General features: G+C 74.0%; 48 protein-coding genes and 1 pseudogene (1 of these 49 cut by a window edge). 12 read left to right on the top strand and 37 right to left on the bottom strand.

The window, feature by feature from the left end:
- On the top strand, window positions 1–479 hold the 3' portion of the coding sequence (locus tag ACFRAV_RS12100) for a GNAT family N-acetyltransferase (protein WP_382554144.1). 451 nt of this gene lie to the left of the window's left edge; the window shows 479 of its 930 coding nt (coding positions 452–930); the start codon falls outside the window, past its left edge; it ends in the stop codon at window positions 477–479.
- On the top strand, window positions 460–966 hold the full coding sequence (locus ACFRAV_RS12095) for a DUF402 domain-containing protein (RefSeq protein ID WP_382554141.1): 507 nt from the start codon (window positions 460–462) through the stop codon (window positions 964–966). Before ACFRAV_RS12100 ends, ACFRAV_RS12095 begins: the two co-directional genes overlap by 20 nt.
- 106 nt (window positions 967–1,072) lie before the next feature.
- Here ACFRAV_RS12095 and ACFRAV_RS12090 read toward each other — a convergent pair whose 3' ends face one another.
- A complete protein-coding gene (locus tag ACFRAV_RS12090; protein WP_382554138.1) occupies window positions 1,073–1,723 on the bottom strand; it encodes a Tat pathway signal sequence domain protein in 651 nt (216 codons plus the stop codon).
- A 389-nt stretch (window positions 1,724–2,112) separates the two neighbouring features.
- On the bottom strand, window positions 2,113–3,015 hold the full coding sequence (locus tag ACFRAV_RS12085; protein WP_382554137.1) for a hypothetical protein: 903 nt from the start codon (window positions 3,013–3,015) through the stop codon (window positions 2,113–2,115).
- A 527-nt stretch (window positions 3,016–3,542) separates the two neighbouring features.
- Here ACFRAV_RS12085 and ACFRAV_RS12080 point away from each other — a divergent pair.
- Entirely contained in the window at window positions 3,543–4,163 is a 621-nt protein-coding gene (locus ACFRAV_RS12080; RefSeq protein WP_382554136.1) for a DUF6230 family protein, read from the top strand.
- Between the two features lie 85 nt (window positions 4,164–4,248).
- Window positions 4,249–4,782, top strand: a complete 534-nt coding sequence (locus tag ACFRAV_RS12075) for a DUF6114 domain-containing protein (RefSeq protein ID WP_382554133.1) — start codon at window positions 4,249–4,251, stop codon at window positions 4,780–4,782.
- Between the two features lie 60 nt (window positions 4,783–4,842).
- Here ACFRAV_RS12075 and ACFRAV_RS12070 read toward each other — a convergent pair whose 3' ends face one another.
- The 7 genes from ACFRAV_RS12070 to ACFRAV_RS12040 form a co-directional block, all read right to left on the bottom strand.
- Window positions 4,843–8,325, bottom strand: coding sequence for a DNA polymerase III subunit alpha (locus ACFRAV_RS12070; RefSeq protein WP_382554130.1), 3,483 nt, complete (start codon window positions 8,323–8,325; stop codon window positions 4,843–4,845).
- A gap of 200 nt (window positions 8,326–8,525) precedes the next feature.
- Window positions 8,526–9,431 carry a S1 family peptidase gene (locus tag ACFRAV_RS12065; protein WP_382554128.1) on the bottom strand — a complete coding sequence of 302 codons (906 nt, stop codon included), beginning with the start codon at window positions 9,429–9,431 and terminating at the stop codon, window positions 8,526–8,528.
- Window positions 9,432–9,887: 456 nt separating this feature from the next.
- Window positions 9,888–10,484 carry an ATP/GTP-binding protein gene (locus ACFRAV_RS12060; RefSeq protein ID WP_351112684.1) on the bottom strand — a complete coding sequence of 199 codons (597 nt, stop codon included), beginning with the start codon at window positions 10,482–10,484 and terminating at the stop codon, window positions 9,888–9,890.
- The gene (locus ACFRAV_RS12055; RefSeq protein ID WP_351112686.1) at window positions 10,468–10,794 is read right to left on the bottom strand and encodes a DUF742 domain-containing protein; all 327 of its coding nucleotides are present in this window, start codon (window positions 10,792–10,794) and stop codon (window positions 10,468–10,470) included. Before ACFRAV_RS12055 ends, ACFRAV_RS12060 begins: the two co-directional genes overlap by 17 nt.
- A gap of 11 nt (window positions 10,795–10,805) precedes the next feature.
- Window positions 10,806–11,252, bottom strand: a complete 447-nt coding sequence (locus tag ACFRAV_RS12050; RefSeq protein ID WP_351112688.1) for a roadblock/LC7 domain-containing protein — start codon at window positions 11,250–11,252, stop codon at window positions 10,806–10,808.
- The gene (locus ACFRAV_RS12045; RefSeq protein WP_382554125.1) at window positions 11,249–13,828 is read right to left on the bottom strand and encodes a nitrate- and nitrite sensing domain-containing protein; all 2,580 of its coding nucleotides are present in this window, start codon (window positions 13,826–13,828) and stop codon (window positions 11,249–11,251) included. The genes ACFRAV_RS12050 and ACFRAV_RS12045 overlap by 4 nt, the downstream gene beginning before the upstream one ends.
- A gap of 221 nt (window positions 13,829–14,049) precedes the next feature.
- Entirely contained in the window at window positions 14,050–15,363 is a 1,314-nt protein-coding gene (locus ACFRAV_RS12040) for a DUF5685 family protein (protein WP_382554123.1), read from the bottom strand.
- A 334-nt stretch (window positions 15,364–15,697) separates the two neighbouring features.
- Here ACFRAV_RS12040 and ACFRAV_RS12035 point away from each other — a divergent pair, with 334 nt between their 5' ends.
- Window positions 15,698–16,138, top strand: a complete 441-nt coding sequence (locus ACFRAV_RS12035; protein ID WP_351112694.1) for a cell division protein SepF — start codon at window positions 15,698–15,700, stop codon at window positions 16,136–16,138.
- Between the two features lie 81 nt (window positions 16,139–16,219).
- Here ACFRAV_RS12035 and ACFRAV_RS12030 read toward each other — a convergent pair whose 3' ends face one another.
- On the bottom strand, window positions 16,220–17,947 hold the full coding sequence (locus tag ACFRAV_RS12030; protein WP_382554122.1) for an MFS transporter: 1,728 nt from the start codon (window positions 17,945–17,947) through the stop codon (window positions 16,220–16,222).
- A gap of 220 nt (window positions 17,948–18,167) precedes the next feature.
- On the opposite strand from ACFRAV_RS12030, the gene ACFRAV_RS12025 reads away from it, so the two are divergent.
- Window positions 18,168–19,424, top strand: a complete 1,257-nt coding sequence (locus ACFRAV_RS12025; RefSeq protein WP_382554119.1) for a hypothetical protein — start codon at window positions 18,168–18,170, stop codon at window positions 19,422–19,424.
- A 210-nt stretch (window positions 19,425–19,634) separates the two neighbouring features.
- Window positions 19,635–20,657: a phosphatase PAP2 family protein gene (locus tag ACFRAV_RS12020; RefSeq protein ID WP_382554116.1), complete on the top strand. Its 1,023-nt coding sequence runs from the start codon at window positions 19,635–19,637 to the stop codon at window positions 20,655–20,657.
- Between the two features lie 120 nt (window positions 20,658–20,777).
- On the opposite strand, the gene ACFRAV_RS12015 is transcribed toward ACFRAV_RS12020, so the two are convergent.
- Together ACFRAV_RS12015 and ACFRAV_RS12010 are read right to left on the bottom strand one after the other, a co-directional pair.
- Window positions 20,778–20,993, bottom strand: coding sequence for an I78 family peptidase inhibitor (locus tag ACFRAV_RS12015; protein WP_382554113.1), 216 nt, complete (start codon window positions 20,991–20,993; stop codon window positions 20,778–20,780).
- 289 nt (window positions 20,994–21,282) lie between these two features.
- On the bottom strand, window positions 21,283–21,903 hold the full coding sequence (locus ACFRAV_RS12010; RefSeq protein WP_382554112.1) for a transglycosylase family protein: 621 nt from the start codon (window positions 21,901–21,903) through the stop codon (window positions 21,283–21,285).
- 430 nt (window positions 21,904–22,333) lie between these two features.
- Here ACFRAV_RS12010 and ACFRAV_RS12005 point away from each other — a divergent pair, with 430 nt between their 5' ends.
- Complete coding sequence (locus tag ACFRAV_RS12005) at window positions 22,334–23,155, top strand: hypothetical protein (RefSeq protein WP_382554110.1); 822 nt, start codon at window positions 22,334–22,336, stop codon at window positions 23,153–23,155.
- 166 nt (window positions 23,156–23,321) lie between these two features.
- The gene (locus ACFRAV_RS12000) at window positions 23,322–23,810 is read left to right on the top strand and encodes a hypothetical protein (RefSeq protein ID WP_382554107.1); all 489 of its coding nucleotides are present in this window, start codon (window positions 23,322–23,324) and stop codon (window positions 23,808–23,810) included.
- Window positions 23,811–23,899: 89 nt separating this feature from the next.
- On the opposite strand, the gene der is transcribed toward ACFRAV_RS12000, so the two are convergent.
- The 14 genes from der to ACFRAV_RS11930 all read right to left on the bottom strand — a co-directional run bounded on the left by der (window position 23,900) and on the right by ACFRAV_RS11930 (window position 41,335).
- On the bottom strand, window positions 23,900–25,375 hold the full coding sequence (der, locus tag ACFRAV_RS11995) for a ribosome biogenesis GTPase Der (protein ID WP_351112708.1): 1,476 nt from the start codon (window positions 25,373–25,375) through the stop codon (window positions 23,900–23,902).
- A 60-nt stretch (window positions 25,376–25,435) separates the two neighbouring features.
- Window positions 25,436–26,173, bottom strand: a complete 738-nt coding sequence (locus tag ACFRAV_RS11990; RefSeq protein ID WP_382554105.1) for a lysophospholipid acyltransferase family protein — start codon at window positions 26,171–26,173, stop codon at window positions 25,436–25,438.
- Window positions 26,131–26,823, bottom strand: a complete 693-nt coding sequence (gene cmk / locus ACFRAV_RS11985; protein ID WP_382554102.1) for a (d)CMP kinase — start codon at window positions 26,821–26,823, stop codon at window positions 26,131–26,133. Before cmk ends, ACFRAV_RS11990 begins: the two co-directional genes overlap by 43 nt.
- A 155-nt stretch (window positions 26,824–26,978) precedes the next feature.
- Window positions 26,979–28,076 carry a prephenate dehydrogenase gene (locus tag ACFRAV_RS11980; protein ID WP_382554100.1) on the bottom strand — a complete coding sequence of 366 codons (1,098 nt, stop codon included), beginning with the start codon at window positions 28,074–28,076 and terminating at the stop codon, window positions 26,979–26,981.
- A gap of 715 nt (window positions 28,077–28,791) precedes the next feature.
- A complete protein-coding gene (locus ACFRAV_RS11975) occupies window positions 28,792–29,820 on the bottom strand; it encodes an ADP-ribosylglycohydrolase family protein (RefSeq protein WP_382554097.1) in 1,029 nt (342 codons plus the stop codon).
- 76 nt (window positions 29,821–29,896) lie between these two features.
- Window positions 29,897–30,952, bottom strand: a complete 1,056-nt coding sequence (locus ACFRAV_RS11970) for a pseudouridine synthase (RefSeq protein ID WP_382554094.1) — start codon at window positions 30,950–30,952, stop codon at window positions 29,897–29,899.
- A complete protein-coding gene (scpB, locus tag ACFRAV_RS11965) occupies window positions 30,952–31,611 on the bottom strand; it encodes an SMC-Scp complex subunit ScpB (RefSeq protein WP_382554091.1) in 660 nt (219 codons plus the stop codon). Before scpB ends, ACFRAV_RS11970 begins: the two co-directional genes overlap by 1 nt.
- Window positions 31,608–32,864, bottom strand: coding sequence for a segregation/condensation protein A (locus ACFRAV_RS11960; protein WP_382554089.1), 1,257 nt, complete (start codon window positions 32,862–32,864; stop codon window positions 31,608–31,610). Before ACFRAV_RS11960 ends, scpB begins: the two co-directional genes overlap by 4 nt.
- Before the next feature lie 18 nt (window positions 32,865–32,882).
- Complete coding sequence (locus ACFRAV_RS11955) at window positions 32,883–33,443, bottom strand: hypothetical protein (RefSeq protein ID WP_351112724.1); 561 nt, start codon at window positions 33,441–33,443, stop codon at window positions 32,883–32,885.
- Entirely contained in the window at window positions 33,428–34,597 is a 1,170-nt protein-coding gene (locus ACFRAV_RS11950) for an AAA family ATPase (RefSeq protein WP_351112726.1), read from the bottom strand. The genes ACFRAV_RS11955 and ACFRAV_RS11950 overlap by 16 nt, the downstream gene beginning before the upstream one ends.
- Before the next feature lie 387 nt (window positions 34,598–34,984).
- Window positions 34,985–36,097: an alanine dehydrogenase gene (gene ald / locus ACFRAV_RS11945; RefSeq protein WP_382554226.1), complete on the bottom strand. Its 1,113-nt coding sequence runs from the start codon at window positions 36,095–36,097 to the stop codon at window positions 34,985–34,987.
- A gap of 248 nt (window positions 36,098–36,345) precedes the next feature.
- Window positions 36,346–38,478 carry a tetratricopeptide repeat protein gene (locus ACFRAV_RS11940; RefSeq protein ID WP_382554223.1) on the bottom strand — a complete coding sequence of 711 codons (2,133 nt, stop codon included), beginning with the start codon at window positions 38,476–38,478 and terminating at the stop codon, window positions 36,346–36,348.
- 367 nt (window positions 38,479–38,845) lie between these two features.
- Complete coding sequence (locus tag ACFRAV_RS11935) at window positions 38,846–39,481, bottom strand: NUDIX domain-containing protein (protein ID WP_382554085.1); 636 nt, start codon at window positions 39,479–39,481, stop codon at window positions 38,846–38,848.
- Window positions 39,482–39,655: 174 nt separating this feature from the next.
- Window positions 39,656–41,335: a CTP synthase gene (locus ACFRAV_RS11930; RefSeq protein WP_382554082.1), complete on the bottom strand. Its 1,680-nt coding sequence runs from the start codon at window positions 41,333–41,335 to the stop codon at window positions 39,656–39,658.
- Between the two features lie 482 nt (window positions 41,336–41,817).
- Between ACFRAV_RS11930 and ACFRAV_RS11925 the strand changes: the two genes are divergently transcribed.
- Window positions 41,818–43,650 (top strand): glycoside hydrolase family 15 protein, encoded by a 1,833-nt coding sequence (locus ACFRAV_RS11925; RefSeq protein ID WP_382554079.1) that lies wholly within the window; start codon window positions 41,818–41,820, stop codon window positions 43,648–43,650.
- A gap of 102 nt (window positions 43,651–43,752) precedes the next feature.
- Here ACFRAV_RS11925 and ACFRAV_RS11920 read toward each other — a convergent pair whose 3' ends face one another.
- The 6 genes from ACFRAV_RS11920 to ACFRAV_RS11895 all read right to left on the bottom strand — a co-directional run bounded on the left by ACFRAV_RS11920 (window position 43,753) and on the right by ACFRAV_RS11895 (window position 49,512).
- The gene (locus tag ACFRAV_RS11920) at window positions 43,753–44,283 is read right to left on the bottom strand and encodes an SMI1/KNR4 family protein (protein WP_382554078.1); all 531 of its coding nucleotides are present in this window, start codon (window positions 44,281–44,283) and stop codon (window positions 43,753–43,755) included.
- Window positions 44,284–44,318: 35 nt separating this feature from the next.
- Window positions 44,319–45,491, bottom strand: a complete 1,173-nt coding sequence (locus ACFRAV_RS11915) for a glycosyltransferase family 4 protein (protein WP_382554075.1) — start codon at window positions 45,489–45,491, stop codon at window positions 44,319–44,321.
- A 182-nt stretch (window positions 45,492–45,673) separates the two neighbouring features.
- The gene (gene recN / locus ACFRAV_RS11910) at window positions 45,674–47,401 is read right to left on the bottom strand and encodes a DNA repair protein RecN (protein WP_382554221.1); all 1,728 of its coding nucleotides are present in this window, start codon (window positions 47,399–47,401) and stop codon (window positions 45,674–45,676) included.
- 89 nt (window positions 47,402–47,490) lie between these two features.
- Window positions 47,491–48,408, bottom strand: a complete 918-nt coding sequence (locus ACFRAV_RS11905; protein WP_382554072.1) for an NAD kinase — start codon at window positions 48,406–48,408, stop codon at window positions 47,491–47,493.
- Entirely contained in the window at window positions 48,405–49,220 is an 816-nt protein-coding gene (locus ACFRAV_RS11900) for a TlyA family RNA methyltransferase (RefSeq protein WP_382554069.1), read from the bottom strand. The genes ACFRAV_RS11905 and ACFRAV_RS11900 overlap by 4 nt, the downstream gene beginning before the upstream one ends.
- Window positions 49,221–49,227: 7 nt before the next feature.
- On the bottom strand, window positions 49,228–49,512 hold the full coding sequence (locus ACFRAV_RS11895) for a hypothetical protein (RefSeq protein ID WP_382554066.1): 285 nt from the start codon (window positions 49,510–49,512) through the stop codon (window positions 49,228–49,230).
- 42 nt (window positions 49,513–49,554) lie between these two features.
- On the opposite strand from ACFRAV_RS11895, the gene ACFRAV_RS11890 reads away from it, so the two are divergent.
- A complete protein-coding gene (locus tag ACFRAV_RS11890; protein ID WP_382554063.1) occupies window positions 49,555–49,902 on the top strand; it encodes an SCP2 sterol-binding domain-containing protein in 348 nt (115 codons plus the stop codon).
- A 477-nt stretch (window positions 49,903–50,379) separates the two neighbouring features.
- Here the strand turns inward: ACFRAV_RS11890 and ACFRAV_RS11885 are convergent, their stop codons facing one another.
- The 4 genes from ACFRAV_RS11885 to ACFRAV_RS11870 form a co-directional block, all read right to left on the bottom strand.
- A complete protein-coding gene (locus tag ACFRAV_RS11885) occupies window positions 50,380–51,216 on the bottom strand; it encodes an ABC transporter ATP-binding protein (RefSeq protein ID WP_382554219.1) in 837 nt (278 codons plus the stop codon).
- A gap of 32 nt (window positions 51,217–51,248) precedes the next feature.
- Window positions 51,249–52,271, bottom strand: coding sequence for a FecCD family ABC transporter permease (locus ACFRAV_RS11880; RefSeq protein WP_382554218.1), 1,023 nt, complete (start codon window positions 52,269–52,271; stop codon window positions 51,249–51,251).
- 56 nt (window positions 52,272–52,327) lie between these two features.
- Complete coding sequence (locus ACFRAV_RS11875) at window positions 52,328–53,383, bottom strand: FecCD family ABC transporter permease (protein WP_382554061.1); 1,056 nt, start codon at window positions 53,381–53,383, stop codon at window positions 52,328–52,330.
- Between the two features lie 140 nt (window positions 53,384–53,523).
- A complete protein-coding gene (locus ACFRAV_RS11870) occupies window positions 53,524–54,555 on the bottom strand; it encodes an HAD hydrolase-like protein (RefSeq protein WP_382554058.1) in 1,032 nt (343 codons plus the stop codon).
- Window positions 54,556–54,640: 85 nt separating this feature from the next.
- Here ACFRAV_RS11870 and ACFRAV_RS11865 point away from each other — a divergent pair, with 85 nt between their 5' ends.
- Window positions 54,641–55,936 carry a DUF1015 family protein gene (locus ACFRAV_RS11865; protein ID WP_382554055.1) on the top strand — a complete coding sequence of 432 codons (1,296 nt, stop codon included), beginning with the start codon at window positions 54,641–54,643 and terminating at the stop codon, window positions 55,934–55,936.
- Between the two features lie 396 nt (window positions 55,937–56,332).
- On the opposite strand, the pseudogene ACFRAV_RS11860 reads toward ACFRAV_RS11865, so the two are convergent.
- Window positions 56,333–57,016: pseudogene (locus tag ACFRAV_RS11860) on the bottom strand (tetratricopeptide repeat protein); the annotation flags it as partial.
- Window positions 57,017–57,671 lie beyond the last annotated feature (655 nt).

Below are 57,671 nucleotides of genomic sequence, written 5' to 3'. Positions count from 1 at the left end.
TGCCCCCGGTGCCCGCCCCGCCCCCGGGCGTCGAGCTGCGCACCGCCGACGACTTCGCCGACGACCCGCGGCCGCTCTTCGCTCTGGACGCCGAGTGCACCGCCGACGAGCCCGGCGACGTGGACCATCTGCTCGACGACTACGGGACCTGGCTCGACGAGACCTGGCGGCACCCGCTCCTGCGCCACGACCTGACCACCGTCGCCGTCGCCGACGGCCGCCCGGTGGCGTTCACCGCGGTCCGCACGGACGGCGGCACCCGGTACGGCACCGGCATGACCGGCACGGCCCGCGCCCACCGCGGCCGGGGGCTGGCGAAGCTGGTGAAGGCCGACTCGCTGCACCGCGCGCGGGCGGCCGGTTTCACCGAGGCGCACACCGGCAACGACGCCGGGAACGACGCCATGCTCGCGGTCAACCGGTGGCTGGGGTACGAGGTCTGCGCGCAGGAGGTGCACCATGTCCGCGAACTCGCCTGAAGGCGGCGGCCCGGAGCAGGTCGAGGTGGTGCTGCGCAAGGCGGGCCGCCTGAAGGTCAGTTACCCCGCGGAGCTGCTCTCCGACGACGGCACCCGGATCGCCGTCCGCGCCGAATGGGCCGGCGAGGGCGTCCGCGACTTCGGCTTCGTGCGGTTCGAGCCCCACGACGTGTTCACCGAGTGGTACTGGCGGGACCGGTGGTACTCGGTGAAGGAGGTCCGCGCCCCCTCCGGCGACCTCAAGGGCTGGTACTGCGACGTGACCCGCCCCGCGGAGCGGGCCGGCGCCGAGGTGGTCGTGGAGGACCTCGACCTGGACCTGTGGGTGTCCGGCGACGGGGCGAGGGTGCTGCGGCTGGACGAGGACGAGTTCGCCGCGAGCGGCCTGCGCGAGCGCGACCCGCACGCCGCCGCCGAGGCCGAGGCCGCCCTGGACCAGCTGGAACGGCTGGCCCGCGAGGGCGGCCTGGAGGCCCTGCTGGCCTGAGGCCCGGAGCCGCGGCGGAACGCCCGGACCGAGGCCGCCCCCGGCGAGCCGTGCTGCTCGCTCGCGGGGGCGGCCCGGGGACCTCACAGGTCCGTGGAGGCGCTGGTCAGTTGACCGACACCGCTCCGCCCGGTCCGGTGACCGGGGCGTACTTGGCGGTGAAGTAGCTGCTGGACGGGCAGGTGGTCGACCCGCTCGTCTTGGTGAGCAGCTGGTTGCTGAAGTTGATCGAGTCGTCGGCGTTGTTCGTGGTGCCGCTGATGGACGCGGCGGAGTACACACAGTTGACGTTTCCGAAGACGCTCTTCAGCACCGCGGTGGCGGTGATCGGTCCGTTCACCGTGAGCACCCCGGCGGAGGTGACCGAGGCGGTCAGCAGCGGCGAGATGGTGATGGAGCTGACGCCGGTGGTGCCGAGGATGTTCGACGTGCACGTGGCGGCGTTGAAGGTCTGCTTCACGTTGTTCTCGGTGGCCGTGCCCGGCGCTGTCGGGTTGGTCGCGACGGTGGCTTCGATGGCGGAGCCGCTGCAGGTGACGCCGGTGCTGCCGCTCGCCGTGGTGGTGAGCTTGGCCGTGGTGCCGGCGGCCAGGGACGCGGTCAGCTTGGCTCCGACCGGGACGTTGGCGCCGGTGGCGTCGTACGTCAGGACCGAGGTGGCTGTCGGCGCGGCGGTCGCGGTCGCGGAGACGCCCCAGAGCGAGGCGGTGCCGGCGAGGGCGGCGGTGGCGAGTAAGGCGGTACGACGATTGCGCATGACGGATTCCTTCCATGGGGGATGGATCTCGGGGGGTGCGCACGGCGGTGACGCGGGTGCCGCCCCGTCACCGCCGTCTGCTCACACGCGGTGTGGGACCGGGCCCGCGGTGAGAGTTCGGGTGGCGCCGTTCACTGCGGGCCTTCCACCACGCCCCGGACAGGGCGGAAGAAGTCGACCGCAGTCGTTCCCTAGGTTTTGTAACCGTGACGCTACGGACGGTCAAGAGGTCCGCCGGATATTTGTTACCCGGGGTAATCCCAGTTCATGCACGGAGTGCTGTCACGCCGCCGGGGCGGCCTCGGGACCCTCGGCCGGCCGGAGGGCAGGGCGGAGCGCCCGTCGGGGCGAGGCGTGCGGTCCCGCCCCGACGGGTCGTCGTGCGGTCGTCAGCCGCGGGCGTCGTTCAGTGCCGCGGTGAGCGAGGCCAGGCTGTCGTCGATGGCGATCGTGGTGTCGACGCCGGTGAAGGTGACCGCGTTCTCCCCCGCCCCGGCGGGCAGGTCGAAGAGCGAGTTCACGATCCAGTTGCTCTCCCCCAGCCCCAGCAGGCCGCAGCGGCTGGCGCCGGGGATGGCCGCCGAGGAGTCGGTGAGGGTGCCGTTGCTGACCTTGAGCACCGCGGTCGGGTGCCCGTTGGGGTCGCCCTCGAAGGAGAGCTCCGGGGCGCCGGGCGAGGAGGCCCGCAGCACGATGGGCTTGGCGTCCGACCCCACGTAGCACCGGGAGCCGAGCAGCGGGTGGATCACCTTCAGCTTGATCGGCATCTCGAACAGCGGGTGGTCGCTGCCGACGGCCAGCGGCACGAAGTTCTTGATCGGGCCGGCCGGCTCGACCTGGATGTCCGCGCTGGTGACGCCGGGCCAGAAGTTGGCCAGGCCCGGCAGCGGCGCCTCGGTGACCGGGGCGTCCAGGAGCGGCCCGCCCACCGGGGCTGCGGTGTCGTAGACGTTGGCGGCGCTGCCCGAGATGTCGACCGTCGGGGCGGCCGACGACCAGCGGATGCCCCAGTTGAGCTTCATCGGGGCGCCGATCGGCACGCTGTACTCGCCGATCCGGAAGGTGCCCCCGTCGACCTCGGAGTGCACGCAGCCGACCTGGAGGTTGCCCGGCTCCGCGAGCAGCGACGAGGTGAGCGGGCAGGTGTCCATGTTCTGGTAGGGGGCGGCCAGCTGGGTCCCGGCGGCCGGGGCGGGCGTCGTCTGCAGTCCCACCAGGGCGGCGCAGCCGGCGATCACGGTGGCGGCCCTGCCGAGCAGGCGGCGGGGTCTGCGGTCTCTCACGTTGTCCATGTGCGCGTCTCTCCTCGCATCGGGCCCGTTCGGGCGGAGTCGTGCGGCACGGCGGCGCGGCGGGTCCCCCTCGCCCGGCGCCACGGGCGAGGGGGACGTTCATCCGCAGGGAAACCCAACGGTGTTCTACCGAGCGCCGGTTGGGTGGTCAAGGCGCGGGGGACAATTTTGTTACCCAAGGTAAGTCCAGTTCGGACGGCGGGTGTTGGCGTCAGGCGATCTCCCGCGGCCCCTCCCGGCGACGGGCCCGCAGGTGGGAGCACCACCCGGAAGGAGAAGCCGCCGACGCCTCCCCGGCACCACGTGGCCACATCCGTACCAATCAGCTCACAAGGTCAACACTCTTTGTCCGCAAGCCAATTGACCACGTTCCTCACTCGCCGGTAACTTCCAGGCATCCCCCCGAAGCCTCCGCCGCGCCGCCACCGACAGAACCAGGGAAACCCGGCGCGGACCACGGGAGGTGACGTCCGCGCCAGGACCTGCCCCGGTTCCACCGACATCGCCGTCACAGAGGAGAGCCGTTCATGTCAGAGTCCGCAATGCCCCTCAAGGGCAGAGTCCGCCTGCGCCGCTGGGCCGCGCTCGGCGTCCCCGGGGTGCTCGCCACCGCCGCGCTGGTCGTCGCGACCGCCCAGGGCATCCTGGCCGCCCAGTTCACGATCTCGGGCATGCCCTTCACCATCAACGCCGACAAGATCCAGGCCACCGGCATGGCCCAGTACGGCGGTCTGGACAACATGCACCCGGACAGCCCGCTCCAGGGCGACACGGGCGGTCAGGTGGCGGTGTTCGTCACCACCATGAAGAACGCCGAGATCACCAACCTGTGTCAGGCGGTCGCGATCGGCGGCACCCACCTGACCATCACCGCCGGGAACAAGGGCACTCCGGCCAAGGCCACCAACCTGGCCACCGACTCGGACACCCTGACCGGCCGGACAGGCACCTTCACCGGCCTGGAGATGGGCCGCGACGCCGCCACCCTGGACAAGGGCTTCTCGCAGGGTCCGCTGGGCACCTTCGGCATGCAGGCCGACAAGATCGTGCTGGAGGACGTCTACCAGCACAACTGGGCGACCACCGCCGGTGCCATGACCCTGCCCAACCTGAAGATCGCGTTCAGCGAAGCCGGCTGCGGCAACTGACGCAGTCGCCAGACCCGGCCGGCGGACGCGTTCCGCCGGCCGGGCCCGTGTCCGATCGCAAACGCCCGCGAAGGAGCCGCCGGCCGTGGCCAGCGACAGCACATCCGACAGCCCGCACACCGCGCCGTACACCGCGCCGCACCCCGCCCCCGCGGCCGCCGAGCCGTCCGCGGCCGCGCCACCCGCCGCCGCCGCCGCCGCTCCGGCGCCCCGGCGGCGGTCCCGGTTCGCCGTCTGGCGCGGCAACCGCCCGTTCCTGGGCGGCCTGCTGCTCACCCTGGCCGGTGTGGAGATCATGCTGACCATGAAGGTCCTGGAGTCCTCGCTCCAGGTGATCCTCAAGGCGGGCGCCCTGGGCATCGCCGGTTACCTGCTGCCGGGCGTGATGGCGCTGTGCGGTCTGCTGATCCTCTTCAACCCCACGCAGCGGATCTTCTACTCGATCATCGGCCTGCTCGCCACGCTCGGGTCGTGGGTCACCTCGAACCTCGGCGGGTTCGTCATCGGGCTGATCCTCGGGCTGCTCGGCTCGACCCTGGCCTTCGGCTGGATGCCCGACCAGGAGCCGCGCCGCAAGCTGCTGCGCCGTCGCGGCCGCGAGGCCACCCCCGCGGGCTGACCCGCGCCCGCGGCGGCCGGCTCCCGCGCGTCCCCCGGAAGCCTCCGCCCCCGGGCCGCCTCACCCGGCGCTGCCCGGGCTGCTGTGCCACAGCTTCCGCCCCGTGGGCGGGCCGCCGTTCCCCGCCGGACGGAGGTCCGCCCACGGGTGCATCTCGTACCCGGTGGGCATCCGGATCGTCCGGCCGCCCTCCGCGTCGCCCTCCTCCCGGCCCGGGCCGCCCTTCTCGCGCAGCGCGCTCTGCTCGGCCAGCGTCTCCGACAGCCGGGCCGCCACCCGCTCGAGCCCGCCCTCGGCGCGCAGTTCGGACAGCTCGGCCAGGTTCCAGGCGGCCGTGCCCACCACGCTGAAGCTGCGCACCCCTCGGCGCTGCACGGTCCCGCGCACCAGCAGCAGCCAGGAGTGGAAGACGGTGTGCGCGCAGGCGTCGTGGGAGTCGTCGAAGAAGGCCAGGTCGACCAGGCCGGTGCCGTCGTCGAGGGTGGTGAAGATGACCCGTCGGCCCGATCTGATGGGCGGGGTCTGGGTGGCCACCTTGGACCCGGCCACCAGCACCGTCTCGCCGTGCCGGGCGGTGCGCAGCCGCTTCGCGGAGGTGACGCCCAGCTCGGCCAGGAACTCCGCGTGGTCGTCCATCAGGTTGCGCGAGGCGTCCATGGACAGCACGCCCAGCTCGGCGCTGAGCCGCTCCCCGTCGGTCAGGTCGGGCAGCCCGGCCGACGCGGTGCGCCCGCCGCCGCCCAACGGCAGTTGCTCGGCTCCGGCGGCGCGGGCGGCGCCCCGGTGCAGCTCGCTGATGTGCAGCCTCAGGTCGCGCCGGTTGGCGCCGAACGCGTCCAGCGCGCCCACCTGTGCCAGCCGGTCGGCCACCGGGCGACTGGGGCGGGCCCGCTGCCAGAAGTCCAGCAGGGAGGAGTACGGCTGCCCCTCGGCGATCCGCCCCGCCTCCGCCTCGCTGATGCCGTGCACGTCCCCGAGGGCCAGCCGCAGCCCCCAGACATCGGAATCCTCCCGCTTTCCGCCAGACACCAGTTCGATACGGTGGGTGACGCCGGACCGGTTGACGTCCAGCGGGAGCACCGGCACGCCCCGTCGGCGCGCGTCCGCCAGCAGCAGCCGCTTGGGGTACATCCCGGGGTCGTGGGTGAGCAGCCCGGCGTAGAAGGCGGCCGGGTGGTGCGCCTTCAGCCAGGCCGACTGGTAGGTCGGCACCGCGAAGGCCACCGCGTGCGCCTTGCAGAAGCCGTACGAGCCGAAGGCCTCGATGATCTCCCAGGCGCGCTCCACCGTCTCGGCGTCGTACCCCCGGGTCGTGGCGTGCTGGGCGAACCAGGTCCGGATCCGTCCCTGGGAGTCCGGGTCGGACAGCCCGCGCCGCACCCGGTCGGCCTCGCCCCGGCCGCAGCCGGTCATGACGGCCACGATGTCGATCAGCTGTTCGTGGAAGACCACCACGCCGTAGGTGCCGCGCAGCGCCGGCTCCAGGTCCGGATGCGGGTAGCGGGCGGGGCTGCGCCCGTGCCGGCGCTCGATGAACGGCCGCACCATGTCGGCGGCCACCGGTCCGGGCCGGAACAGCGAGATGTCCACCACCAGGTCGTGGAAGGTCTCCGGCTGGAGCCGGCCGACCAGGTCGCGCTGGCCGGGCGACTCGATCTGGAAGCACCCGAGCGTCTCGGTCGACTTGATCAGCCGGTACGTCTCCGGGTCGCCCTCGGGCACCGCGTCCAGGTCGATCCGCTCGCCGGACGCCCGCTCCACCTCGGCCACCGCGTGCGCCATCGCCGACTGCATCCGCACCCCGAGCACGTCCAGCTTGAGCAGGCCCAGGTCCTCGACGTCGTCCTTGTCGAACTGGGCCATCGGGAAGCCCTCGCCGCTGGTGGGCACCACCGGGGTGCGCCCGAGCAGCGTGGCGTCGGACAGCAGCACGCCGCACGGGTGCATGGCGACCCCGCGGGGCAGCGCGTCCAGCGCCTCCACGAGGTCCCACATCCTGTCGTAGCGCTGTTTCTCCCCCGCCAGCTGCTTCAGCTCGGGCAGCTCCTCCAGGGCGGCCCGGGCGTCGCGGGCGCGGATGTGCGGGAAGGACTTGGCGATCCGGTCGATCTCCGCCGGGTCCATGGCGAGCGCCGCCCCGACGTCGCGGACCGCGTGCCGCACCCGGTAGGTCTCGGGCATGGCGACGGTGGCCACCCGCTCACCGCCGAAGCGGTCGAAGATCTTCCGGTAGACCTCGAGCCGGCGGGCGGACTCCACGTCGACGTCGATGTCCGGCAGCACCGCCCGGCGCTTGGACAGGAAGCGTTCCATCAGCAGCCCGTGCTCGACCGGGTCTGCGGAGGCGATGCCCAGCAGGTGGTTGACCAGGGAGCCGGCGCCGGAGCCGCGCGCGGCGACCCGGATGCCCATCTCGCGGACGTCGTCGACGACCTGGGCGACGGTGAGGAAGTAGGTGGCGAAGCCGTGATGGGCGATGATGTCCAGCTCGTGGTGCATCCGCTCCCAGTACGCGCGCCGCCGGTCGTAGCCGCGCAGCACCATCCCGGCCGCCGCCCGGGAGGCCAGCACCCGCTGCGCGGTGCGCCGCTCGGCGCCGACCAGGTGGGGTTCGGGGAAGTGGACGCTGCCGATGCCCAGGTGCTCCTCGGGGTCGACCCGGCATTCCTCGGCGGTGGTCCGGGTGTGCTCCAGCAGCCGCCCGGCGGCCCGTGGGCCCAGCCCGGCGGCCTCGGCGACCCGCTCGGCGGCCTCCCGCATGGCGTCGGCGCCCTTGAGCCACGCCTCGCCCGAGTCCAGCCCCCGGGCCGGGTCGACGGGGACCAGACGGCGGGCGGAGTCCAGCACGTCGGCGACCGGACCCATGCCGGGGTCGGCGTAGCGGACGGCATTGGTCAGCACCGGGCGCACGCCCTGCTCGGCGGCGAGCGCGAGGGTACGGGCGGCCAGCCGCAGCGAGCCGTGCCCGGTGCCCTGGCGGCCGTGCCAGACGGTCTCCAGCCGCAGCGCGTCCCCGTACCGCTCACGCCAGGCGGCGAGCAGGGGGGCGGCCAGGTCGGGGCGTCCGGCGGACAGGGCGCGGCCCACGTCGGAGTCGGGACCCAGCAGCACGGTCACCCCCTCGGCGTACAGCGCCTCGGCGGGCAGCAGCGGGGCGCCGCCGCCCGCGTGGGCGGCGGTGATCAGGGCGCACACTCCGGCCCAGCCGCGGGCCCCGTCCCGGGCCAGGAAGGTCGCCCGGGGGGCCGACTCGTCGACGAAGGCGCCGCCGCGCACCGGCGTCCGGCGCCGCTCCGGCGACCGGCCGGACCGCCTCGCCCCGGCCGGGGGCGCCACCGCGAGGTCCACGCCGAACAGCGGACGGACGCCCTCCTTGGCGCAGGCCTTGGCGAACCGGACGGCCCCGGCCACGGTGTCCCGGTCGGTGAGGGCGAGCTCCCGCAGGCCCCGCTCGCCGGCCCGCTCGGCCAGCCGCTCGGGGTGCGAGGCGCCGTGGCGTACGGAGAAACCGGAGGCGGTGTGCAGGTGCGGGAAACCCGGCATGCGCACCTCCCGGCCTACCTGTCGAACCGCCTATCGAACAAACGTTCACCTTCGTCTCCACCATAGACCACTTTCGAAACTCCGGGCGACCCGGGAGACACCCGTCACCCGCGCCCCGTCCCCGCTCCGAACAGCGAGAACCCCCCGCACGCCGGGCGTGCGGGGGGTTCCCCAGGAGGATGGTGCGGAGGTGCGGGAGATCAGAAGACCTTGACCCCGTACGCGTTCAGGGCCTCGACGACCGGCTGGAAGAAGGTCGTGCCGCCGGAGGAGCAGTTGCCGCTGCCGCCGGAGGTCAGGCCGTAGGCGATGCCGCTGGTGGAGTACAGCGGGCCGCCGGAGTCGCCGGGCTCGGCGCAGACCGTGGTCTGGATGAGGCCGGAGACGATGTCGCCGCCGCCGTAGTTCACGGTCGCGTTCAGTCCGGTGACCCGGCCGCTGTGGATGCCGGTGGTGGAACCGCGACGGGTGACGGTGGTGCCGACGCTCGGCGTCGCCGCGCTCTTGATGTCCACGCTGCCCACGGCGCCGGACTTGGCCACGGAGGAGTTCGTGTACCGGACGATGCCGTAGTCGTTGCCCGGGAAGCTCGAGCCCGACGTGCTGCCCAGCACCGTGGTGCGGCCCGAGTTCGAGTACCAGGAGCCCGCGCCGTCGGTGCAGTGGCCGGCGGTCAGGAAGTAGTAGTTGCCCGCGCTGTCCTGGACGTTGAAGCCCAGGGAGCAGCGCCAGCTGCTCGCGTAGATGGCGTCGCCGCCGGAGATGTACTTCTCGAACTTCCCGGAGGTGCGCTTGACGGTCAGCGCGCCGGACTTGTCGCCCGCCTCCTTCTTGATCTTGTTGATCTCGGCCTGGGACACCGTGCTGTCGACGGTGACGACCACCCGGTTCGTCTTGGCGTCGACCGCCCAGGCGGTACCCGGGACGTCTGCCTTCATGACCGAGTCACTCGCCGCGGTGAGCTGACCGGAGCTGAAGGTGGTCACCTCGTCAGCGCTGGCGGCGGGCACCGCGATCGCGGCGGCGGCCACCAGGCCGGTGGCCACGGCGAGCAGACGGGTTCGTCTCGTGACGCCGTTGCTGGGGGTGGTGCGCTTGATCCTCACTGGTCGTTCCTCCACTTGGGAAGTCGGGGGCCCGCTTGTGGGGGCGCGGGCCCGTGAGGCGCAGCCAGGGGCAGGGGCGACCGGGATTGCCGGACACGCCGTGCTCCTGACAAGCGCTGCAGGGAGTATTCGGCCGTGCGACCGAGCGGCGCAAGGGTGCCTTTCGGCCGCCCGACGAGGACGGCGTCGCCAAGCGCATTCCCCGCCCGGACCGGCCACAGACGCACAGCTCAGCTAAACCGCGCGTATGCAGCAACGGGCGCTCACCTGTTCCCCCTCCGCACGTGAGGTCCCATTCGCCCCTGGCCGGAAGACGACCGTCCGCTTGCTCCCGGCGGCGTTCTCCCCGGCACATCGGCACAGGGACTTCACACCCCGGCCCCCGACGGGCCGGCCGCCGCCCCGGCGATTCCGGGACGACGGCCGCCCGTCTCCTCGCACCGTCCGTCCCGTGTGTCACACCAGTGCGGCCGAGCGCTCCCGCCCCGCGGTGCGCTCGCGGATGACCCGGTCCATCAGCATCACCAGGACGTCCCGCACCGAACGGCGGTCGCGGGCGTCGCAGTCGACCACCGGCACGTCGTCGCCCAGCCCCAGGGCCTCGCGCACCTCGTCCAGTTCGAACCGGCGGGCTCCCGGGAAGTGGTTGACCGCGAGCACGAACGGGGCGCGCTGGGCCTCGAAGTAGTCCAGCGCCGGGAAGCAGTCCTCGATCCGGCGGGTGTCGACCAGCACCACGGTGCCCAGCGCGCCCTCCACCAGGTCGTCCCAGAGGAAGGAGAACCGGTCCTGCCCGGGCGTCCCGAACAGGTAGAGGGAGATCGCCGGGTTCAGCGTGATCCGGCCGAAGTCGAGCGCCACGGTGGTGGTGGTCTTGGACTCCACCCCGTCCAGCGAGTCGACGCCCACGGACACCTGGGTGATCGCGGCCTCGGTGTCCAGCGGCTCGATCTCGGAGATGGCGCCGATGAACGTGGTCTTGCCGACCCCGAGTCCACCGCTCACCACGATCTTGACGGCCAGCGGCACCATCTTGTCAGAGCGCCCGGACATGGTCCCTGATCCTTTCCAGCGTGTGGAGCGAGAGCTCCACGGGTTGGCGGCAGGCGAGGTGCCCGACGGCGACCAGGTCGGAGATCAGCACCTTGGCGACCCCCAGCGGGACAGCCACCCGATGCGCCACCTCGGCCACCGTCGTCGGGCTCGCGCACACCGCGGCGACCCGCTTCCGTTCGAACGTCAGCGACTCGTCCGGCGGCCGGACGGCGACCACCAGGGTCTCCAGCCGCAGGTCGCTCTGCGTGGGCTCCACCCGTCCACCGGTGATGATGAACGGCCTGACGAAGCTGTTGTCCTCTTCCATGGGCGTGCCGTTCACCGGGGCAGCGACTGACGGAGATCGGCGATCAGGGCCGGCGTGAGCAGGTCACCCGCCCGTTCCGCGAGCACCGCCATCTCGTAGCCGACCAGGCCGAGTTCGCCGCTGCTGTCGGCGAGCACCCCGAGACAGCTGCCGTCCCGGATCGCCGAGACCAGCAGGAAGCCCCGCCCCATCTCGATCATGATGAGCTTCACCCCGTCGAAGCCGTACCGCCGCGAGGCGCTGCGGGCCAGGCTGGACAGCCCCGACACGATGGCCGACAGGTGGTCGGCCTCGGTCCGCCCCAGTCCGTCGGAGACCGCGATCAGCAGGCCGTCCGAGGAGACCGCGACCGCGTCCCGCACCCCGTCGGTGTTGCGGACGAAGGCCGCCAGCAGCCAGTTGAAGGTCTGCGAGTCCTGCGCGGCCGGGGCGGTGTTCTGGGTGGGAAAAGTGGTCACTTCGCCTCGCCCCCGTCAGCCGCGGCGTCCTTCGCCGGCCACGCGTCGGCACCCGTGCCGCGATCCATGTCCCTCTCCTTCTCCTTCTGCACGCTGATCCCGCCCCGCAGGTGGGCGCTGCGCAGGGAGGAGAGCATCCCGGAGACCTGCTCCGGGGTGCGCTCCCGCTCCGGCGCCGGGGGCAGGGGCCGGGCGCCGGCCCGGTCGGTCTCGTCGACCGCGGCGCCGATGGCGCTGCGCCTGGGGCGCTTGACCAGGCCGTTGCGGGTGCGGGCGGCGTCCGCGCCGCGCGCCGGTTCGGCCCGCCGCTCCCCGGAGCCGGGGGCCGGGGGTACGGCGATCTGCGGGCGCGCGTGACGGGGCTGCCCGGCCGGCGCCTGGGGCGCGGGACGACCGTCCACGCGGCCGTCCATGGGTCGGCTGTCCATGGGCCGACCCTCCATGGGCCGACCCTCCATGGGGCGGCCATCCATGGGGCGACCCTCCATGGGTCGGCCGTCCACGGTGACCGGTACCAGGTGGGCGCTCCCGGCCGGAGTCGGGGCGGCCGCCGCGGTACGCGGCGCGGGGAGCACGGCCTTCTGGTCCAGCCGGCCGTCCACCACCACGTCGTCGTCCGGCGTCCCCGCCGGGTTCTTCGGCTCGGCGAGCAGAGCGGCGGGCAGCAGCACCCGGGCGACCACGCCGGCCGTCGGGGCCTCCCCCACCCGCACCTCGATCCCGCACTTGCGGGCCAGCGCGCCGACCACGAAGTGGCCCAGGAAGCGGCCCGGGTCGGCCATGAAGCTGGCCCGCCCGGAGAGCCGCACGTTGGCCTCGGCGAGCGCCTGGGCGTCCATGCCGAGTCCGTGGTCGACGATGGCGATCAGGTAGCCCGCGCTGGTGCGCCGGCCCTCGATCTCGACCTGGGACTCCGGAGGCGAGAAGTTCAGCGCGTTCTCGACCAGTTCGGCCAGCAGGTGGGCGATCTCGGCCACCACCGAGCCGGACACCCCGGCCGGCTCGATGCGCCGCAGCACCACCCGGCGGTATTCCTCGACCTCGGAGAGCGCCGCCCGCAGCACGTCGGTGACCGGCAGCGGGGTGGACCAGGGGCGCGGGCTGGATTCGCCGGCCAGCACCAGCAGGCTCTCCGCGTTGCGCCGCATCCGGGTGGCCAGGTGGTCGAGCTCGAAGAGGTTGGCCAGCGTCGCCGGGTCGGCGTCCTCGTGCTCCAGCTTGTTGATGAAGCTCAGCTGGCGGCGGACCAGGTTCTGGTTGCGCCGGCCCAGGCTGACCAGCGACTCGGTCGCGTTGCGGCGCAGCACGGCCTGCTCGGTGGCGAGGTCGAAGGCGGCCCGCTGGACCCGGTCGAAGGCCTCGGCCATCTCCAGCACCTCGACGCCGGCCTTCGGCGGGACGCGCAGCGGCTCGGGCGGCTCGGGCGCCTCGCGCAGGTTGCTGTTCTGGATCGCGGCGACCGCCAGCGGCAGTCGCTTCCCGGCCACCTCGCGGGCCTGCTGGGCGAGATCGGCCAGCGGGCCGGAGACGGTGCGGACGCAGTCGAGCGCGAGCGCGCCGAGCGCCGCGACGGTCACCAGTGCCAGCAGGCCGAAGAGCACCAGGTCCTCGCCGGCGTCGCTCTCCAGTTCGGAAGCTCGGCTCTCCACGTCGTGGCCGAGCGAGATCTGCACCTCGCGCAGGCCGTCGATGGTGGAGGTGGTGCTGCTCCACCAGGCGGTGGGCGGGATCTCGGCGGCGTCGAGCAGGCCGCCGCCGCGGACCGCACGGCGCTCGTACCACTGGCTGCGCCGGGCGTCGGGCGTGCTCAGCGCGGCGTCCAGGCGGCGCTCCTGCGCGGCGGAGGCCACCGAGGGGAAGGCGGCCAGCGAGGCGAGGCGGCCGGCCCTGATCTCCAGGAAGCGGCCGTGGTCGTCGCCATGGAACCGCCCGGCGGTCACCGCCCCGAGCAGCAGCGCCCGCTCCTGGCCCGCGAGTTCCTTGGCGTCGCCGAGGAACCGCAGCGCGCGGCCGGCGTCGTAGAGGGTGTGGTCACGGACCTCGTCGAGACCGAGGTCGAGCCGGTCGAGGGCCGCGATGGTGGAGGTGAAGTAGGCGAACGCCTCCTGCACCTGGACGCTCCGCCGGTCGGCCTTCGCACGGATGCCGTCCAGCGCGCCGAGCCGCCCGAGGACCTCCCGGACCGCGTCCGCGCGCCGCTCGTCCGTGTGCCCCCGCAGCGCCTGGTCGAGCACGGCGAGGGCCGTGTCGGTGGCCTTGCGCTGTGCGGGCAGCCGGTCCCGGAACTCCCGCACGCCGCCCAGGTGACCGGCGGTGAGACTGCGTTCCTTCTGCAGCTCGTGGACCAGCCCCTGCAGGGTGATCTCCAGGCGGGCGTCGTCCGCCGTGGCGGAGGCGTTGCGGAAGGTCGCGATCCGCTCGGCCGCGGCGGTGCCGAGGAGGGCCAGCAGGACGGCGAGAGCCAGGATCAGGACCCTGAGAAGCCTGGTGCGAAGGGAGCGGGGGGCCTTCCGGCCCGTCCCGCCGCGGGCGGCGCGCAGACGCGCGGCGGCCGATGTCGGTGTGACTGCGTCCACTGAGGTGCCTTAAGTGGGAGGCGAGTTGGTCGGAGGAGAAGAAATCGTTCTGCCTCCGACCCAACGACCCCGGTGGCCCTGGGTTACCGGACCGGCGGGGTTTTTATCCCATCGTGAACGCCTCCGTACCGAATACGCAGGTGGCCGTGACGGTCCCCCGCCCGCTCAGGTCAGCACGGGCATGACGCAGCGTCACCCCGGCGCCGGCGCGCCGACGTCGCTCAGCAGTTGCAGTCGCAGCCGCAGCCGTCGCACCCGCCGCCGTCGCCGCCGCTGTCTCCCCCGCAGCAGCTGCAACAGTTGCAGCACTCGCAGCAGTTGCCGTCGCACTGGCCGCAGCAGCCCTCGCGGCGGCGGCCCGACCACGGGCCCTCGAACTCGTCGGCGCAGCACACCCGGCAGGTGCAGAGCAGCCCGACGGCGGCCGCACAGCCCGCCCAGAACCCGCGGCCCGGCCGGTGCGGCGGCTGTCCGCCGGCCGGGGTGCCGGGTCCGTGGGGGCCCTGCGGCCCGGGCGGCGTGTACGGGCCGTAGGGCCCCTGCGGGGACTGCGGGCCGTACGGACCCTGCGGGGACCGCGGGCCGTAAGGGCCTTGCGGCGCCTGCGGGCCGGGGCCGTAGGGGCCCTGGGGCGGGCCGTACCCCTCGGCTGCGTGGCCGGTCCCGGGGTGCGCGCAGGAGGGGGTGCCGAAGGCCCGGTCGACGGAACGTTCCAGCTCGTGGGCGAGCAGCCGGTGGACGAGGCGGCCGTCGGTGAACTCGGCGTCGCGCAGGGCGAGCCGCACACCGCGCACCGCGTCGTCGGCCAGGCGGCGGGCGTCCTCGCGCGAGGTCCCGGTGGCGGTGAGCGGGTTCCAGGCCCCCGAAGCGGCGTCGGCCGCCTGGTCCTCGACCGCGTCGAGGAGGTGGGCCAGGCGCCCGAAGAGCCCGCCGGCCTCGGCCAGCGGGGCCACGTTGGCGGAGCGTCCGGCCAGCACGGCGGTGTGCGCGAAGGCCGCGGCGGTCGCCGTCTCGGTGGGCTCGGTGACGGTCAGGATCGGGGTGCCGGGTCCGGCCAGGCGCTCCAGTCCGGCCTGCCGGTCCACGGCGTCCAGCAGGACGGCGGTGTCGAAGCCGACGGTGGTGGCGGTGCGGGAGCCCGCGGCGGTCCAGTTGGCGGCGACCCGGCGGGCGGCGAGGGCCACCGGACGACGGGCCAGCAGCCCGTCGCCGTCGGCCATGTGGTCACGGACCTTGGCCGAGGCGAGCACCAGCGAGACGGCGGCGGCCAGCCTGGCCCCCTCGCCCCTGGCCACCGAGGCGGTGCGCATCCCGCGCAGCGGGCAGGGCCCGGCGGTGCGGCGTCCGCCGTCGGCCCGCTCCGCCTGAGCCTCCGTCAGCACGGAGATCAGCAGGCCGTCGTAGTTCGTGACCACGCGGGCGAACTGGCCGTGCTCCCCGCGCAGGGCCAGGCACAGCCCGCACAGGTGCGCCGTCCACTCCGCGGCGAGACGCTCACCGAGCCGGTGACGGCAGGGCCTGACCATTCCGAACATCGTGACTCCCCCTCAGATGCCCGCGGCCCCCGTGGCGCGGGTCTCTCCGCGCCCCCTGTATCTGGGGGCGACTTCCGAGATCGTAATGGGGTAGGTGGTTCACCCGGAGGCACCACATCTCACTCGTTCGCCGCGAAGAATATTATTTCACTCCCAATCACCAATCGTGTAGGGCAAGTCCCTTGGGATACACGGAGTCTGTACGTATCCACCGCGCACCGGTACCGTCACAAACCCCCTGCGCGGTGTCCGTCCACTTGGCACGTTGTCCGACTCATGGACGACGATAGGGATGCGGATAGCGAGAGAGAGACCGCAGCGAGAGGAGGCGTCCATGGGATCGGTGCGCAAGGCGAGTGCCTGGCTTGGCCTCGTCGACGACAACGATGACGAGCGCTACTACGAAGACGACGACTACGCCGAGGGCCCGGAGTCCGAGGACGCCTGGGTCACCGACCCGCGGGTCAAGGTCGCGGCCGAGCCGGCCGAGGACAGAGGCCGCAGGATCGGCACCGTCACCCCCGACAGCTTCCGGGACGCCCGGGCCATCGGCGAGCTCTTCCGTGACGGCGTCCCCGTGGTCATGAACCTCACGGCCATGGACGCCGCCGACGCCAAGCGCGTGGTGGACTTCGCGGCGGGCCTGATCTTCGGGCTGCGCGGATCCATCGAGCGGGTCGCCAACCGGGTCTTCCTGCTCACTCCGGCCCACACCGAGATCGTCAGCGGTGAGGCCGCTCCGGGCGCCCGGGACGCCTTCTTCAACCAGAGCTGAGGCGGGGCCGCTCACCGGACCGTCACCGGTGAGCCCCCCGTCCGGCACCGCTCCCCCCGCGGTAGGCCCGCCTCGCGACCCTCAGGCCGAGACGCGCGGCAGCCGCGACGACGTCTTCTTCTGCTCCCGGGGCCCCGGCACCGCGGCGGCCTCCGACTGCTGTCCGCCCCTGTTCCTCGCGCCGTCCGCCGTTCCGGCGTCCCCGGCCGCAGCCGCGTCCGCGTTCTCCGCGGCCTGCTCGCCGTCCGCGTGCGGCTCCTCGCGCATCTCCCGCGGCAGGCGCAGCGCCGCGAGCGCGCCCAGCAGCAGCAGTCCCGCGCTGACCAGCAGGGTCACGTGCAGCCCGTGCACGAACGCCTCCCGGGCTGCGGTCCACAGGGTCTGTCCCGCGACGCCTCCCAGGCCGCCCGCGACCTGATAGGCCTCCCCGATGGAGTGCTCGGCCGCCGCGGACGCCTGCCCCGGCACTCCCGGCACCGAGGAGACGCCGGGCCCGTAGGACGCGTTCATCACGCTGCCCAGCAGGGCGATGCCGAGACCGGCGCCGAGCTGGTAGGACGTCTCGCCGATGGCGGCGGCGCCCCCGGCCTCGCGCTCGGGAGCCTCGCTGAGCATCGACTCGTAGGCGCCGAAGAGCGTGGTCTCCAGGCCGAGCCCGAGCAGCACGAAACCGCACAGCAGCAGCGCCGGGTTGTCCCGCGTGCCCATCGGCAGGAGGGTCAGCACCGCGGCCGCGGTGAGCACGAAGCCGGCCGCCACCATGACCCGCGGGCCGAGCGTGCGCAGCAGCCGCGCCCCGGCGAGACCGGCCGCCATCGCGGCCAGGGTCAGCGGCAGCATCCGCAGACCCGTCTGCAGTGGCGAGAGGCCCAGCACCAGCTGGAGGTACTGCGCCGCGATGAGTTCCAGACCCACCAGCGCCAGCATGGCCAGCACGATGCAGCCCAGGGACGTGCCGAAGGCCGGCCGAGCGAACAGGCGCATGTCGATCAGCGGGTGCTCCCGCCGACGCTGGCGCCGCACGAACAGCACCAGGAGCAGGACGCCCGCGACCAGCGGGCCCCAGGTCAGCGGCGACTGGGGCGCGATGCCGCCGCCCAGCCGCTTGACGCCGTAGACCGCGGCGAAGAGACCGAGCGCCGCGGTGAGCGCGCCCGTCACGTCCCAGGGCCCCTCGCGGCGACCGCGGGACTCCGGCAGCAGCATCCGTCCGACCGGCAACGCGACCAGCATCAACGGGATGTTGATCAGGAAGACCGAGCCCCACCAGAAGCGCTCGAGCAGGAAGCCGCCCAGCAGCGGTCCGACCGCCGCGCCGACGGCCGCGACCGCGCTCCAGATGCCGATGGCCAGCGCGCGCTCCCGCCGGTCGGGGAAGACCTGGCGGAGCACCGACAGCGTGGCGGGCATGATCATCGCGCCGCCGACGCCGAGCAACGCCCGCGCCGCGATGAGCACCTGGGCGCTGTCCGCGCAGGCGGCGACGCCCGAGGCGACGCCGAAGAGGGCGTAGCCCAGCAGCAAGACCCGCCGGCGTCCCACCCGGTCGCCCAAGGTGCCGAAGAGGATCAACAGCGAGGCGCAGACGAGGGGATAGACGTCGACGGTCCACAACAACTGGGTGGCGGACGGCCGGAGGTCCTCGGTGACCGCGGGCACCGCGACATGGAGCACGGTGGCGTCCACGGCGACGAGCAGCAGACTGACGCAGAGGACGACGAGGACGATCCAGCGGTTGGCGCCGGCCCCGGCCGCCCGGCGGGCGCGGTGCCTTGTGGCCTTCGCGCCGGACACGGTCGTCCCGGACATGTGCGTACCTCCCAGAATTGCTCGCGTCCGGCGGCCCCCGAGGCCGCTCGACCGGCCCGCTCGACGAAGACGAGTGATTCGCCAGCGTACGCGAGTTCGCGCCGGTGGCACGTGGTGGAGCTCTCACCCCCGGGCGGGCCGTCTGTGGTGTGCGCCACTGCCCGGACGCGGTAGGGGGAACGGCCGGACGGGGCGCGGGGCGCCGCCGATAATCGTGCCCGTGACCGATCTCGACACCCCCGCCGCGCGTCCGGCGGCCGGGCGGACCCACGGCGTCGGGGCGGCCGCGGCGCTGCGCCGGGCGGCGCCCGCCCTCGCCGGATACGCCGCCGTCCGTCTGCTGGGTCTGGTGGGGCTGGCGGTCTGGGCCGCCGCGCGGGGCGTCGATCCGCTGGTGCGGCTCACCGCGCGCTGGGACGCGCTCTGGTACGCGCGGATCGCGGAGTCGGGCTACGGGTACACGGTCCGGCTGCCCGACGGCGACGTGCACGCCGATCTGGCCTTCTTCCCGCTGCTGCCGTGGCTGGAGCGGGGCGTCGCGGCGGTGAGCCCGCTGTCGTTCGGCGAGGCCGGGTTACTGGTGAGCCTGGTCGCCTCGCTCGCGGCCGCCTGGGGGATCTTCGCCGTCACCGACCTGGTGCTGGGCCGGCGGGCCGGGGTGTGCGCGGCGGTGCTCTGGGGCGCCCTGCCGGTCGGGATCGTGCAGACGATGGCGTACAGCGAGTCGCTGTTCACCGCGCTGGCCGCCTGGTCGCTGTACGCGGTGCTGAGCGGGCGCTGGGCGCTCGCGGGGTCCCTGGCGCTCGCGGCGGGGCTGACCCGGCCGGTCGGCCTGGCGGTGGCCGCCGCGGTGTGGGCCGGAGCCGTTGCCTCCTTCGTGCGGGACCGGAGCGCGGCCGCCGCGGACGGCGCACCGGCCGGGGCGCGCGACCTTCACGCCGTGCGCGCCGGGCTCGACGTTCCATTCGGGGGCGCGAACCGCTGGACGCGCGCTCTCGGAATGCTGCTGGCTCCCCTGGGGGCCGCCGGCTACGTCCTCTGGGTCGGCCGGCGCACCGGGGAGGGCCTCTTCGGCTACCTGGACGTCCAGGCCGGCTGGCGCAACGGCTTCGACGGGGGCGCCGCCTTCGCCCGATTCGTGGCGGGACTGTTCGCCTCCCTGCCCGGCGCCCTCGCCGGGCTCGCGCTGATCGCGGGGGTGGGACTGGTGGGGTGGCTCCTGCTGGCGGGGGTCCGCGCCGGGCTTCCACTGCCGCTGCTGGTGTACGGCTCCCTGGTGACGCTGCTGGCCTTCGGCGCGTCCAGCTACTTCGGCTCCAAGCCCCGCCTCCTGGTCCCCGCTTTCCCGCTGCTCCTCCCGGTCGCCGGGGCCGCCGCCCGGGCCCGTCCGGCACTGGCGGCCGCGCTCCTGGCACTCGCGGCGGCGGCCTCCGCGGTCTACGGAGGGCTCTGGCTGACCGGCTCGGGACCGCCGTGAATTCCGCCACGCCACGGCATCGGGAAAGCAATTGCGAACCCGACCTCTTTCCCTGGAATGAACACTCAATTCCCCTGGCGGTGAGCGGGAATCGTCGTGGTGGTGAATTCCCGGACAAGTGGCCGCGTGAGAGCAACCCCACATCACATGGTCATCACAAACACCTTGATCCGTTCGGGTCGCGCCCTCACTCGCTGTAACGTCGATTGGGTGCGTACCGAACGAAGCCTCACCCGTCTGGACCGGGTGTTCGCGCGTCTGGACCGGGAGCCCGAGCGGCCGGTCCAGCTCGGCATGCCCCGGATGAGCCGTCACCGGTACGCACTCGTCGTCGCCTGCCTGGCCGGGTACGCCGCCATCGTCTGGGCCGTGATCGCCACCTCGTGGCTGGTCCGCCTGGACTGGCAGGTCATGTTCTTCCGGCCCTACCAGCAGTGGCCCGAGATCCACGCCTGGCTCGACTACTACGTCGTCCTGGGCCAGCGCGGACCCACCGCGGTGATGGTGGCGGCCTGGCTGGGCTGGCGCTCCTGGCGCCAGCACACCCTGCGTCCGCTGATCACCCTCGCCATCTCGCTGCTGCTCCTGAACGTCACGGTCGGCGCCGCCAAGATCGGCATGGGCCGGCTGGGACCGCACTACGCCACGACCATAGGCTCCAACGAGATGTGGCTCGGCGGGGACATCTTCCCCAGCGGCCACACCGCGAACGCGGTGGTGACCTGGGGCATCCTCGCCTACCTGGCCTCCAGCCCGCGGGCCCGGCGCTGGCTGTCCGCGCTCTCCGCGGTGATGTCACTGGGCGTCGGCCTGACCACCGTCTACCTCGGCACCCACTGGCTGAGCGACGTGCTCCTGGGCTGGGTGGCCGGCCTGCTGATCCTGCTGGCGCTGCCCCTCTTCGAGCCCCTGGGCGCCCGGGCCGAGCGGTGGATCCTGAGCCTGCGGGACGCGGTGTGGACGCGGCTGGCCCGCCGCTTCGGCAGGGACCGGACCTCCTCCGTCCCGGTGACCGGCCCCTCCGGCGGCCTGACCACGCCGGTGCGCCGCACGGCCCTCACGGCCTCCGACGCGGGCCACGCGCACCGGGGCGCCTTCCTGCTGTCCTCCGGGCCGCACGGAGCGCGTCCCGAGCGGGGCCCGTCGACCGCGCCGGGCGGCGGCCGCCGCCCCTCGGCGCACACCGACGCCATGGGCCGCCCCAAGCCGTCCTCGGCCCGCCCGGTCGCCTGACCGGCCCGCCCGGTCGCACGACCGGCCCGCCCGCGCCTGACCGCCCTTCCCGCGCCCGCACGGCGCCCGGGCGCCCACGGGGCACCGCTCCTGGTGGAGCGGGGCCCCAAGGGCGTTCCGTCAGCCCTTCCAGCAGCGGACCACCCGCCCCCCGTCGACCTCGAAGTTCAGCCGGCCGACGCGGTACTCCAGCGTGATGATCGCGCCCGGCGGCAGCGTGCGGACCGTCTGCCAGCCGCGCTCACGCGCCCGGCGTCCGGCCTCCTCGGCGTCCATCCCGACGTAGGCGTCGGTGGAGTCCTGGGGCTCTTCGCCCGGGGTGGGATTCGATGCCATGACCGCCACGCTAGGCGGTGCCCGTCGCCCGGGAAAGCCCGGCGCGAAGATCGCCGGCAAAGCTCCCCTGTCACACTTCTGTCACGGATCACCCCTCGGCCACCGGCCCTGTCGCGTCACCCGTTCGAGCGATCCGCACGAGTATCGGGAACTGCCCCGATATCCTTTTCCGCACCTTTCGCAACTCCGCGGCCCAGGGCTCTCGAAATGGACGCGGACGACCGCTGGAATTCGCTCCGCCGGCATTGCCGCGCCCGCCCGCGCAGGGGCGGAAATGGCCGGAAACAGCTCAGGCCTCTTCCAGCGGCGGGCCGAACAGCTCACCGGCCGCCGTGCGCGCGGCGCCCGCCGGAAGCCTCAGGAAGGTCCCCGCGATCAGGCGGGCGGGGTCCTCGCCGAGCAGTGCGCGGTTGAGCTTGTACAGGGTGCGCCAGCCCCCGGCGACCCGGTACTTCCTGGCCACCGACGCCAGCGTCTCGCCGCGCTTCACCACATGCATCCGCCCCTTGAGCCCGTACCGCGCCGAGCAGACCGGCCAGGCACCCCACCCCTGCGAGGCGAGCACCTTCTCGGCGACCAGGATCTGCTGCCGTTTGGTGGCCAGGTCCGCCCGGGCGGCGTAGGCGCTGCCGCCGAACGCCACCCAGGTGGAGTGCTTGAACTGCAGGCCTCCGTAGAAGCCGTTGCCCGTGTTGACGTGCCAGCGGCCGCCGCTCTCGCAGTCGGCCACGCACTCCCAGGGCCAGCGGTCGGGCGGGCACGGCCGGGGAGCCCGGGCCGGCGGGCCCGGCGCGGCCTCGGGGCCGGGGGACGGCGTGCAGGAGGCCAGGGAGGCCGCAAGGGCCAGGAGAGCCGCGGAGGCGGCCGTCCGGACGGTCCGCGACCGCCTCATGATCGACACACGGGGCACCGGCCAAGGCTAGGACGCACCCCACGGCCCGGCCGTCCGCGCCGCGCCCGTGCCCACCGCGTCCACCCCTTCGGCCCACCGCCGCCCCGCCGCCGCACCTTCGGCACCCTTCACCCGGCGTCGGCCCGGTGCCCGCCCTGCTCCCGCCGGTGTCCCGCCCGGTGCCCGTCCGACCTCCGTCGACTTCCGCCGGTGTCCTGCCCGGTACCCGTCCGGCCTCCGCCGGTGACCGTCCGGCCTTCGCCGGCGTCCGTCCCTGCACGGCGCGCGTCGCCCACGGCCCGCCCGGGCGCAGCGTCCCGGCCCCCGGATTCGGATTCCCGTTCGCCGTCGGCCGTTACCCCCGCCCCGCGCGGTCCGTTGTTCCCAGAGCGAGCCGGGATGTCCTGCTCGCTTCCGTCCACCCATGTCCTTCCCGAGGGAGCCACCCGTGCCGCGCATGCTCGATGTCAGCGACGACGTACGCGCCGAGATCGGTGACGAAGAGGCCGACCGGCTGCTTGCCGGAGACAACGCCCCCGGCAGTTACGACTGCACCTCCTGCCGCACCCCCGGCGACACCGGCCAGGAGCACACCAGCACCGTCCTGTTCGTCGGCGACGAGACCGCCGTGCTCGCCTTCGCGCACGCCGGCTGCCTGCCCTCCCAGGTGGTGCGGGTGACCGACGAGCAGCTGCAGGGCGCCGTCCGTCAGGCCGGGGGCGTGCCCGAGCAGGCGCAGGCCCCGTCGGCGGCCCCCGCGCCTGCCGTCGACGCCCGGGCCGCGCAGGCCGCGCCCGAGCAGGCCGTGCTGGGCGTGACCAGCGGGCTGGTGCTGATCAACGGCGAACTGCACGCCGCGATCGTGGTCGAGCCCACCTCGGCCATCGCCCGCCCGGGCAACACCGGCCCGGGCGACGAGTTCCTGCCGCTGCTGACCGAGCAGGGCTTCCAGCCGGTGGCCGACCTCAACCAGGTCCCGCCGGTGCTGCACGGGTGGTCGGTGCTGCTCGCCATGGGGCAGCTGCACGCGGTGCTGCAGCCGGGCGTGGGCGGCGGCGCCCCGGTCGCCTGGTGGCAGGCGCACCGCCCGCTGCAGGCCACCGACGGCTGGCGCACGGCGGCCAACAAGAACCAGCAGGTGCTGATGTTCGCCGCCCCGGTCGGTTCGATCGGCCGTCAGCCGCGTGAGGACCTGCTGCGCGGCGCCCTGGACCGTGCGGCGTCCAACGGCGTCCTGGTGGGTGCCGCGCTCCCCCTGGCGGGCATCTGAGGCCTGGGGCGGCGGCCTCGTGCGCCCGGGCACGGCCCGCCCGGCGTGCGCGGAGCGCACGGGACCCGGTCGCGCACGCGCTTGAGTGGATCTTCACTCCCCCGGGTGACCTGCGAATTCCCCGTGTTGCCCGCATCCGTTGGGCTGCGGGGTCGTTTGTCGTTACGTGCACGCTTACGAGGTATCCCGACGTCAGCCCTTCCCGTCCATCCCCTCCGCCCGCCCGGCGCATGCCGCGTACAGCCCGTCGTCGACGCCGATCTACGACGCCCTGTACGCGGAGTACGTGAAGTCCTTCCGTACCCTGCCGGGCGACCGCAGCGGCGAGGAGCGCCTCGCCTTCGGCGGCCCGTGGCGGTACGGACACGGCAGCGGCGGCGGCTTCACGGGCGGTTATGCCTCCAGTGCCTACGCGGCGCGGCACGGCGCGGAGCCGCCGGCCCCCTCCCCCTGGCAGCGGGTCGGCAGGCTGGCTCCCGGCGGGGCGCGGCCCGACGCCGAGCAGGCGTCCCGCGCGCAGGAGCCGTCCGGGGCCTCCCAGGACACCACGGGCTCCCCCGAGGTCTCCTGGCAGCCGGGGCCGCCCGGCGGGCCGTCGGGGCGGCACAAGGCCCCTCAGGCGGCCCTGCCCCCGGCCCCCCGCGCGGCCGAGTGAGCGCCCGGCGGGTCACCGCGGACGACGGGAAGGGCGGCTCCCCCTGAGGGGAGCCGCCCTTCGGGCGTGTTCAGGCGTGACTCACGCGGTCACTTCTTCTTCGTGCCGCGCTTCTCGCGGACCCGGACCGAGATGTGGATCGGGGTGCCCTCGAAGTCGAACTCCTCGCGCAGCCGGCGCTCGATGAACCGGCGGTAGCCGGCCTCGATGAAGCCGGAGGCGAAGAGCACGAACCGCGGCGGCTTGGTGCCGGCCTGGGTGCCGAAGAGGATGCGGGGCTGCTTGCCGCCCCGGACGGGGTGCGGGTGGGCGGCCACCAGCTCGCCGAGGAAGGCGTTGAGACGCCCGGTGGGCACCCGGGTCTCCCAGCCGGCCAGCGCGGTCTCGATGGCGGGGACCAGCTTCTCCATGTGGCGGCCGGTGCGGGCGGAGACGTTGACCCGCGGCGCCCAGGCGACCTGGCCGAGCTCGGTCTCGATCTCGCGCTCGAGGTAGTAGCGGCGCTCCTCGTCGAGGGTGTCCCACTTGTTGAAGGCGAGGACGACGGCGCGGCCGGCCTCGACCGCCATGGTGACGATCCGCTGGTCCTGCACGGAGATGGACTCGGAGGCGTCGATCAGGATGACCGCGACCTCGGCCTTCTCGACGGCGGCGGCGGTGCGCAGCGAGGCGTAGTAGTCGGCGCCCTGCTGGAGGTGGACGCGCTTGCGGATGCCCGCCGTGTCGACGAACTTCCAGGTCACGCCGCCCAGCTCGATCAACTCGTCGACCGGGTCGCGGGTGGTGCCGGCCATCTCGTTGACGACGACGCGCTCCTCGCCCGCCACCTTGTTGAGCAGGGAGGACTTGCCGACGTTGGGGCGGCCGATCAGGGCGATGCGGCGCGGGCCGCCGATGGCGGTGCCGAAGGACTGCTCGGGGGCCTCGGGGAGGGCCTCGAGGACGGCGTCCAGCATGTCGCCGGTACCGCGGCCGTGCAGCGCGGAGACGGGGTGGGGCTCGCCGAGGCCCAGGCTCCACAGGTAGGAGGCGTCGGCCTCGCCGCTGGGGCCGTCGACCTTGTTGGCGCACAGCACCACGGGCTTGCCGGCCTTGCGGAGCAGGCGGACCACGGCCTCGTCGGTGTCGGTGGCGCCGACCTTGGCGTCGACCACGAAGACCACCGCGTCGGCGGCCTCGATGGCGTACTCGGCCTGGGCGGCGACGGAGGCGTCGATGCCGAGGACGTCCTGCTCCCAGCCGCCGGTGTCGACGACCTTGAAGCGGCGCCCGGCCCATTCGGCCTCGTAGGTGACGCGGTCGCGGGTGACGCCGGGCTTGTCCTCGACGACCGCCTCGCGGCGGCCGATGATGCGGTTCACCAGGGTGGACTTGCCGACGTTGGGGCGGCCGACGACGGCGAGGACGGGGAGCGGGCCGTGTCCGGCCTCGCCGATCGCGCCCTCGACCTCCTCGGCGTCGAAGCCCTCCTCGGCGGCGAGCTCCATGAACGCCGCGTACTCGGCGTCGCCAAGCGCCCCGTGCTCGTGCTCGGCCGAGCCGTCGGGCTGGATCTGGTCGTTCATGAAGTCGGTACCTCGTTGCTCATCGAATGGTCGGTGGCTCGCCCGCGCGGGGCTGCGCCACTACTCAAGTGTGACCCGGCGTCCGGTCAGACGCCTGGCCTTTTCCAGGTGTGCGGCGAGCCGCTCCTGGATGCGGACGGTCGCCTCGTCGAGCGCCGCGCGGGTGCGCCGCCCCGAGCCGTCGCCCGCGTCGAACGGGTCGCCGAAGAGGACGTCGACGCGGTGCCGCAGCGGGGGCAGCCCGGGTATGAGGCGTCCGCGCTTCTCCGCGCTGCCCAGCACCGCGACGGGCACGACCGGGGCGCCGCTGCGGACCGCGAAGTAGGCGAGGCCGGCCCGCAGCGAGGCGAAGTCGCCCTCGCCGCGGGTGCCCTCGGGGAAGATGCCGAGCACGCCGCCGGCGGCCAGCACGCCCAGGGCGTCGGTGACCGCCTTGCGGTCGGTGCCGGAACGGTCGACCGCGACCTGCCCGATGCCGCGCAGGAAGGGGTCGAGCGGGCCGACGAACGCCTCCTTCTTGATGAGGAAGTGCGTCGGCCGCGGCGAGACGCCCATGATCATGGGGCCGTCGAGCAGGTGACTGTGGTTGACGGCGAGGATGGCCGCCCCGGTGGGCGGCACCTTGCCGGCGCCGAGCACACGGGGGCGCCACAGGCCGTTCATCAGGCCGACGCCGATGCGGCGGCCGACCTCGGCCCCGCGCGGCGAGGGGGCGGCGGACCCGGCGGTCCTGCCGCTCCTGCCGGTGGCTCCGCTCACTTGGCGGCTCGCTTCTCCTCGACCAGGGTGACGACGCACTCGATGACCTGGGAGAGGGTCAGCTCGGTGGTGTCCACCTCGACGGCGTCGTCGGCCTTGGCCAGCGGGGAGGTCTTGCGGCCGGAGTCGGCGGCGTCCCGCTTGAGCAGCGCCTCGCGGGTGGCGGCGACGTCGGAGCCCTTGATCTCGCCGCTGCGGCGGGCCGCACGGGCCTCCGGGGAGGCGGTCAGGAAGATCTTGAGGTCGGCGTCGGGCAGCACGGTGGTGCCGATGTCGCGGCCCTCGACGACGATGCCCCGCTCGGCGGATGCGGCGATGGAGCGCTGCAGTTCGGTGATCCGGGTGCGCACCTCGGGCACGGCCGAGACCGCCGACACCTGGGAGGTGACCTCCTGGGTGCGGATCGGGCCGGCCACGTCGGTGCCGTCGACGTGGATGGTCGGGTTCAGCGGGTCGGTGCCCGAGACGATCTCCGGCTTCGACGCTGCCGCGGCGATCGCGGCGGGGTCGGCGACGTCGATCTCGTTGGTCACCATCCACCAGGTGATCGCCCGGTACTGGGCGCCGGTGTCCAGGTAGCTGAGGCCGAGCTGGGCGGCGACGGCCTTGGACGTGCTCGACTTGCCCGTGCCGGAGGGGCCGTCGATGGCGACGATCACTGCCGGTGCGGTCCGGGCGGCGCTTTCCACGGTGGCGGACACCTTCCTGAGGCGGGGCTGTAGGGACCGGGCGCGAACGCGCCCCCGACAAGGTTACCGGCCGATCGGGCTCATCCTTACGGGTGACCTGCCCCGCGGCTCCGCCCGCCGCCTCCCATGTGGCTCCCGCCCGGCTCGGAACCGGCTCAGGAGCGGACGGCCCAGCCGCGCTCGCGGAGCGACTGGGTGAGCACGGAGGCGCCCTGCGGTTCCACCATGAGCTGCACGTGGCCCGCCTGCTGGCCGGTGGCGTGCTCGATCCGGACGTCCTCGATGTTGACGCCGGCCCGCTCCGCGTCGGCGAAGATCCGGGCGAGCTGGCCCGGCTGGTCGGTGATGAGGACCACCACGGACTCGTAGACGCGCGGCGCGCTGCCGTGCTTGCCGGGGACCCGGGTCTGCCCGGCGTTGCCGCGGCGCAGCAGGTCCTCGACCCCGCCCGCGCCGTCCTTGCGGGAGGTGTCGTCCTCGGACTGCAGGGCGCGCAGGGCGCGGACCGTCTCGTCGAGGTCGGCGGACAGCTCGGCGAGCAGGTCGGCGACGGGGCCGGGGTTGGCGGAGAGGATGTCGATCCACATCCGCGGGTCGGACGCGGCGATCCGCGTCACGTCCCGGATGCCGCCGCCGCAGAGGCGCACGGCGGCCTCGTCGGCGTGCTCCAGGCGGGCGGCGACCATGCTGGACACCAGGTGCGGCATGTGCGAGACGAGGGCGACGGCGCGGTCGTGGGCGTCCGCGTCCATCACGATCGGCACGGCGCGGCAGAACGAGACCAGTTCGAGGGCGAGGTTCAGCGCCTCGGTGTCGGTGTCGCGGGTGGGGGTCAGCACCCAGGGGCGGCCCTCGAAGAGGTCGCCGGTGGCGGCGAGCGGGCCGGACTTCTCCTTGCCGGACATCGGGTGGGTGCCGAGGTAGGCGGCGAGGTCCTGGCCGGTGCCCCGCAGCAGCTCCTCCAGCTCGCGGCGGGGGCCGCCCTTGACGCTGGCCACGTCCAGGTAGGCGCGGCCCAGGCCGCGGGTCATGGCGTCGGCGACGGTGCGGGCGACGTGGGCGGGGGGCACGGCGACGATCACCACGTCGACGGGGCCCTCGGGGGCGGCGTCGGTGCCGGCGCCGAGGGAGGCGGCGGTGCGGGCGCGGTCGGGGTCGTGGTCGTCGAGGTGGACGGTGACGCCGCGGGAGGTCAGCGAGAGGGCCGCCGATGTTCCGATCAGGCCTGCGCCGATCACCAGGGCGGTCCTCACGGTGCGACTCCTCGCGCTCTACCCATTCCGACGCCGCCCACCCTACCGACCCCCACCCCGGCCCCACGCCCACATCCATCCCACGAGACGCCCGCCTTGCTTCATCCACCGCCCCGCAACGACCGGCCCTGCACCCCCAACCCCCGCGCCCGCGCGACCCACCCGCTGCCCCGCCCCCTGCGGCCTGCGCGGCGCGCCTGCGCGGCCCACCCACCTGCCTGACCCCCCTGCGGCTCGCGCGGCCCACCCGCCTGCCGACCTCCCTGCGGCCGGCGCGGCGCACCCGCCTGGCCCGACCCCCCTGCGGGCGGCTGGGCCGCCCAGGGGGCGATGGGGGTACCCCCTGCTCGAGCGAAGCCGAGAGCTTGGGGGAGGGCGGGCTCAGGCCCCAGCCTCCGCGGCGAGCGGCTCGCCCCACCTTGCCCAAGCCGACGGCACCGTCGCACGTGACCATCGCCGCAGCGCGGCCCAGGCGGGGCCCAGGCAGGGCCCTGCGGGCGGCCCCGTTCCCCCACCCCGCCCCTTCCCGAAACCGGGGGTTCCCCCCGGACCCCCAACCCCGCGGAACCGGGGGACCCGCACGATGCCCAGCCGCGCTGCGGCTGGCCTTGCGCGGTTCCCCGCGCCCCTGACGGGGCGCTCCACGCACCGCCCGCTGCCGCCGGACCGGCTCAGCCCCCGCACCGCCCGGTGACGACGAGGGGGGAAGGAACCGTCACGCGTCCCAGAGGGCGCCGAGCGACAACAACTCCTCGCGGTACTCGATCCGCTCCGCCCAGGACTCGGGCCACGCCCCGGCCCCCAGGTACGCCCCCGCGAACGCCCCTGCCAGGCACGCGATGGAGTCCGAGTCCCCCGCCGTGCACGCGGCCCTCCGCAGCGCGGTCAGGGGCTCGTCGGGGAAGAGGAGGAAACACAGCAGGCCCGTCGCCATCGCCTCCTCCGCGATCCACCCCTCCCCCGTGACCAGGCACGGGTCGGTCTCCGGCGAGACGGAGCCGACCGCCTCCCGCAGCCGGTCCAGGACCGCCAGGCAGTCGTCCCAGCCCCGCCGGACGAAGTGCACCGGCGTCGGGTCCTGCGACCGCAGCCACAGGTCGCCCAGCCACCGCTCGTGGTAGACGTCCCGGTTGTCGAGCGCGTAGGACCGCAGCAGCCCCACCAGGGCGGTGGGGTCCGCGCCCTGGGCGAGCAGCCGGACCGCGTGGGCGGTGAGGTCGGAGGCGGCGAGCGCCGTCGGGTGGCCGTGGGTGAGGGCGGACTGGAGCTGCGCCGCGCCGGCCCGCTCCTCGTCGCTGAGTCCGGGGAGCAGCCCCACCGGCGCGACCCGCATGTTGGCCCCGCACCCCTTGGAGTGGATCTGGCTGGCGTCCTGCCAGGCCAGGCCCTCCGCCGCCAGCAGCTCGCAGGCGGTGATGCAGGTGTGCCCCGGCGCCCGGTTGTTCTCCGGGGAGCGGTTCCACGCGACGAACTCCTCGCGCACCGGCCGCTCCATCGCCTTCGGCCCGAGCCGCCCGTGCTCCATGGCGGTGCGCAGCCCCCGGCCGAGGGCCAGCGTCATCTGGGTGTCGTCGGTGACGATCGCCGGCTTGGGCAGTTCCATCTCCCGCCACGGGCCGCACTTCTCGAGGATCCGCGGCACGCTGCTGAACTCGGTCGGGAAGCCGAGCGCGTCCCCCAGTGCCAGGCCGGTCAGCGTCCCGGTGGCGGCGTTCTTGGTCGTGGCGTGCGTGGTCGTGGTCATGAAGGAACCCCCTTATGCGTCACATTGACGATAAGAGGGTTCGCCCCACGGCACAAGGGACTTCTGAAGGGACTTTCTAGAGGTCGACCTCACGCATCAGCATGCCGACCTCGGTGTTCGACAGCCGCCGCAGCCAGCCCGACTTCTGGTCGCCCAGGGTGATCGGGCCGAAGGCGGTGCGCACCAGGCTCTCCACCGGGAAGCCGGCCTCGGCCAGCATGCGCCGCACGATGTGCTTGCGGCCCTCGTGGAGGGTCACCTCGACCATGTAGTGCTTGCCGGTCTGCTCGACCACGCGGAAGTGGTCGGCGCGGGCGTACCCGTCCTCGAGCTGGATGCCGTCCTTGAGCTGCTTGCCCAGGTCGCGCGGGATGGGGCCGATGATGTGCGCGAGGTAGATCTTCTTCACGCCGTACTTCGGGTGGGTCAGCCGGTGGGCCAGCTCGCCGTGGTTGGTGAGCAGGATGACGCCCTCGGTCTCGGTGTCGAGGCGGCCCACGTGGAAGAGCCGGGTGTCCCGGTTCGTGACGTAGTCACCCAGGCACTGGCGGCCCTCGGGGTCCTCCATGGTGGAGACCACGCCGGCCGGCTTGTTCAGCGCGAAGAACTGGTAGGACTGCGTGGCCACGGTCAGACCGTCGACCTTGACCTCGTCCTTCTCCGGGTCGACCCGCTTGCCCTGCTCGAGGACGATCTCGCCGTTGACCTCGACGCGCGCCTGCTCGATCAGCTCCTCGCAGGCTCGGCGGGAGCCGTAGCCGGCGCGGGCCAGCACCTTCTGCAGGCGCTCACCCTCCTGCTCGGCGCCGGGGAAGGTCTTGGGCAGCTTGACGTCCTTCTTGCCCGCGTACCGCTCCCGGTTGCGCTCCTCGATCCGCGCGTCGTACTCACGGGAGGTCGCGGGCTGGGTGCGCCCGCCGCGGCCGCCGCCCGTCTTCGCGCCGCGCGCGCCGGACGCGCCGCCACGACCGGCCTTCGGGCCGTCCTTGGTCGCCCCGGGACCCACGTCGTAGCGGCGCTCCTCGGGGCGGGGCTTGCGGGGGCGGCCCTGCCCCTGCTTCTGGTCCCTGTCGTTGCCGGCGCCGCGGGAGTTCCCGCGCCCGCCGCTCTTGCCGCTGCCGCTGCTTCGCATCAAAATTCCGTCTGGTCGTCTGCGTCGTCTGCTCCCGGCGCATCGGGTGCGTCCGGGTCGAACGACGGAACCCCTTCCTGGCTCTCGGCCTCGATCGTCTCCGCCTCCGGGACGAAGGGCGCGAGCTCGGGGAGCTCGTCCAGACCGCGCAGGCCCATCCGCTCCAGGAAGTAGTTCGTCGTCCTGTACAGGATCGCACCTGTTTCGGGTTCCGTGCCCGCCTCCTCGACCAGACCCCTCTGGAGGAGGGTGCGCATGACGCCGTCGCAGTTCACTCCGCGCACCGCCGAGACCCGTGAGCGGCTGACCGGCTGCCGGTAGGCGACGACCGCCAGGGTCTCCAGGGCGGCCTGGGTGATGCGGGCGGTCCGCCCGTCCAGGACCAGCGCGTCCACGGCGGCGGAGTACTCGGGCCGGGTGTAGAACCGCCAGCCGCCGGCGATCTTGCGGAGCTCGAAGCCGCGGCCCTGCACGGCGTACTCGTCGGCGAGTTCGCGCAGGGCGTCGGCGACGGCCCGGCGGGGGCGCTGGAGCACCTTGGCGAGGTGTTCCTCGGCCGCGGGCTCGTCGACGACCATCAGCACGGCCTCCAGGGCGGGCTTGAGGTCGAGGCCCGCGACGGCGTCGTCCGGTGCGGCGGGGTGCTCGACGGCGCTCATGCGCGCTCCTCCTTCGTCGTGTCGGCCTTCGTCCTGCCGGTTTTCGTCGTGTCGGCCGTGGCTTCGGCGGCCGGGCGGTCGAACTCGTCGGTGACGACCGGGCGGGGGCCGTCCTCGGCGCCGGTCCAGCGGACCAGCAGCTCGCCGAGGGCGGTCTCCTGTTCCAGGGCGACCGCCTTCTCCCGGTAGAGCTCCAGGAGGGCGAGGAAGCGGGCGACGACGGTGAGGGTGTCGTCCGTGTCCTCGACCAGGGTGCGGAAGGTGGCCTCGCCCAGCTCCCGCAGCCGGGTCATCACGACGGCCGCCTGTTCGCGCACGCTCACCAGGGGGGCGTGGATGTGGTCGACGTACACCTGCGGCGGCGGCTTGGGCTGCATCGCCTTGACCGCGAGCCGGGCGAATCCCTCGGGGCCGATGCTGAGGACCACGTCGGGCAGCAGCTCGGCGTGGTGCGGCTCGAGGCCGACGGTGCGGGGGTGGCGGCCGGCCTCGTCCTCCAGACGCGCGCTGAAGATGTCCGCGATCTGCTTGTAGGCGCGGTACTGGAGCAGCCGGGCGAAGAGCAGGTCGCGGGCCTCCAGGAGGGCGAGGTCGGCCTCGTCCTCCACCTCCGCGGCGGGCAGCAGCCGGGCCGCCTTGAGGTCCAGCAGGGTGGCCGCGACGACCAGGAACTCGGTGGTGCGGTCCAGGTCCCAGTCGTCGCCGCGGGCGCGGATGTGGGCCATGAACTCGTCGGTCACCTTGGACAGCGCCACCTCGGTGACGTCCAGCTTGTGCCGGGAGATCAGCTGCAGCAGGAGGTCGAAGGGCCCTTCGAAGTTGGTGAGCCGCACGGTGAACGTGTCCGGGTCCGCCGCGGGCCCGGTGTCCTCGCCCGCCGCCTCGGCGGCGGGCGGGGCGTCCGCGCGGGGGCGCGCCGGGACGGCGTCGGGCGCGGGCGGGGACGTCGGCGCGGGCGCCTCGGCGGGGAACGACGGCGCGGCGCCGGCCGCTGCCTCGTCCTCCGGGTCGGGCGCGGACCCGTCCCGCGGCGGCGCGGTGGAGGCTCCGGCGACGTCCCTCGGCGGCGCGGTGAGGGCTTCTGCGTCGTCCTGCGGCGGCGGGGTGGTGAGAGCTTCGGCGACGTCCTGCGGGGGCGGGGCGGTGGAGGGCTCGGGGGCGTCGTCCGGGGCAGGCGCCGGGGTGGCCGGGGCCGGAGGGTGGCCGGGGCCGCGGCCGAGGGGGCGTCTGCGGGCGGGGACGTTCGAGGTCATGGCCGTGGCAGGCTACCTCTACCGCCCGCGCAGCCGCCGCACCAGGATGCTCGCGTCCCCCCGGGACTCCAGATCGGCCAGGACCACCGCGACCGCCTCGCGGACGATGCGTCCGCGGTCGACGGCCAGCCCGTGCTCGCCGCGCAGGACGAGACGGGCGTGCTCGAGGTCCATCAGTTCCTCGGCCGAGACGTACACCGTGATCTTCTCGTCGTGCCGCTCCCGCCCGCTGGGGCGGCGCGCGGGGCGCCCCCGGCGGCGCGGTGCGACCCCCGTGGCCGCGGCGGCGGCGCCATCGGCGCCGCCCGCCCTGCTGTGCGTCTCGCCCGGCTCGCCGCCCGCGTCCGCGACGGCGTGCTCGGCGCCCTGCGCGTCACCGCCCTGCGCGGGCACCGAGGGCGGCAGGCCCTCGGCGCCGTCCCGCGTGACGGCGAGGTCGTCCTCGCCGGCCGGGGACGGCACCCGCGGCTCCGGCCGCTCGGCGGTGGCCTGGCGGCGCGGCGAGGAGGACTGGAGGCCGGAGCCCCCGGTGGTGCGGAACAGCTCGTCGGCTCCGGGCAGACTCACTCGGCGTGACACCGGGCGAGCACCTCCCTGGCGAGCTGGCGGTAGGCGGCGGCGCCGACGGAGTTGGACGCGTACGTGGTGATCGGCTCGCCGGCCACCGTGGTCTCCGGGAACCGGACGGTCCGCCCGATCACCGTGTGGTACACGTGGTCGTCGAACGCCTCGACCACCCGCGCGAGCACCTCACGGCTGTGCACCGTGCGGGAGTCGTACATGGTGGCGAGGATGCCGTCGAGCTCGAGCTCCGGGTTGAGCCGCTCCTGGACCTTCTCGATGGTCTCGGTCAGCAGCGCCACACCGCGCAGCGCGAAGAACTCGCACTCCAGCGGCACGATCACCTTGTGCGCCGCCGTCAGGGCGTTGACCGTCAGCAGACCCAGTGAGGGCTGGCAGTCGATCACGATGTAGTCGTACTCCGACATCAGCGGCTTCAGGGCGCGCTGCAGCGTCGACTCGCGGGCGACCTCGGAGACCAGCTGGACCTCGGCCGCTGACAGGTCGATGTTGCTCGGCAGCAGGTCCATGTTGGGGACCGCCGTCTTGAGCAGCACGTCGTCCGCCGCCATGCCCCGCTCCATGAGCAGGTTGTAGACGGTGAGGTCGAGCTCCATCGGGTTGACGCCCAGGCCGACCGAGAGGGCGCCCTGCGGGTCGAAGTCGACCAGCAGGACCCGTCGGCCGTACTCGGCCAGCGCCGCGCCCAGGTTGATGGTGGACGTCGTCTTGCCGACGCCGCCCTTCTGGTTGCACATCGCGATGATCTTCGCCGGGCCGTGGTCGGTCAGCGGCCCGGGGATCGGGAAGTACGGCAGGGGACGCCCGGTCGGGCCGATGCGCTCGCGGCGCTGACGCGCGGCGTCGGGCGCGAGGGTGGCCGCGTACTCGGGGTCGGGCTCGTATTCGGCGTCGGGGTCGTAGAAGTGACCGTCGGGCAGTTCGTCGTATTCGGCGAAGTGGGGCGCGCCACTTGCGTCGCCGGTCCTGGCGTTCACGTGATGGGCATCCATGCTCTGGTGTGCTGTCGGAGCCAGTTGGGGGTCCTGGCTCTGGTGGACTGCGGAGGTACGGACCGCGACGGAGCCGACAGCCTCGATTCCGGCGGGTCCGGTGCCCGGCGCAGGCGTTCCTGGTTGACCACCCCCGGGAGTAAATGTCGACTCATTCACAAGTCGTCTTACCTCCTTGGTGACCAGGAAACTTCTAGACAGGTCAGCGTGGCACCATGCCGACGATGGGCGACTCTATGGCGTGTCGGCCGTTCGCAGCAACACAATCCGCCGGACCCGGCCTCCCGTGTCCTTGTCGGACATGCCTGTTGTCAAGGGCGTACGCGCGTCGCACGGCGCGATTCACCCGGGCGCACAACGACCGAAATCCGACGTCGAGTTGACTGTCCGAGCGGCTCACCTGCCGGTCAACCCCCTCCAAAGACGCCGACGGCCGGACCTTGGGGTCCAAGGTCCGGCCGCTTTCACGGTGTTGACCCGCCGGTTGACGGAGCGGTGACTGTCTCGTCTTGTCGGAATGTCGACTCGCCCGCGTTTACGGACGGTTCAGCCGAGCACGCTCTCCAGAGCGACGTGCTGCATACCGTGCGCCTCGGCGACCTCGCGGTACACGACCTGACCGTCGTGGACGTTGAGGCCCTTGGCGAGCGCCGCGTCGCGGCGCAGCGCCTCGACCCAGCCGCGGTTGGCGAGCTGGACGACGTAGGGAAGCGTCGCGTTGGTCAGCGCGTAGGTGGAGGTGTTCGGCACCGCGCCGGGCATGTTGGCCACGCAGTAGAACACCGAGTTGTGCACCGCGAAGGTCGGCTCGGCGTGCGTGGTGGGGCGGGAGTCCTCGAAGCAGCCGCCCTGGTCGATGGCGATGTCGACAAGGACACTGCCGGGCTTCATCCGCGAGACCAGCTCGTTGGTGACGAGCTTGGGGGCCTTGGCGCCGGGGATCAGCACCGCGCCGACGACCAGGTCGGCCTCGACCAGCGCCTTCTCGATCTCGAAGGAGTTGGAGACGACGGTCTGCACCGTGGTGCCGAAAACCTTGTCCGCCTCGCGCAGCTTGTTGATGTTCAGGTCGAGCAGCGTGACCTGGAAGCCCATGCCGACGGCGATCTGGGTGGCGTTCCAGCCGGAGACGCCGCCGCCGAGCACGACGGCCTTGGCGGGGGCGACGCCCGGGACGCCGCCGGGCAGCACGCCCCGGCCGCCGTTGGCGCGCATCAGCTGGTAGGCGCCGACCTGCGGGGCGAGCCGGCCGGCCACCTCGGACATCGGGGCGAGCAGCGGCAGGGTGCGGTCGACCTCGACGGTCTCGTAGGCGATGGCCGTGGTGCCGGAGCCGATCAGCGCCTCGGTGCCCGCACGGTCGGCGGCGAGGTGCAGGTAGGTGAAGAGGACCTGGTCCTTGCGGAGGCGGTGGTACTCCTCGGCGATCGGCTCCTTGACCTTGAGGATCATGTCGGCCGCGGCCCACACCTCGTCGGCGGTCCCGAGGATCCGGGCGCCGGCGGCGACGTACTCCTCGTCGGTGATCGACGAGCCGAGGCCGGCGTTCCGCTCGACGACGACCTCGTGGCCGTGGCGCACCAGCTCGTGGACACCCGGCGGGGTGATGGCCACGCGGAACTCGTTGTTCTTGACCTCGCGGGGGATGCCGACCTTCACGTCGATCACGGTCCTTGCAATCGGGGGCATGGGGGAGCACAAGCGGCGGCGGGGTGCTGCCGGGGCATGCACGGATATACCGGTCACATGTGAGCACACCGGGATACACGCCGGAGAACGGCGACATCGCCAGTCTAATGAAGGATTTCCCTCTGTCTAGCCTTGTAAAGCCAGCGTTACCCGAGGGATACGCCACTGAATTCGCAGGGGCCGGGAAGACGATCCGGGACGACCCGTGCACTACCGGGTCAGCGGGGCACGTCGGAGGGGTCCTCCGCCGTCAGGCGCTCCGCGCTGTGCCGGTGCAGCCGGGCGGCGGACGGGTCCCCCAGACGCTCCAGGACGTCGGCCAGCCTCAGGTGCAGCCCGGCCTCCAGCCGTCCGTCCTCGGCGCGGCGGGCCCAGGTGATCGCCTCGCGGCAGGTGCGCAGGGACTCCTCGAAGCGCCCGGTGTGCTCCTGGGCGTGCGCCAGCTCCCCCAGGGCGCGCGCGCAGGCCGCCAGGTCGTCGCCGCGCCGGTGCTCGGTGACGGCGGCCCGCCAGTGACGCAGCGCCTCCTCGTGCCGCCCGGCGCGGGCGTGGGCGGTGGCGATACGGCCGTAGAGCCGGGCCGCCTCGGCGCGCTGGTCGCGGGCGAGGCGTTCGGCGAGGGCGCGGCCGTACCAGTCGGCGGCCCGGTCGAGGTCGCCGAGCTCCTGGTGGGCGGCGCCGATGGACTCCATGGCCCGGCCGACGGCGTAGGGGTCCTGGGCCTGGCGCCCGGCGTCCAGGGCGGCCCGGTAGCGGGTCAGCGCCTCGGCCGCGCGGCCGGTGCGGGCGTCCAGGTCGGCGAGGTTGAGCAGGGCCGCGGCCTTCTCGCGGGCGAGTCCGCGCCGGCCGGCGACGTCCAGCATCAGCTGGTGGAGCGCGTACAGGTCGGCGGCCGTCCCGTCGTCGTCGGCGTGCGCGACCAGGGCGCGCACCAGCTGGGACATCAGGCGGCGGGCCAGGGTGTCCAGCTCCCCGTCGTCGGCGGCCGTCCTGGCGGCGGCCAGGAGCAGGTCACGGCGTTCGGTGAGCCAGGCGGCGGCCTCCCGGGGGCCGGGGAAGCGCAGGGCCCGCGGCAGCGCCTGCTGCCGGACGCGGGCGCCCTCGTCGACCCCGGTGGCGACGCGGCAGGCGTGCAGCAGCCGGACCGTGCGCTCCAGCGCGCGGGCGCGGGCCAGCCGCAGCTCCGCGGGACGGTCCAGGCGCCCGGCGAGGGCGGCGAGCAGGGGGTGCAGGCAGCCGGGGACCTCGTAGAGCAGGCCGGCGGCCGGCACCTGTCGCAGCAGTGCGAGGCGGTGGAACCTGTCCAGGGTCTCCGTCGCGGTCTGCGGGGTGCAGCCGGCCAGGGCCGAGGCGGTGTGCGGGTCGACCACCCCGGCGGGGGCGAGGGACAGCAGCCGCAGCATCCGCGCGGCGGCCGCGGGGAGACCGTCGTGGACCAGTCCGAGCATGCGCTCCAGCGGGCCGGCCGCCGGGTCGGCGCGCAGCTGGGCCACCAGGTCGGCGACGGCGACCTTGGGGCGGTCGGCGAGCCAGCCGCCCGCGAGCAGCAGGGTGGCGGGCTCGCCGTGGCACTCCTCGGCCAGCTGCTGCGTGGAGCAGGGGTCGACGGTGACCCGGACCTCCCCGATCCGGCGGGTGAGCAGGTCGACGGCGGAGCGGGTGTCCAGACCGCCGACGACGCAGGGCCGCACGTCGGGGATGCCGGTGAGGGGGCCGCGGGCGACGGCGACCACCAGGCAGTCCGGCGAGTCGGGGACCAGCTCGTCGACCTGCTCCGCGTCGGCGGCGTCGTCCAGGAGGAGCAGCACCCTCCGTCCGGCCAGCGCCTGCCGCAGCGCGGCGGTCACCTCGTCGTCCTCCGCCCCGGGCGCGACGGCCGCGGCCGCGGATCGCGATCCGGACGCTTCCCCCGCGAGCGCGTGACCGCCGGGCGGGGCATCGGCGAGCGCCGCGTCGGCGGGCGGCACTGCATCAGCGGTGTGCGCGGCATCGGCGGGCGGCACGGCATCGGCGGCATCGGCGGGCGCCTCGTCGGCGGGCGCGGGCCGCACGGCCGCGGCGGGGGCGGGCACGGTCGCCGGGGCCGGCAACGCCTCGAGGAGGCGGCGGGCGGCCCGGCCCGCGGGGACCGGGCGGCCGCCGGGTTCGGTGAGCCGGGCCCGCAGGACCCCGTCGGGGTAGCGGTCGGCGATCCGGCGGACCAGTTCCTCGGCGAGGTCGCTGCGGCCCGAGCCGGGCCGGCCCGCGACGAGCAGGACGCGGGCGCGCGGGGCCTTGCGGCCGGCGATGGTGTTGAGGCCCGCCCGTTCGATGTCCGCCAGCAGTTCCTTGAGCTCACGGGACCGTCCCACGAAGCCCGAGGCGGGCGCGGGGCGCTCCTGCCGCCGCGTCCGGCCGGGCGGGGTGTGCGGCGCCGGGGCGGGGGCCGGTGGCGGCGCGGACGGCTCTCCGGAGGGCCGTCGCGCCGTGTCCGTCGACGCCTGGCTGCCGGTGTCCACCGCCTGGTCGGTCACGGGCCACACTCCCGTCATGCACGCGCGCGCCACCCCGTCCGCGGGGCCTTGCACGAGCGTAGTTCACACCGGGGCGGCGCAACGGGGGACCACACGCGCCCGGTCCCCCGACCGGACGCGGGGCGCGGCCCGTTCGTCCGAACCGGCCGCGCCCCGCGCGAGATGTCCTGCTCCTGCCCGAAGGACTGCGCCCCGCCCGAAGGAACTACGCCTCGAACGGCCGGGCGGGCCACGGCGCCTCGGCGGGCCGCAGCGCCTCCAGCCCGTCGCCGGCGCGTGCCGCGACCAGCGACAGCACGCCGACCACCAGGCAGTTGTTGTGCAGCTCCCCCGCCAGCACGCCGCGCACCAGGTCCGCGACCGGGACGCGGGCGAGCTCCATGTCGGACTCCTCGTCCTCGACCTCGAAGCGGTCGCCCTCGGCGTCGGAGAGCCCGCGCGCCAGGAAGATCCGCACCGCCTCGTCGCAGCCGCCGGGGGTGGTGTAGACGTCGGCGAGGACCCGCCAGTCCTCGGCCTTGACGTGCGCCTCCTCGTACAGCTCGCGCTGGGCGGCGTGCAGCGGGTTCTCACCGGGCACGTCCAGCAGGCCGGCCGGGATCTCCCACAGCTTCTGGCGCACCGGGTGCCGGTACTGGCGCAGCACCACCGCGCGGTCCTGCCCGTCCAGCGCCAGCACGGCCACCGAGCCGGGGTGCACCTGGTAGTCACGGCCGACGACCGCGCCGCCGGGCATCACCACCTCGTCGGTCCGCACGGAGGTCTTCTTGCCCGTGAACGGGGTGCTCGACGAGCGGATCTCCCACTCCTCCGGGGCGTCCTTGATCACCTGGTCGGTCATCGGGCCAGTCCTCTCCACCACAACTCACCACTCTCGACACCGGGGAAACAGCGCGCGAAAAAACGCCGAAGCCGGGGCACGCGCCCTCGAAAGGCGCGTACCCCGGCCACCGTATCGTCACCCGATCGCCGCAACGATCACCACGGGCGCCGGTCGCGGCGCGCGGCCGGCCGCTCAGCCGGCGTAGGCGCCGGTCCCCTGCTGACGGTCGACCGCGGCCTTCACCAGACCGGCGAACAGCGGGTGCGGGCGGGTCGGGCGGGAGCGCAGCTCCGGGTGGGCCTGGGTGGCCACCAGGTACGGGTGCACCTCGCGCGGGTACTCCACGTACTCGACGAGCTTGCCGTCCGGGGAGGTGCCGGAGAAGAGGATGCCCGCCTTCTTCTCGAGCTCCGCGCGGTAGGCGTTGTTCACCTCGTAGCGGTGACGGTGGCGCTCCTCGACGTACTCCTTCTCGTCGTACACCTCGCGCACGACGGAGCCCTCGGCCAGCTTGGCCGGGTACATGCCCAGGCGCATGGTGCCGCCCATGTCGCCCTCGCCGGAGACGATGTCCATCTGCTCGGCCATGGTGGAGATCACCGGGTGGGCGGTCGCCGGGTCGAACTCGGTGGAGTTGGCGTCGGGGATGCCGGCCAGGTTGCGGGCCGCCTCGATCACGATGCACTGCAGGCCCAGGCACAGGCCCAGCAGCGGGACGCGGTTCTCGCGGGCGTACTGGATGGCGCCGACCTTGCCGGAGACGCCGCGGTCGCCGAAGCCGCCGGGGATGCAGATGCCGTCGACGTCGCCGAGCTGCTCGGCGGCGCCGGCCGGGGTCCGGCAGTCGTCGGAGGTGACCCACTTGATCTTGACGCGGGCCTTGTTGGCGAAGCCGCCGGCGCGCAGCGCCTCGGTCACCGACAGGTAGGCGTCGGGCAGGTCGATGTACTTGCCGACCAGAGCCAGGGTGATCTCGTGGTCGGGGTTGTGGACGCGGTCCAGCAGGTCGTCCCAGGTGGTCCAGTCGACGTCGCGGAACGGCAGGTCGAGCCGGCGCACCGCGTAGGCGTCCAGGCCCTCGCCGTGGATGGTCTTCGGGATGTCGTAGATGGAACGGGCGTCCGGGCAGGCCACCACGGCGTCCTCGTCGACGTCGCACATCAGCGAGATCTTGCGCTTGATGGCGGTGGGGACCTCGCGGTCGCAGCGCAGCACGATGGCGTCCGGCTGCACGCCGATGTTGCGCAGCGCGGCCACCGAGTGCTGGGTGGGCTTGGTCTTCAGCTCGCCGGAGGGGCCGATGTACGGCAGCAGCGAGATGTGCACCACGAACACGTTGTCGCGGCCGACCTCGTGGCGGACCTGGCGGACCGTCTCCAGGAAGGGCAGCGACTCGATGTCGCCGACGGTGCCGCCCACCTCGGTGATCACGACGTCGACCTCGTCCGTCGCCATGCGGCGGATGCGGTGCCGGATCTCGTTGGTGATGTGCGGGATGACCTGGACGGTGTCGCCCAGGTACTCGCCCCGGCGCTCCTTGGCGATGACCGTGGAGTAGACCTGGCCGGTGGTGACGTTGGCCGAGCCGTCGAGGTCGCGGTCGAGGAAGCGCTCGTAGTGGCCGATGTCCAGGTCGGTCTCGGCGCCGTCGTTGGTGACGAACACCTCACCGTGCTGGAAGGGGTTCATCGTGCCCGGGTCGACGTTCAGGTAGGGGTCCAGCTTCTGCATGACGACACGCAGACCGCGGGCCTTCAGCAGCATGCCGAGGCTGGAAGCCGTCAGGCCCTTCCCGAGCGAGGAGGCGACACCCCCGGTGACGAAGATGTGCTTGGTCGTCGTGGCGTTGCTGTTTCGAAAAGCAGCGGGCATGGCCAAAGGGGGGCTCCCGTGGTGGCGGTGTCGTCAGGATGCGGAGCGGCTTGCCGACCCGGTTTCGCCGGGGGGGCCGTCGCTGCGGTGCCGGGGTTTTTCTCCCACCGGTCCACGGGCTACCAGGGTATCAGCGCGCGGGACCAAAGGCGTCCGCGCACCTGGGCCACCGCCGTGACCTGCGCCTTCCCGGCGTCACCGGCCGCCCACCCGTTCGGATCACTCTTGTTGCCCCGAGCGTCGCGCGCATCATCATCATGCGTCGTATCCTGCTCGGACACTCGCTGACCGCCCGGCCGGGCAAGACGGCACCACCCAAGCCCGTGTCACAGGCCGTGTCCCCGGATACACCGGACATACGGGAGCGTCAGCTCACACTCAAGCGAACTACAGATTCTTTCCGCTTCACTCCCCCTTTGACTTGACCGCAAGAGAGCGACCGTCCCTGCCGGGACGATGTGGCCGTTCGACTGGAGTTGCACGTGGCCGGGCGTATCGAGGACTACGCACTCATCGGAGACATGCAGACCGCCGCCCTGGTCTGCCGGGACGGCACGGTGGACTGGCTGTGCCTGCCCCGCTTCGACTCTCAGGCCATTTTCGCCGGCCTGCTGGGCACCGAGGATCACGGGTTCTGGCGCGTCGGGCCCGCCCACGCGCCGGAGGCCGCAGCGCCCGCCGCGACCCGCCGCCGCTACCGGGGCGACTCCCTCGTCCTGGAGTCGGAGTGGGACACCCCGGAGGGCACCGTCCGGGTGACCGATTTCATGCCGCCGCGTGACGGGGCTCCGCAGGTCATCCGGATCGTGGAGGGCGTGTCGGGCAAGGTCCCCATGCGCTCCGCGCTGCGGATGCGGTTCTCCTACGGCCGCATCGTGCCCTGGGTGCACCGCCGCAACGGGCGTCTGGTCGGCATCGCCGGCCCGGACTCCGTGTGGTTCGACACCGACGTGCTCGAGGCGGCCGGTGAGGAGGACGACCTGACGACCTTCGGCCAGGACCTCACCACCTACACCGATTTCGACGTCTCCGAGGGCGACCGGTTCGGCTTCACGCTGTCCTGGCAGCCCTCGCACAAGGAGCCGCCGCCGCTGCCGGAGCCGGAGCAGTCGCTGGCGGCGACCGACGACTTCTGGCGCGAGTGGGTGGCCCTGTGTACGTACCACGGCCCCTACCGGGAGGCCGTGATCCGTTCGCTGATCACGCTGAAGGCGCTCACGTACGCGCCCACCGGCGGCATCGTCGCCGCGCCGACCACCTCGCTGCCCGAGGAGATCGGCGGCGTCCGCAACTGGGACTACCGCTACACCTGGCTGCGTGACGCGGCGATCACCCTGTCCTCGCTGTTGCGCACCGGCTACCGCGAGGAGGCCCGCGCCTGGCGCGAGTGGCTGCTGCGGGCGGTCGCGGGCGACCCGGAGAACCTGCAGATCATGTACGGCATCGCCGGCGAGCGCGAGCTCGGCGAGGCGGAGCTGGACTGGCTGCCGGGCTACGAGAACTCCGCCCCGGTCCGGGTCGGCAACGGCGCGGCCCATCAGCTGCAGCTGGACGTGTACGGCGAGACGATCGAGGCGCTGCACCTGGCGCACATGACCGGCCTGTCCCGCAACGACTACGCCTCGCAGCTCCAGCTGAAGCTGATCCGCTACCTGGAGAACCACTGGAACCAGCCGGACGAGGGCATCTGGGAGGTGCGCGGTCCGCGCCGCCACTTCGTGCACTCCAAGGTCATGGCCTGGGTGGCGGTGGACCGCACCATCAAGCTGGTCGAGTCCGGCGACGCGGAGGGTCCGCTGGAGCGCTGGCGGGAGCTGCGCGACGACATCCACCGGGACGTCTGCGAGAAGGGCTACGACCCGGAGCGCAACACCTTCACCCAGTCGTACGGCTCGCAGGAGCTGGACGCGTCGCTGCTGCTGATCCCGCAGGTCGGGTTCCTGCCGCCGGACGACAAGCGGGTCATCGGCACGATCGAGGCGATCCAGCGGGAGCTGTCGACGCCGGACGGGTTCATCCTGCGCTACCCCACCCACCCCGGTGAGGACAACGTGGACGGCCTGGCGGGCGACGAGGGGGCGTTCCTGGCCTGCTCCTTCTGGATGGCGGACGACCTGGCGATGATCGGGCGGGTCGACGAGGCGCGGCGGCTGTTCGAGAAGCTGCTGTCGCTGCGCAACGACCTGGGCCTGCTGGCGGAGGAGTGGGACTCCAAGCACCAGCGTCAGGTGGGCAACTTCCCCCAGGCCTTCAGCCACGTCCCGCTCATCGACACCGCCCTGCGCCTCACCGCCTCCGGCGCCTACGGCGGCTGACCCCGCCGCTCCCGGGCCCGGCCTCGCCCCCACCGGCGAGGCCGGGCCCGCGCACGCCGCGGCCCCGTCCGGCCTTCGCACGTGGGGCCGCTGCGGGAGGGCTCAGCCGCAGAGGGCGAGGACGGTGTCCTCGAGGTCGGGTATGCCCTCGGCGGCGTCGCGGAGGATCGCCTGGGGCTCCCGCCTCCGCCCGGCCGCGAAGCGTTCGGCCACCGTCGTCATGGCCGCGTCCGGGCGTGCCCTCCGGTCCTCGTCCCCCACCCCGTCCCCGTGGGCGACGTCCGTCGGCCCGACCCCCTGCGCCAGCAGCCACAGGAAGTCGGCCAGGTCACGGGCGAGGTGCACGGTCTCCCCCTCCGACCCCAGGTACACCACGGGCTGTTCGGCCAGGGGCCGCCCCTTCCGTACCAGCCACAGGGCCACCAGCCCGCCCGCGCCCTGCTGCCCGAACATCCGGAACGCGTCGCCGTCGACCTCGTCGTTGCCCGTCCAGGCGCGGAACCACTCGGTGGTCTCCTCGGCGGACAGGAAGGCGCCGTACGGCTCGTAGTCGATGCCACGCCCGTGGTCGTAGTCGAACGCCACCCGGCTCACGGCCGTCAGCGCTGCGGGGAAGGTCCGGTCGTCGGTCATGAAGGCAACGGTAGCCCCGGGGACCGACAGTCCCCTCAGGTGAGCGGCAGGGGCTGGGCGAGCTCGTCGTAGACGCTGAGGACCTGGGCGACCGTCTCGTCCTCGGTGGGCCACCCCGCGGCCTGCGAGACTCCCCGCCGCACCAGTTCCTCCCGCCACGCCGGGTCGGCGAGGACCGTGGAGACCTTCCCGGCGAGGGCGCCGGCGTCGCCGGCGGGCACCAGTTCCGCCCCGTCGCCGACCAGTTCGGCCATCCCCGGCAGGTCCGCCGCGACCAGCGGGACGCCCGCGTGCAGCGCCTCCTGGGCCAGCAGCGAGCGGCCCTCCGCGCAGTCCGGCACCACCGCCACGTCCGCCGCCGTCAGCAGGGACGCCAGGTCCTCCCGCCGCCCCAACAGCCGTACCGGCAGCCCTTCCTGTTCGATCCGCTGCTGCAACTCCCCCCGCAGCGAGCCCTCTCCGCACACCACGACCAGCGGGCCGTCCCCCGCGCCCCGCCACCGTCGCGCGGCGTCCAGCAGCAGCCGGTGGCCGCGGCCCTCCTCCAGGGCGCCCACCGCGAGGACCAGCGGCCGCCCCAGCGCGCCGAGTTCGGCCCGCAGCTTCGCCCGCCGGTCGCCGTGGAGGTCGCCGTGGAGGTCGCCGCCGTCTCCCCCGGCGGGCCGTGCCCCACCCGGCGGCAGGGCGCGCGGCATGCCTACGGCGGACAGCCGCGCGTCCCGCGCGCCCCGCCGCCGGGCCCGGTCCACCAGGCCGGAGGAGGTCCCGAGGACCACCGCGGCCGCCCGCACCACCCGCCGCTCCAGCACCTTCAGCACCGCCGCCCGCGCCGCGCCCTCGGCCCTGGCCCGGTTGTGCCAGGTCACCACCAGCGGCGTACGGCGGCCGCCCAGCGCCAACGCGGTGCGGAACGAGGCGTGCAGCCCGTGCGCGTGCACCACGTCGGCGTCGGCGCACGCGATGCGCAGCGCCGCCACCGAGGCGGGATCACTGCTGCGCGGGATCGGCACGTGCCGCGCCCCCACGGCGGTGAACCCGTAGGTGTGTTCGGTGTCGCTGGGGGCGCACACCGTCACCCGCACGCCCCTGGCGACCAGGCCGGCGGTCAGCGACCGCACATGGGTGCTCCCGGCCGCGCTGCCACCGGTCACCTGGACGGTGCGCAGCGGCGTGAGGCCGGTGGGGGCAGGGGTGTTCACAAGGGTCACGGGCGCCTGGGCTCCTGGTCGAGCGTCGTGCGGTCTTCGTGCGGTCGGTCACCGGGGTGCGGCGGCCGGGCGGCGGGCCCGCGAGGGTCCCCCGCCGCCCGCCCGTGCTCGTTCGGTCGCCGCCTAGGATGCCAGAGCCCGGGCGGCCCGCCGACCGGCTCCACCCGCACGGGCCGTTCCGCTCAGAGTTCGGCGCGCGCCGCCGCCGCCGACTCCAGGAGCTCCTCGGCGTGGGCCCGGGCCGTCTCGGAGTCCTCCTGGCCCGCCATCATCCGCGACAGCTCACGGATCCGGTCCTCCCCCTCGAGCACCTTCACGCCCGAACGGGTGACCGACCCGTCGTTGGTCTTCTCCACGAGCAGCTGCCGGTCGGCGAACGCCGCCACCTGCGGCAGATGGGTGACGACGACGACCTGAGCGGTCCGCGCCAGCCGGGCGAGACGACGCCCGATCTCCACCGCGGCCTTGCCGCCGACGCCCGCGTCGACCTCGTCGAACAGGTAGGTCGGGACGGGGTCGGTGCCGGCGAAGACCACCTCGACGGCGAGCATCACCCGGGACAGCTCACCGCCGGACGCGCCCTTGGCGATGGGCCGCGCCGGGGCGCCGGGATGCGGGGCGAGCAGCAGCTCGACCTCGTCGACGCCGGCCGGCCCGTAGGCGACCGTGCGGCCGCCGACCTCGACGCCCTCGGGGTCCTCGGTCTGCCGGACGGAGAACGAGACCCGCGCGTGCGGCATGGCCAGCGAGGCCAGCTCCTCGGTGACCGCGGCGGCGAACCGCTCGGCGGCCTCGGTCCGCGCGTCGGTCAACTGCTGAGCCAGCGTGCCGAGTTCGACGCGCAGCGCGTCCCGCTCGGCGGTGAGGTCGCCCACCCGGTCGTCGTCGCCCTCGAGCTCGGTGAGCCGGGCGGCCGACTGCTCCGCCCAGGCCAGCACCGCGGCGACGTCCTCGCCGTACTTGCGCGTCAGCGCGGTCAGCGCGGCCCGGCGCTCCTCCACGGCGGCGAGTCGGCGCGGGTCGGCGTCCAGGTTTCCGGCGTACCCGGCGAGTTCGCCGGAGACGTCGGCGAGCAGGATGCCGATCTCGCCGACCCGGTCGGCCAGCGCGGCCAGCGCCGGGTCGTGCGAGCGGACCGCCTCCAGGGCGCGCTGGGCGCCGGAGACGAGGGAGCCGGCGTCGACGCCCTCGGGGTCCTCCGGGTCGCCGGCCAGCGCGGTGTGCGCGACGGTGGCGGCCTGCGCCAGCGCCTCGGCGTGCCCGAGCCGCTGCGCCTCGGCGGCCAGCTCGGTGTCCTCGCCCTGCCGCGGCTCGACGGCGTTGATCTCCTCCAGGCCGTACCGGAGCAGGTCGGCCTCCTGGGCGCGCTCACGGGCCCGGGTGGTGATCTCCTCGAGCTCGGCGGAGACCGCCCGCAGCCGCCGGTAGGCGTCCGTGTACTTCTCCAGCGGGCCGGCCACCGCCGCGCCCGCGTACCGGTCCAGTGCCTGGCGCTGGCGGTTCTGCTTCAGCAGGCCCTGCTGGTCGGTCTGCCCGTGCACCGCGACCAGTTCGTCGGCCAGCTCCGCGAGGAGTCCGACGGGCACGCCGCGCCCGCCCAGGTGGGCGCGCGAGCGGCCCTCGGCGGACACCGTGCGGCTGATCAGCAGGGCTCCGTCGTCGAGCTCGGCGCCGGCCTCCTCGGCACGGGTGACGACGGGCGCGCCGGCGGGCAGCGCGATGCGGCCCTCGACCACCGCGTTCTTCGCGCCGATCCGCACCAGGGCGGGATCGGCGCGTCCGCCGAGCAGCAGACCGAGGCTGGTGACGACCATCGTCTTGCCCGCGCCGGTCTCGCCGGTGACGGCGGTGAAACCGGGGGACAGCTCGACGACCGCGTCGTCGATGACTCCGAGCGACCGTATCCGCATCTCCTCCAACACGCCCCCGACCTTACGAGGTCTTCGGCCATGATCGCGACGCGCCCCCGTCCGGGCGTGCCGCCCGCAGGCGCCGCCGGTCAGTGCGGCGCGCCGCGCCAGCCGGAGACGGGGAGGGCGAACTTGGCCACCAGCCGGTCGGTGAACGAGGCGTGGTGCAGCCGCGCCAGCCGCACCGGAACGGCGCCCCGGCGGACCTCCACCCGCGCCCCGGGCGGGAGTTCGACCGTGCGCCGTCCGTCGCACCACAGCACGCCGGGCGGGATGTGCGGCAGCACCTCGACCACCAGCACCGAGTCCGGCGAGGTGACCAGCGGCTTGGCGAACAGCGCGTGCGCGCTGATCGGCACCATCAGCAGCGCCTCGACCTCGGGCCACACCACCGGCCCGCCGGCCGAGAAGGCGTAGGCGGTCGATCCGGTGGGCGTGGCGCAGATGATCCCGTCGCAGCCGAAGCCGGTCACCGGCCGTCCGTCGATCTCCAGGACGACCTCGAGGAGCTTCTCCGCGGAGACCTTCTGCACGGCGGCCTCGTTGAGCGCCCAGTCGGTGTGGACGACGCTGCCGTTGCGGTGCACCTCCACGTCGACCGTCATCCGCTCCTCGACCTCGTAGTCGCGGGCGACCACCCGCTCCACGACCTGGTCGAGCGCGTCCCGCTCGGCCTCGGCGAGGAAGCCGACCCGCCCCAGGTTGACGCCCAGCATCGGCACGCCGGAGGCACGGGCGAACTCCGCGCCGCGCAGCAGGGTGCCGTCGCCGCCGAGGACGATCAGCAGCTCGCACCCGTCCAGGCATTCGGGCGTGGCCTCGGCGACCGTCCGCACGCTGTCCGGCAGCGGCAGGTCGTGCGCCTCGGACTCCAGCACCCGCACGCCGAGTCCGGCGTCGAGCAGCCCGCGCACCACCAGTTCGGCGCTGCGGATGGCCGCGGGGCGCCCCGTGTGGGCGAGCAGGAAGACCGTGCGGTCCTGCCCGTCCGTTCTGCTCTCGCTCAACGCGGCCCCTCCGCCACTGCGCGTTCGACGTCGGCCGGGTCCAGGGCGGGCGCCCCGGCACGCAGCCACAGGAAGTACTCGACGTTCCCGGACGGTCCGGGCAGCGGGCTGGCGGTGACGCCGAGGACGCCGAGCCCCAGCTCGCCCGCCCGCCGCGCGACCTCCCGCACCGCCTCGGCGCGCAGCTCCGGGCTGCGCACCACGCCTCCGCTGCCGAGGCGTTCCTTGCCCACCTCGAACTGCGGCTTGACCATCAGCACCAGGTCCGCGTCGGGCGCCGTGCAGCTCACCAGGGCGGGCAGCACCAGGCCGAGCGGGATGAACGACAGGTCGCCGACGACCAGGTCGACGGGCACGCCGTCGATCTGCTCGACGGTCAGCTCCCGGACGTTCGTGCGGTCCTTCACCGTCACCCGGTCGTCGCTCTGCAGCGACCAGGCCAGCTGCCCGTAGCCGACGTCGACGGCCACCACGTGGGCCGCGCCGGCGCGCAGCAGCACGTCGGTGAATCCGCCGGTGGAGGCTCCGGCGTCCAGCGCCCGCCGCCCCTCGACCTTCAGACCAAGCGGCACGAACGCCTCCAGCGCGCCGGCCAGCTTGTGGCCGCCCCGCGAGACGTACTCGGGGTCGCCGTCGTCCTGGGCGACCACGATCGCCGCCGCGGTCTCCACCTGGGTGGCGGGCTTGGTCGCCACGGCCTTGCCGACGGTGACCCGCCCGGCGGCGATCAGCTGGCTCGCGTGCTCCCGCGAGCGGGCCAGCTTCCTGCGCACCAGTTCGGCGTCGAGACGGCGGCGTGCCACTCCTGCCACGTTCGGTTCAGCTCCTGTTGTCGTGCGGCATCGACGCGATGGGGTTGTCCAGCGCGGTGAGCGCCTCGCGCAGCGCCCCGTGTACATCCTCGTACACCTCGAGGTGGCCGTCGGCGGCGAGGTGGTCGGCGTCGGCGAGCCGCTCCAGCGCGGTGTCGACCCGGGCGTCGCCGGTGGGCGTGCGGGGCACACCGAGCGGGGCGGGGGCGGCCGGTTCGTCGGCCGGGTCGCCGGTCTGCTCCTGCGCCCCTTCGGCCTCCTCGGCCGCCGGTTCGGGTGGTGTGTCGCTCATGGCACGACGCTACCGCGTGGAGCGGGGGTACCGTCTGTCGCGATGGCCACGATCGAGGAGTGCCGTGCGGCACTGGAGGAGCTCGCCGGGCGTCTGGCGTCCGCGTCGGCCGCGGTGCGGGAGGCGGCGGGGGTCGAGCGGACCGTGAGCTGCCACGTCACCGATCTGGACGTCACCTTCACCGGGCGGCTGTCCGGGGGCCGCCTGGAGGTGCGGGACGTCCTTCCCGGGCGGCCCTCCGAACCGGCCCGCATCCGCCTCTCCACCACCGGCGACGACCTCCTCGCCCTGGTCGCCGGCACCCTCCCGTTCCCCCGCGCCTGGGCCACCGGCCGCCTCCGCCTCGAAGCCCCCCTCCGCGACCTCCTCCACCTCCGCACCCTCCTCTGACCCAGCCGCCCCTCCAGCGCACCGCACCCACCCTCCCCGCGGCACCGTTCCCACCCTCCCCGCGCCGCACCGTGCACCGTGCCCGCACCCCCTGCGGGCGGCTGGGCCGCCCAGGGGGCGGCACGGGCGGGCGCAGGGCGGCGCCCCCGCGGCGAGCGGCTCCCCCACCGTGCGCAAGCCGACGGCACCGTGCCCACGGGACCTCGCCGCAGCGCAGCTCAGGGCTCAGCCCCGGTGGACAGCGCCGTCTTGTTCCCCCGACCCGCCCCCTTCCCAAAGGGGCTTACCTCACGTGGAGCGAGCCGCCTGCCGAGGACGTGGGCCCCCGCGCCCACCCGTGCCGCCCCAGCGGCACGATTGCCCCCGGGGAGGCGGCAGGTGTGTCGGCCCTGCTGCCCGCCGCGCTACGGCAGGGCGGGCAGCAGGGCCGGGCCACCCCGCCAGGCCCACGGCGCGGCAGCAAAACCGGTCGCGGCGTTACGCGGGGAAGGCCGCGCGGGTCTTGCGGGAGGCCGGGACGACCAGAGGCGTGCCGGTCTCGGGGTCGGCGATCACCTGGCACCGGATCCCGAACACCCGCTCCACCAGCTCCGCCGTCACCACGTCCCCCGGCGCCCCCTCCGCGACGACCTCACCCTCCCGCAGCGCGATCAGATGCGTCGCGTACCGCGCCGCGTGGTTGAGGTCGTGCAGGACCGCCACCAGCGTCCGCCCGTGCTCCTCGTGCAGCTCCGCGCACAGGTCGAGCACGTCGAGCTGGTGCTGGATGTCCAGGTACGTGGTCGGCTCGTCCAGCAGCAGCAGCGGCGTCTCCTGGGCGAGCGCCATCGCGATCCACACCCGCTGCCGCTGCCCCCCGGAGAGCTCGTCGACGTACCGGTCCCCCAGCCCGGCGACGCCGGTGCGCTCCATGGACTCCTGGACCACCCGCTCGTCCTCGGGGGACCACTGCCGCAGCAGCCCCTGGTGCGGGTAGCGGCCGCGGGCCACCAGGTCGGCGACCGTGATGCCGTCCGGGGCGACCGACGACTGCGGCAGCAGCCCGAGCGTGCGCGCCACCTTCTTCGCCGGCAGCGACTGGATGACCTGCCCGTCCAGCAGCACCCGCCCCTCGCTGGGCCGCAGCATCCGCGACAGCGCCCGCAGCAGCGTCGACTTCCCGCAGGCGTTGGGACCGACGATCACCGTGAACGAGTTGTCGGGGATCTCCACCGACAACTCCCGCGCGATGACGCGCTGCTCGTAGGCGAGGGTGACGTTCTCGGCCGACAGTCGGTTCACGGCGCCGGTGCTCCTCTTCCCCATGTGCTTCATGCCCGTCGTTCCGACGCCGTCGTGGCGCGTGCTCATACCCGTCCGGCCTTCCGCTCGGCGACCAGCAGCCACAGCAGGTAGACGCCGCCCAGCGCGCCGGTGACCACACCGACCGGCAGCTGGTCGGAGCCGAAGGCCCGCTGCGACAGCAGGTCCGCGACGATCAGCAGGGCCGCGCCCATGGCCATCGACGGCACCAGGTTGGGCCCCGGCGTCCGGGTGAGCCGCCGCGCGAGCTGCGGCGCGGTGAGCGCCACGAACGCGACCGGTCCGGCCGCCGCCGTCGCGGCCGACGCCAGCAGCACCGCGCAGCCCAGCATCACCAGCCGCACCCGCTCGACGCGCACGCCCAGCGCGTAGGACGCGTCGTCGCCCATCTCGGTCATCCGCAGGCCCCGCTCGTTGGCCAGCACCAGCGGCACCAGCACCAGGCACAGCGCCAGCAGCGGCCACACCTGGGCCCAGTCCCGCCCGGACAGCGAGCCGGTCATCCACACCACGGCCCGCGCGGCGTCGACCATGTCGGCCTTGGTGATCAGGTAGCTGTTGACCGCGGTCATCACCGCGCTGACACCGATGCCGACCAGCACCAGCCGGTAGCCGTGCACGCCGCGCTTCCAGGCCAGCAGGTAGATCGCCGTGCCGGTGACCAGTCCGCCGACCAGCGCCCCGGCCGTCACGGCGGCGGCACTGCCGGAGAACAGCACGATCATGGTCAGGGCGCCCGCCGTCGCGCCCTGGCCGAGGCCGAGGATGTCCGGGCTGCCCAGCGGGTTGCGCGAGACGGCCTGGAACAGCGCGCCGGCCAGCCCCAGCGCGGCGCCGACCAGCAGTCCCACCAGCACCCGCGGCAGCCGCAGTTCCCGCACGATCAGTTCGTCGGCCGGGTGTCCCTCGCCGAACAGCACGCCCAGCACGTCCCCGAAGGACATCGGGAAGTCGCCGGTGCCGATCAGCACCACCGCCGCGGCGAACGCGACGAGGACCAGCGCCGCGACCACGGCCACCGCGCGCACCCGGATCCGCAGCGAGACGCGCCCGCCGATCCGCAGCACGGGCTGCGCGGTGGTCCGGCGCCCGGCGCCCGGACGTGGGGAGGTCTTCGGGGTTGTCACAGCTGCGCCGTCCTCCGCCGTCGGACCAGGAAGATGAAGAGCGGCCCGCCGATGACCGCCGTGACGATGCCGACCTGCAGCTCGGACGGCCGCACCACGACCCGCCCGATCACGTCGGCGCCCAGCAGCAGCACCGGGGAGAGCACGGTGGCGTACGGCAGGATCCAGCGCAGGTCAGGCCCGGTGAAGGAGCGCACCACGTGCGGGACCATCAGCCCGACGAAGACGATCGGCCCGCAGGCCGCGGTGGCCGCCCCGCACAGCAGGGTGGCCGCCAGCATGGACAGCGCCCGGGTCCGGTTGAGGTGGGCGCCGAGCGCCCGGGCGGTGTCGTCGCCCATCTCCATCGCGTTCAGCGGCCGGGCCAGCGCCAGCGCCAGCACCGTGCCGACGGCGATGAACGGCAGCACCTGTCCGATGCTCTGCCAGGACGCGGCGCCCAGCGAGCCGACGGTCCAGAACCGCATCCGCCCCAGCGCCGCCTCGTCGAGGATCATCAGCGCCTGCAGGTAGCCCTGGAGCGCGGCGGCGATCGCCATGCCCGCCAGCGCCAGCCTGACCGGCGTCGCGCCCCGGCTGCCGCCGAGGAACCACACCAGCGCGCCCACCACCATGGCGCCCGCGAAGGCGAACCACACGTAGCCGCCGACCGAGGTGACGCCGAAGAAGGTGATGGCCGTGACCACCGCCGCCGAGGCGCCCGCGTTGATGCCGAGCAGGCCGGGGTCGGCGAGCGGGTTGCGGGTCAGCGCCTGGAGCACCGCTCCGGCCAGACCGAGCGCCGCGCCCGCCAGCAGTCCCAGCACGGTCCGCGACAGCCGCTCCCCCACGACGACGTCGCCGTAGGTTCCGGTGTCCGCGAAGAGCCCGTGCCAGACCTGGCTCATGGTCAGAGGCTTGGCGCCGACCGCGATGCTCGCCGTCGCGACGACGACCAGCAGCGCGAGGGCCGCCACCAGGCCGACGGCCTTGGCGGCGGAGCGCCGCCGCTGCCGTGGGACCCCGGCGGACGGCGGCGCGACGCGCTGCGTGGAGGGAGTGTCTGTGACCACCCGGTTAGGTTAACCTAACCAACCCGCGGCCCCGCTCCCCCGTTCCCCTCCCGCACACGCGATCCCCGACCAGCTCCTCGGGGAGTCCCCCGCCGGCCCTCCGCCCGCCGCGCGCCGACCGTGCGCCGGCCCTCCGCCGGTCAGAGCCCCAGCCGGGCCAGCGCCTTCCCCGCGTCGAGCGAACAGGCCTCCTGCCCGCCGGCCGTCCAAGCCGCCGCACACAGCGCCCGCAGGCCGTCCATCGGCCCGCCGTCGCCGTCCAGCGTCAGCTCCTTCGGACCGGCCACCGCCGTCCAGCCGCCGCACCGGAACCCGTCGCCCTCCGGCGTCACCTCGGGCTGCGGCGCCAGCAGCCCCCGCAGGTCGGCGTCGACGTAGGTGGGCCGGTGTTCCGGCACCGCCGCCAGCAGCCGGGCCCCGTCGGTGACGCCGGTCAGCACCAGCAGCGAGTCCACGTCCCCGTTGAACGCGCCCTCGATGTCGGTGTCCAGACGGTCCCCGACGACCAGCGGCCGCCGCGCGCCGGTCCGCAGCACGGTCTCCCGGTGCATCGGCGGCAGCGGCTTGCCCGCCACCTTCGGCTCCGCGCCCGTGGCCAGCCGCACCACCTCGACCGCCGCCCCGTTCCCGGGCGCGATGCCCCGCGCCGTCGGCACCGTCAGGTCGGTGTTGGACGCGAACCACGGCAGTCCGCGCGCGATGGCGTAGCAGGCCTCCGCGAACCGCCCCCAGGCGATCTCCGGCCCGCCGTACCCCTGGACCACGGCCGCCGGGTCGTCGTCCGCGGACTCGACCGGCACCAGGCCGCGTTCCCGCAGCGCCACCCGCAGCCCCTCGCCGCCGACCACCAGCACCCGTGAGCCCTCCGGCAGCGCCTCGGCCACCAGCCGGGACACCGCCTGCGCCGAGGTGATCACCTCACCGGCCTCGGTCGGTATGCCCAGCTCCGTCAGGTGCCCGGCCACCGTGTCGGGTGTCCGCAGCGCGTTGTTGGTGACGTAGGCGAGGTGCATGCCCGCGTCCCGCGCGACGGCCAGCGAGTCCACCGCGTGCACGATGGCCTCCCCGCCCGCGTACACCACGCCGTCCAGGTCGAGCAGGGCCGTGTCGTAGGCCTCGCGCAGCACCTGCCCGCCGCTGCCCTCGGGCCGGGTCCTGACGGTCTGGCTCATGTCCATCGCTCCTTCTGCGCCGCTGGGGGTCCAGCCCTCTTCCCCCGATGATCCCTCACGCCAGGTGCGCACATACGATGCTCCAATGAGCACAGCAGGTCACCACGGGGAGCAGGAGCGGCACGGACTCGAACTCAGCCCGTTCCGGGGCCTGCGGTACGCGGCCGGCCAGGTCCGCAGCCTGGCCGCCGTCACCTCCCCGCCCTACGACGTGGTGGTCCGCCCCGACGGCCTCCACCACCTGGAGGCACTGGACCCGCACAACATCGTCCGGCTGATCCTCCCGCAGGCCCTCGACCCCGACGAGCGCAACGCGCGCGCCGCCGCGACCCTGCGCCGCTGGCTCGACGACGGCGTGCTGACCGTCGAGGAGGAACCCGCGCTCTACGTCTACGAGCAGCGGGCCGACGACGGCGCGCTGCAGCGCGGCCTGATCGGCGCCCTCCGTCTCTCCGACCCCGACGAGGGTGTGGTCCTCCCCCACGAGGACGTGATGCCGCATGTGGTGGCCGACCGGGCCGCCCTGATGCGGGCGACCTCCGCGAACCTCGAACCACTCCTGCTCTCCTACCGGAGCGACGGCGAGACCTCCGGCGCCGCCGCCGTCGTCGAGGCCGCCGCGGCCCGCGAGCCGCTGCTGTCCACCGTGACCGAGGACGGGGTCACCCACCGCCTGTGGGCCGTCACCGACCCCGCCGAACAGGCCACGGCCCAGGACGACCTGCGCGGCCGGCAGGCGCTCATCGCCGACGGCCACCACCGCTGGGCCACCTACCTCAGGCTCCGCGACTCCCAGCGGCCCTCTCCGGGCCCCTGGGACCACGGACTGGTGCTCCTGGTGGACACCGCCCGCTATCCGCTGCGGGTCCGTGCCATCCACCGGCTGCTGCGCCGGCTGCCGGTCTCCGACGCGCTGGCCGCCCTGACCGGCCTGTTCCGCGTCCGCCGCCTGGACGTCACCCTGCCCGAGGCCCTGGAGCACCTCGCGGCGGCGTCCGCCGAGGGCAACGCCTTCCTGCTCACCGGCGACGGCGCCTTCCACCTCGCCGACCGCCCCGACCCCCACCTGCTCGCCCGCACGGTGCCGTCCGGGCGGCCCGACGCCTGGCGTTCGATGGACGCCACCGTGCTGCACTGCGCATTGCTCGAGCACGTGTGGCACGTCCCTGAGGACTCGCCGGAGCAGATCACCTACATCCACGACGCCGAGGCCACCGTCCGGAAGGCCGAACGGGAGGGCGGCACGGCCGTCCTGCTCAACCCGGTGCGCGAGGACGTGGTCCGCGAGCTGGCCCAGCAGGGCGTCACCGTGCCCCGCAAGTCCACCTCCTTCGGGCCGAAGCCGGCCTCCGGGCTGGTCCTTCGCCTGGTCGGGGAGTGACCTGGGGCGCCGCGTGGAAACGAGAAAGGGCGGGGCCTCTTGGCCCCGCCCTTCCTCATGTCCTCACGCGTCGGGAGACTTGCAGGTCACCCGCCGTCAGACCTGGTCGTCGTCCTCGGACTTCTTCCGCTCGACGCCCTCGCGGTCCTCGTCGCCCTCGTCGCCCTCGTCGCCCTCGTGGCCTTCGTGGCCTTCGTGGCCCTCGGGCACGAAGTCGCCCGCGACGTCGTCGTCCTGGTCCTGCTCGTCACGCTCGACCCCGGTGCGCCGCTCGTCGCGCTCCTCCGCGTCGTCGGCGTCGTCGTCCGCGTCGTCGTCGGCGTAGGGCGCGTCGTCGTCCGCGGCGTAGGGCGCCTCGACGACGGAACCGAGCGCCTGCTCGTCCTCGTCGGCGGCGTCCTCGTCCAGCGCGTCCACGAACTCCACGCCGTCCAGCTCGGCCAGCCGGTCCGAGGCGTCGGTGCTGCCGTCACGGTCGGACTCGACCGCCTTGGCGAACCACTCACGCGCCTCCGACTCGCGCCCGGCCTCGAGCAGCGCGTCCGCGTAGGCGTACCGCAGCCGCGCGGTCCACGGGTGCACGGCGCTGGAGGCCAGCTCGGGGCTCTGCAGCGTCACGATCGCCGCGTCGAGCTGCCCCATGTCACGGCGGGCTCCAGCGGCGACCAGGCGCATCTCGACCTGGCCGGCCTTGTCCAGCCGCTGCACGTCGGGAGCGCCGGCCATGTCGAGGGCCTTCTCGGGACGGCCCATACCGCGCTCGCAGTCGGCCATCACGGGCCACAGTTCCACGTTGCCGGTCATCCGGCGGGCGGCACGGAACTCGGCCAGCGCCTCGGAGTACTTCTGGTTCGCGTAGGCGGCGAAGCCGGCGGCCTCACGCACCGCGGCGACACGCGACGCGAGCCGCAGCGCCACCCGCGAGTAGCCGTAGGCGCCCTCGGGGTCCTCGTCGATCAGCCGGGCGACCATCACCAGGTTGCGCGCGACGTCCTCGGCGAGCGTCTTCGGCAGGCTCTGGAGCTCCTGCTTGACGTCCTTGTCCAGCTCGTCGCCGGTGACCTCCTCGGGGATCGGCAGCCGCTTGATCGGCTCGCGGTCCCGCTCACGCTCCCGCTCCTCGCGGAAACGCCCGCCACCGCCACCACCGGCGCCACCGCGACGGTCGTCCCGGCCGCGGTACCCACCGCGGTCGTCGTCCCGACGGGGGCCACGGTCGTCACGGCGGAAGCCGCCACGGTCGCCACCGCGGTCGTCACGGCCGCGGAAGCCACCGCGGTCGCCGCCGCGGTCATCCCTGCGGAAGCCACCACGGTCGTCGTCGCGGCGCGGGCCACGGTCGTCACGACGGTCGAACCCGCCGCGGTCGCCACCGCGGTCACCGCGATCGTCACGGCGGAAGCCGCCACGGTCGCCCCCACGCTCGCCGCCGCGGTCGCCGCCGCGGTCATCCCTGCGGAAGCCACCACGGTCGTCGTCGCGGCGCGGGCCACGGTCGTCACGACGGAAACCGCCACGGTCGCCACCGCGGTCGTCACGGCGGAAGCCACCCCGGTCGCCGCCACGGTCGTCACGGCCGCGGAAGTCACTCCGCTGGGGCCGCTCGCCACGGCTGTCGTCACGACGGAAACCGCCACGGTCACCGCCGCGGTCGTCACGACCACCGCGGAAACCACCACGATCGTCGTCCCGACGCGGACCACGGTCGTCACGACGGTCGAACCCACCACGGTCG

The sequence above is a fragment of the Streptomyces sp. NPDC056600 genome (genome assembly GCF_042792855.1).
Lineage (GTDB): Bacteria > Actinomycetota > Actinomycetes > Streptomycetales > Streptomycetaceae > Streptomyces.
Note: the sequence above shows the minus strand (reverse complement) of the source record. Positions and strands in the feature narration are given on the sequence as shown.

Bases quoted from the DNA above. Each gene is read 5' to 3' on its own strand.
- ACFRAV_RS11865 (WP_382554055.1), top strand. From the start codon at position 54,641: ATGAGCACAGCAGGTCACCACGGGGAGCAGGAGCGGCACGGACTCGAA.
- ACFRAV_RS12060 (WP_351112684.1), bottom strand. From the start codon at position 10,484: ATGTCCGGGCGCTCTGACAAGATGGTGCCGCTGGCCGTCAAGATCGTG.
- ACFRAV_RS12080 (WP_382554136.1), top strand. From the start codon at position 3,543: ATGTCAGAGTCCGCAATGCCCCTCAAGGGCAGAGTCCGCCTGCGCCGC.
- ACFRAV_RS12055 (WP_351112686.1), bottom strand. From the start codon at position 10,794: ATGGAAGAGGACAACAGCTTCGTCAGGCCGTTCATCATCACCGGTGGA.
- scpB (WP_382554091.1), bottom strand. From the start codon at position 31,611: ATGAGCGCCGTCGAGCACCCCGCCGCACCGGACGACGCCGTCGCGGGC.
- recN (WP_382554221.1), bottom strand. From the start codon at position 47,401: ATGCGGATACGGTCGCTCGGAGTCATCGACGACGCGGTCGTCGAGCTG.
- ACFRAV_RS12040 (WP_382554123.1), bottom strand. From the start codon at position 15,363: ATGTTCGGAATGGTCAGGCCCTGCCGTCACCGGCTCGGTGAGCGTCTC.
- ACFRAV_RS11885 (WP_382554219.1), bottom strand. From the start codon at position 51,216: ATGAAGCACATGGGGAAGAGGAGCACCGGCGCCGTGAACCGACTGTCG.
- ACFRAV_RS12030 (WP_382554122.1), bottom strand. From the start codon at position 17,947: ATGTCCGGGACGACCGTGTCCGGCGCGAAGGCCACAAGGCACCGCGCC.
- ACFRAV_RS11895 (WP_382554066.1), bottom strand. From the start codon at position 49,512: ATGAGCGACACACCACCCGAACCGGCGGCCGAGGAGGCCGAAGGGGCG.
- ACFRAV_RS11930 (WP_382554082.1), bottom strand. From the start codon at position 41,335: ATGCCCGCTGCTTTTCGAAACAGCAACGCCACGACGACCAAGCACATC.
- der (WP_351112708.1), bottom strand. From the start codon at position 25,375: ATGAACGACCAGATCCAGCCCGACGGCTCGGCCGAGCACGAGCACGGG.
- ACFRAV_RS12085 (WP_382554137.1), bottom strand. From the start codon at position 3,015: ATGGACAACGTGAGAGACCGCAGACCCCGCCGCCTGCTCGGCAGGGCC.
- ACFRAV_RS11975 (WP_382554097.1), bottom strand. From the start codon at position 29,820: ATGACCACGACCACGCACGCCACGACCAAGAACGCCGCCACCGGGACG.
- ACFRAV_RS11890 (WP_382554063.1), top strand. From the start codon at position 49,555: ATGGCCACGATCGAGGAGTGCCGTGCGGCACTGGAGGAGCTCGCCGGG.
- ACFRAV_RS12035 (WP_351112694.1), top strand. From the start codon at position 15,698: ATGGGATCGGTGCGCAAGGCGAGTGCCTGGCTTGGCCTCGTCGACGAC.
- ACFRAV_RS12095 (WP_382554141.1), top strand. From the start codon at position 460: ATGTCCGCGAACTCGCCTGAAGGCGGCGGCCCGGAGCAGGTCGAGGTG.
- ACFRAV_RS11970 (WP_382554094.1), bottom strand. From the start codon at position 30,952: ATGCGAAGCAGCGGCAGCGGCAAGAGCGGCGGGCGCGGGAACTCCCGC.
- ACFRAV_RS11870 (WP_382554058.1), bottom strand. From the start codon at position 54,555: ATGAGCCAGACCGTCAGGACCCGGCCCGAGGGCAGCGGCGGGCAGGTG.
- ACFRAV_RS11935 (WP_382554085.1), bottom strand. From the start codon at position 39,481: ATGACCGACCAGGTGATCAAGGACGCCCCGGAGGAGTGGGAGATCCGC.
- ACFRAV_RS12090 (WP_382554138.1), bottom strand. From the start codon at position 1,723: ATGCGCAATCGTCGTACCGCCTTACTCGCCACCGCCGCCCTCGCCGGC.
- ACFRAV_RS12070 (WP_382554130.1), bottom strand. From the start codon at position 8,325: ATGCCGGGTTTCCCGCACCTGCACACCGCCTCCGGTTTCTCCGTACGC.
- ACFRAV_RS11960 (WP_382554089.1), bottom strand. From the start codon at position 32,864: ATGACCTCGAACGTCCCCGCCCGCAGACGCCCCCTCGGCCGCGGCCCC.
- ACFRAV_RS11920 (WP_382554078.1), bottom strand. From the start codon at position 44,283: ATGACCGACGACCGGACCTTCCCCGCAGCGCTGACGGCCGTGAGCCGG.
- ACFRAV_RS12015 (WP_382554113.1), bottom strand. From the start codon at position 20,993: ATGGCATCGAATCCCACCCCGGGCGAAGAGCCCCAGGACTCCACCGAC.